Annotated in this window: 35 protein-coding genes; 17 read left to right on the top strand and 18 right to left on the bottom strand. The window is 55.9% G+C overall.

What is annotated here, in order from left to right; all coding sequences use genetic code 11:
• The 5 genes from ACLL9E_RS09720 to ACLL9E_RS09700 form a co-directional block, all read left to right on the top strand.
• Positions 1–606 (top strand): glycine cleavage T C-terminal barrel domain-containing protein (locus ACLL9E_RS09720; protein ID WP_411291531.1); only part of this gene is annotated, 606 nt, incomplete at its 5' end.
• Positions 603–974, top strand: coding sequence for a glycine cleavage system protein GcvH (gcvH, locus tag ACLL9E_RS09715; RefSeq protein ID WP_411291530.1), 372 nt, complete (start codon positions 603–605; stop codon positions 972–974). The genes ACLL9E_RS09720 and gcvH, both read left to right, overlap by 4 nt.
• 38 nt (positions 975–1012) lie before the next feature.
• A complete protein-coding gene (gene gcvPA / locus ACLL9E_RS09710; RefSeq protein ID WP_411291529.1) occupies positions 1013–2371 on the top strand; it encodes an aminomethyl-transferring glycine dehydrogenase subunit GcvPA in 1359 nt (452 codons plus the stop codon).
• A complete protein-coding gene (gcvPB, locus tag ACLL9E_RS09705) occupies positions 2368–3936 on the top strand; it encodes an aminomethyl-transferring glycine dehydrogenase subunit GcvPB (protein WP_411291528.1) in 1569 nt (522 codons plus the stop codon). The genes gcvPA and gcvPB overlap by 4 nt, the downstream gene beginning before the upstream one ends.
• Positions 3933–4562 carry a DUF938 domain-containing protein gene (locus ACLL9E_RS09700; protein WP_411291527.1) on the top strand — a complete coding sequence of 210 codons (630 nt, stop codon included), beginning with the start codon at positions 3933–3935 and terminating at the stop codon, positions 4560–4562. Before gcvPB ends, ACLL9E_RS09700 begins: the two co-directional genes overlap by 4 nt.
• Here the strand turns inward: ACLL9E_RS09700 and ACLL9E_RS09695 are convergent.
• Complete coding sequence (locus ACLL9E_RS09695; RefSeq protein ID WP_411291526.1) at positions 4559–5734, bottom strand: hypothetical protein; 1176 nt, start codon at positions 5732–5734, stop codon at positions 4559–4561. The two genes, ACLL9E_RS09700 and ACLL9E_RS09695, sit on opposite strands and share 4 nt — an antisense overlap.
• Positions 5735–5862: 128 nt before the next feature.
• Between ACLL9E_RS09695 and ACLL9E_RS09690 the strand changes: the two genes are divergently transcribed.
• The gene (locus ACLL9E_RS09690; protein WP_411291525.1) at positions 5863–7422 is read left to right on the top strand and encodes a fatty acid--CoA ligase; all 1560 of its coding nucleotides are present in this window, start codon (positions 5863–5865) and stop codon (positions 7420–7422) included.
• Here the strand turns inward: ACLL9E_RS09690 and ACLL9E_RS09685 are convergent.
• The 12 genes from ACLL9E_RS09685 to ACLL9E_RS09630 form a co-directional block, all read right to left on the bottom strand.
• The gene (locus tag ACLL9E_RS09685) at positions 7419–8144 is read right to left on the bottom strand and encodes a 3'(2'),5'-bisphosphate nucleotidase CysQ (RefSeq protein ID WP_411291524.1); all 726 of its coding nucleotides are present in this window, start codon (positions 8142–8144) and stop codon (positions 7419–7421) included. The genes ACLL9E_RS09690 and ACLL9E_RS09685 overlap by 4 nt on opposite strands.
• Positions 8141–10057 carry a sulfate adenylyltransferase subunit CysN gene (gene cysN / locus ACLL9E_RS09680; protein ID WP_411291523.1) on the bottom strand — a complete coding sequence of 639 codons (1917 nt, stop codon included), beginning with the start codon at positions 10055–10057 and terminating at the stop codon, positions 8141–8143. The genes ACLL9E_RS09685 and cysN overlap by 4 nt, the downstream gene beginning before the upstream one ends.
• The gene (cysD, locus tag ACLL9E_RS09675; RefSeq protein WP_411291522.1) at positions 10057–10971 is read right to left on the bottom strand and encodes a sulfate adenylyltransferase subunit CysD; all 915 of its coding nucleotides are present in this window, start codon (positions 10969–10971) and stop codon (positions 10057–10059) included. The genes cysN and cysD overlap by 1 nt, the downstream gene beginning before the upstream one ends.
• A 99-nt stretch (positions 10972–11070) precedes the next feature.
• Positions 11071–12372: a UDP-glucose dehydrogenase family protein gene (locus ACLL9E_RS09670; protein WP_411291521.1), complete on the bottom strand. Its 1302-nt coding sequence runs from the start codon at positions 12370–12372 to the stop codon at positions 11071–11073.
• Between the two features lie 108 nt (positions 12373–12480).
• Positions 12481–13617 carry a non-hydrolyzing UDP-N-acetylglucosamine 2-epimerase gene (gene wecB / locus ACLL9E_RS09665; RefSeq protein ID WP_411291520.1) on the bottom strand — a complete coding sequence of 379 codons (1137 nt, stop codon included), beginning with the start codon at positions 13615–13617 and terminating at the stop codon, positions 12481–12483.
• 63 nt (positions 13618–13680) lie between these two features.
• On the bottom strand, positions 13681–15189 hold the full coding sequence (locus tag ACLL9E_RS09660) for a tryptophan halogenase family protein (protein ID WP_411291519.1): 1509 nt from the start codon (positions 15187–15189) through the stop codon (positions 13681–13683).
• Complete coding sequence (locus tag ACLL9E_RS09655; RefSeq protein ID WP_411291518.1) at positions 15189–16127, bottom strand: alpha/beta hydrolase; 939 nt, start codon at positions 16125–16127, stop codon at positions 15189–15191. Before ACLL9E_RS09655 ends, ACLL9E_RS09660 begins: the two co-directional genes overlap by 1 nt.
• A gap of 2 nt (positions 16128–16129) precedes the next feature.
• The gene (locus tag ACLL9E_RS09650) at positions 16130–18208 is read right to left on the bottom strand and encodes a glycoside hydrolase family 97 protein (protein WP_411291517.1); all 2079 of its coding nucleotides are present in this window, start codon (positions 18206–18208) and stop codon (positions 16130–16132) included.
• On the bottom strand, positions 18205–19830 hold the full coding sequence (locus tag ACLL9E_RS09645) for an alpha-amylase family glycosyl hydrolase (RefSeq protein ID WP_411291516.1): 1626 nt from the start codon (positions 19828–19830) through the stop codon (positions 18205–18207). The genes ACLL9E_RS09650 and ACLL9E_RS09645 overlap by 4 nt, the downstream gene beginning before the upstream one ends.
• A complete protein-coding gene (locus ACLL9E_RS09640; protein ID WP_411291515.1) occupies positions 19827–21623 on the bottom strand; it encodes an alpha-amylase family glycosyl hydrolase in 1797 nt (598 codons plus the stop codon). The genes ACLL9E_RS09645 and ACLL9E_RS09640 overlap by 4 nt, the downstream gene beginning before the upstream one ends.
• A complete protein-coding gene (locus ACLL9E_RS09635; protein ID WP_411291537.1) occupies positions 21620–23143 on the bottom strand; it encodes a tryptophan halogenase family protein in 1524 nt (507 codons plus the stop codon). The genes ACLL9E_RS09640 and ACLL9E_RS09635 overlap by 4 nt, the downstream gene beginning before the upstream one ends.
• 76 nt (positions 23144–23219) lie before the next feature.
• Positions 23220–25943, bottom strand: coding sequence for a TonB-dependent receptor (locus ACLL9E_RS09630; protein ID WP_411291514.1), 2724 nt, complete (start codon positions 25941–25943; stop codon positions 23220–23222).
• Positions 25944–26236: 293 nt separating this feature from the next.
• Here ACLL9E_RS09630 and ACLL9E_RS09625 point away from each other — a divergent pair, with 293 nt between their 5' ends.
• Both ACLL9E_RS09625 and ACLL9E_RS09620 read left to right on the top strand, forming a co-directional pair.
• The gene (locus ACLL9E_RS09625) at positions 26237–27265 is read left to right on the top strand and encodes a LacI family DNA-binding transcriptional regulator (protein ID WP_411291513.1); all 1029 of its coding nucleotides are present in this window, start codon (positions 26237–26239) and stop codon (positions 27263–27265) included.
• A 105-nt stretch (positions 27266–27370) separates the two neighbouring features.
• On the top strand, positions 27371–28864 hold the full coding sequence (locus ACLL9E_RS09620) for an MFS transporter (protein ID WP_411291512.1): 1494 nt from the start codon (positions 27371–27373) through the stop codon (positions 28862–28864).
• Here the strand turns inward: ACLL9E_RS09620 and ACLL9E_RS09615 are convergent.
• The 5 genes from ACLL9E_RS09615 to ACLL9E_RS09595 form a co-directional block, all read right to left on the bottom strand.
• Positions 28856–31960: an efflux RND transporter permease subunit gene (locus ACLL9E_RS09615; protein WP_411291511.1), complete on the bottom strand. Its 3105-nt coding sequence runs from the start codon at positions 31958–31960 to the stop codon at positions 28856–28858. The two genes, ACLL9E_RS09620 and ACLL9E_RS09615, sit on opposite strands and share 9 nt — an antisense overlap.
• Before the next feature lie 12 nt (positions 31961–31972).
• Positions 31973–33022: an efflux RND transporter periplasmic adaptor subunit gene (locus ACLL9E_RS09610; protein ID WP_411291510.1), complete on the bottom strand. Its 1050-nt coding sequence runs from the start codon at positions 33020–33022 to the stop codon at positions 31973–31975.
• 135 nt (positions 33023–33157) lie between these two features.
• Complete coding sequence (gene ahpF, locus ACLL9E_RS09605; RefSeq protein WP_411291509.1) at positions 33158–34708, bottom strand: alkyl hydroperoxide reductase subunit F; 1551 nt, start codon at positions 34706–34708, stop codon at positions 33158–33160.
• Between the two features lie 110 nt (positions 34709–34818).
• Positions 34819–35382: an alkyl hydroperoxide reductase subunit C gene (gene ahpC / locus ACLL9E_RS09600; RefSeq protein ID WP_411291508.1), complete on the bottom strand. Its 564-nt coding sequence runs from the start codon at positions 35380–35382 to the stop codon at positions 34819–34821.
• Positions 35383–35543: 161 nt separating this feature from the next.
• Positions 35544–36866, bottom strand: coding sequence for an ABC1 kinase family protein (locus ACLL9E_RS09595; protein WP_411291507.1), 1323 nt, complete (start codon positions 36864–36866; stop codon positions 35544–35546).
• 192 nt (positions 36867–37058) lie between these two features.
• On the opposite strand from ACLL9E_RS09595, the gene ACLL9E_RS09590 reads away from it, so the two are divergent.
• The 9 genes from ACLL9E_RS09590 (at position 37059) to ACLL9E_RS09550 (ending at position 47908) form a co-directional block, all read left to right on the top strand.
• Positions 37059–38501 (top strand): S41 family peptidase, encoded by a 1443-nt coding sequence (locus tag ACLL9E_RS09590; protein WP_411291506.1) that lies wholly within the window; start codon positions 37059–37061, stop codon positions 38499–38501.
• A 219-nt stretch (positions 38502–38720) separates the two neighbouring features.
• On the top strand, positions 38721–39875 hold the full coding sequence (locus ACLL9E_RS09585) for an acyl-CoA dehydrogenase family protein (protein ID WP_411291536.1): 1155 nt from the start codon (positions 38721–38723) through the stop codon (positions 39873–39875).
• Positions 39876–39893: 18 nt separating this feature from the next.
• Positions 39894–41096, top strand: a complete 1203-nt coding sequence (locus ACLL9E_RS09580; protein ID WP_411291505.1) for a CoA transferase — start codon at positions 39894–39896, stop codon at positions 41094–41096.
• The gene (locus ACLL9E_RS09575; protein WP_411291504.1) at positions 41093–42307 is read left to right on the top strand and encodes an acetyl-CoA C-acetyltransferase; all 1215 of its coding nucleotides are present in this window, start codon (positions 41093–41095) and stop codon (positions 42305–42307) included. Before ACLL9E_RS09580 ends, ACLL9E_RS09575 begins: the two co-directional genes overlap by 4 nt.
• Positions 42304–43893 (top strand): acyl-CoA dehydrogenase family protein, encoded by a 1590-nt coding sequence (locus ACLL9E_RS09570; RefSeq protein WP_411291503.1) that lies wholly within the window; start codon positions 42304–42306, stop codon positions 43891–43893. Before ACLL9E_RS09575 ends, ACLL9E_RS09570 begins: the two co-directional genes overlap by 4 nt.
• Positions 43893–44750, top strand: a complete 858-nt coding sequence (locus ACLL9E_RS09565) for a MaoC family dehydratase N-terminal domain-containing protein (protein WP_411291502.1) — start codon at positions 43893–43895, stop codon at positions 44748–44750. Before ACLL9E_RS09570 ends, ACLL9E_RS09565 begins: the two co-directional genes overlap by 1 nt.
• Position 44751: 1 nt before the next feature.
• A complete protein-coding gene (locus ACLL9E_RS09560; protein ID WP_411291501.1) occupies positions 44752–45909 on the top strand; it encodes an acyl-CoA dehydrogenase family protein in 1158 nt (385 codons plus the stop codon).
• Positions 45910–45922: 13 nt separating this feature from the next.
• Positions 45923–47089 (top strand): acyl-CoA dehydrogenase family protein, encoded by a 1167-nt coding sequence (locus ACLL9E_RS09555; RefSeq protein WP_411291500.1) that lies wholly within the window; start codon positions 45923–45925, stop codon positions 47087–47089.
• Positions 47090–47122: 33 nt separating this feature from the next.
• Positions 47123–47908, top strand: a complete 786-nt coding sequence (locus ACLL9E_RS09550) for an enoyl-CoA hydratase-related protein (protein WP_411291499.1) — start codon at positions 47123–47125, stop codon at positions 47906–47908.
• Positions 47909–48139 lie beyond the last annotated feature (231 nt).

Genomic DNA, 48139 nt, shown 5'->3' with positions numbered 1-48139 from the left:
CTCCCCGGTGTAACCGGAACGGCTGATCCCGAGCCGCTCTGGATCAGCCGTTCCGGTTACACCGGGGAGGATGGCTTCGAAATCTCGGTACCCGCAACCCACGCGCAGAAGCTGGCCGACGAGATTTGCGCGCAGGCGGAAGTCAAACCCATTGGCCTTGGCGCGCGCGATTCGCTTCGGTTGGAGGCTGGTCTGCCGCTTTATGGTCATGACATGAACCCCGACGTGGAGCCGGTTGAGGCCAACGCAGCCTTTGCTATCTCCAAACGCCGCCGCGCCGAAGGCGGGTTTGCCGGGGCGGAGCGCATACTGAGCGCTTTGGCCAATGGCCCTGCGCGAAAGCTGGTCGGGCTTTCGGTCGAAGGCAAGATGCCGGTACGCGAAGGCGCCCCGATCTTTGCAGGTACTGCGCAAGTCGGTGTCATTACCTCAGGTGGCTTTGGCCCAAGCGTCGGCGCGCCGATTGCCATGGGGTATGTCGCGGCTGGCCAGTATGATGCGGGCACCGCGCTTGAGGCCGAGGTGCGCGGCAAACGCGTTGCCGTTACCGTTTCATCCTTACCCTTCGTCACACATCAATATCATCGCAAAGGAGCCAGCACATGACGCGTTATTTCACCGAAGATCATGAGTGGATCGAAGTTGACGGCGACAGCGCCACGGTGGGTATCACCAATTACGCACAAGGGCAGTTGGGCGACATCGTGTTCGCTGAAGTGCCTGCGGTTGGCGCGACCTTGAAAAAAGGCGGTGACGCAGCTGTTGTGGAATCGGTCAAGGCTGCATCCGACGTGTATGCACCCGTCAGCGGCACCGTCATCGAGGGCAATGACGCGCTCGAAGGTGACCCAGCGCTGGTGAACAGCGACCCCGAAGGAGAAGGCTGGTTCTTCAAGCTGACACTGAGCGACACCAGCGAACTCGACAGCCTCATGGATGATGTGGCGTATCAGGCGTTCGTAGACGGGCTTTAAGTTTATCAGTCCGCAATAAGCGGGCCATGGAGAATGAAATGCGTTATTTACCGCTAACCCCATCAGACCGGCAGGCAATGCTTGGCGTCATCGGGGCCAAGTCGATTGATGATCTGTTCGTGGATGTACCTGTTCAGGCGCAATTGGACGGGCCTATTCGCGGCCTGCCGAACCATGCCAGCGAAATGGCGGTTGAGCGGCATTTCTCCACGCTTGCGCGCAAGAACATGACGGCGTCGCACCATCCATTTTTTCTGGGCGCTGGCGCGTACAAGCACCATGTGCCGGCAAGTGTCGACCATATCATCCAGCGCGGTGAGTTCCTGACGGCCTACACGCCCTATCAGCCCGAAATCGCGCAGGGCACGCTGCAAATGCTGTTTGAGTTCCAAACGCAGGTTGCACGGCTGTTTGGCTGCGATGTTGCCAATGCGTCGATGTATGATGGCTCAACTGCATGCTGGGAAGCCATCGGCATGGCTGGCCGGATTACCAAGCGGACAAAGGCAGTGCTCTCGTCTGGGCTTCACCCGCATTATGTCAGCGTTGCCAAAACCATGGCACAATATACGGGCGACACGCTTGACACTGCCGTGCCCGAGCTTTCCGCTGCGACCGACAGCGCGCGTTTGCTTGATGCCATCGACGGCGAGACAAGCTGCGTGGTGGTCCAATATCCTGATATCTTGGGCCGTATTGAGGATCTGTCCGCAATTGCCGCCAAAGCACATGAGCATGGGGCTCTGCTGATTGCGGTTGTGACCGAGCCTGTTGCCTTGGGTTCGATCAAGTCGCCCGGCGAAATGGGCGCGGACATTGTCGTGGGTGAGGGGCAATCGCTTGGCGTTGGCCTGCAATTTGGCGGACCTTATGTCGGCCTGTTCGCTTGCAAGGAAAAATTCGTGCGCCAGATGCCCGGTCGTTTGTGCGGTGAAACCGTCGATGCGGAAGGGAAGCGCGGTTTCGTTCTGACGCTGTCAACGCGCGAACAGCATATCCGCCGGGAAAAGGCGACGTCGAATATCTGCACCAATTCAGGTCTTTGCGCACTGGCCTTCAGTGTGCATCTGACCTTGCTTGGCGAGAAGGGGTTGCGCGGCTTGGCGCAGCTTAACCACGCGCTCGCGGTTCAGGCGGCAGACCGGCTTACGCAGATCGCAGGGGTCAAACTGGTGAATGACAGCTTCTTCAACGAATTCACGCTGACGCTTCCCAAGGAAGCGCGGCCAGTGGTGCGGGCGCTCGCTGATCGCAAGATACTTGGCGGCGTGTCGTTGGGGCGATTGTACCCGGGCGCAGACGCGCTTTCTAATGGCCTTGTTGTTGCTGTCACAGAAGTTGCGACGAGCGAGGATGTTGAAACATTCGCCGTCGCATTGCAGGAGATTTTGGCATGAACGTCCTTAACCAAAGCGGCTGGAAACCCGAAATGGGCAACGCCGGCGATACCCGCCCAGCGACCTTCACGGGCAATAAGGCACTGATGCTTGAAGAAGCGCTGATCTTTGAGATCGGCACTGCTGGCACGACCGGCGTTGATCTTGCGGATGCACCAAAGGTTGCGTCGCGTCTTGGCAATCTGGAGCGGCATCGCGACATTGGTCTACCGGGCCTGTCCGAGCCAGAAACGGTGCGGCATTACACCCGCCTCAGCCGTCAGAATTATGCGATCGATCTTGGCTTCTTCCCGCTGGGCAGCTGCACGATGAAGCACAATCCGCGGCTGAATGAAAAGGTCGCGCGGATGGCTGGCTTTGCCGATATCCATCCGCTGCAGCCCGTTGAGACCGTGCAAGGCGCGCTTGGCGTTATTCATGAGCTTGCACATTGGCTGATTACGTTGACCGGCATGAAAGCGGTTGCGATGTCGCCCAAGGCTGGTGCGCATGGCGAATTGTGCGGTATCCTCGCCATTCGCGCCGCACTGACCGCGCGCGGCGATGCCCGCTCGGTCATATTGTGCCCCGAAAGTGCGCATGGCACCAACCCCGCGACAGCAGCGTTTGCGGGATATGCAGTCGAAAATATCCCAGCAACGTCGGAAGGCCGCGTTGATCTGGCGGCGCTGAAGGCGCGCCTTGGACCCGATGTGGCTGGCGTCATGATTACCAACCCCAACACTTGTGGCCTGTTCGAGCGTGACTTGCGCGAGATCTCGGACGCGGTGCATGCGGCAGGCGGGTACGTCTATTGCGATGGCGCAAACTTCAACGCGATTGTTGGCCGCGTGCGTCCGGGTGATCTTGGTGTCGATGCCATGCACATCAACCTGCACAAGACATTCTCGACGCCGCACGGTGGCGGTGGACCAGGTTCGGGGCCAGTGGTGCTCTCCGAAGCGCTGGCGCCTTACGCGCCGTTACCGTTCGTCGATAGGGACGGCGACCATTATCTGCTGGTTGAAGAAGAAACCTACGGCGAACATCATGAATCGACCTTCGGCCGCATGGTCGCGTTCCATGGCCAGATGGGTATGTTCACGCGAGCGCTTTCCTACATCATGTCGCACGGTGCCGATGGCTTGCGCCAAGTCGCCGAAGATGCCGTGCTGAACGCCAATTATATCCTGCGCAGCCTCGAAGATGTTCTTGAAGCTCCGTTCGCCGACAGCGGTCCGTGCATGCATGAGGCATTGTTCAGCGACAATGGCATGTCCGAAGGATTTTCCACGCTGGATATCGCCAAAGGCCTGATTGACGAGGGGTATCACCCAATGACGGTCTATTTCCCGCTTGTTGTGCACGGCGCGATGCTGGTCGAGCCAACCGAGACCGAAAGCATGGCAACACTTGACCAGTTTATTGGCGCGCTACGCAGCGTGGCCGAACGGGCAAAGGCTGGCGATCCGTCGCTGAAGTCTGCGCCGCATCACGCCCCGCGCCGCCGACTTGATGAAACGCAGGCTGCGCGCAAACCCGTGCTGGTGTGGCATGAGCCCGAACAGGCAGTTGCGGCCGAGTGAGCGACCCGCAGCCGTTCGTTTTTAACGCTGGCGCGGAGGTCAAACGACACGCGCCAGCAACCGAACGCAATCGCGATGTCATTGGAAATACGCTAGCGACGTTGCTGCCGATTGACGGGCTGGTGCTTGAAATCGCAAGCGGGACAGGTGAGCACGCGGTGCACTTTGCCAAAATGTTTCCAGCACTGACATGGCAGCCAAGCGATCCTGACCCCATTGCAATTGCATCAATTGATGCGTGGCGCTTGGACGAAAACGCCACGAATGTGCTGCCCGCGATGTTGCTGGATGCATCGGCCGACTGGCCAATCGCGCGCGCTGACGCGATTGTCTGCATCAACATGGCTCACATTAGCCCCTGGGTGGCCACCGTCGGTCTCCTGCACGGCGCAGCGCAGATCCTTGCACCGTCCGCGCCGCTTTACATCTACGGACCCTTCCGTCAGCATTCTGTTTCGCTGGCCGAAAGCAATGCAGCATTCGATGCGTCCCTTCGGCAACAAAATACCGACTGGGGCCTGCGCTACGTTGAGGATCTGGCCGATGTTGCGCGCGATGCCGGATTGACCCTCGACCAAATCATCCCGATGCCAGCCAACAACCTTTCCTTGGTCTTTCGGCGTTAACTGGTCAGGTCAGTCCGCTCGATTTTTGCAATCGGGGAACGCTGCCTTATCCGTGTGCCGGTGACGTCATTTTCATATTGGGCGGTCAGCGAATAGCGTTCGATGGCGTATATGCCCGGCGTTGTTCCTGCTTTTTCAACCTTTAAAGGCGCATAAATCCTTGTCTTTATGGATTTCAGGACAACGTCGGTCCAACCCGTGCCGCCCTCGCTGCGCAGGATTTCAGGCTCGTCGACCTTGCCATCGGCGCTAATCCAAAAGCCGATATCGACCCAGCGCTTTTCGACAACCTGAGTCCCCAACCGGTTCAGGTCGCTGCCGCCTGCCATTGCCCGCGCGGCTTGTGCCTCGTTCATTTCGATCGGCTTCGAGTGGAGCAATACAGGACGTTCGGTTCCTCCCATCGCTGCATAACGCGCGATAAGCTTGTCCGTGGTTTCGCTGTTGCCGCCGTTGCGATCCATGCGTGATTTCAAAACTTCAGCGACGATCTTAAACTCCTCCGCGCCGCCAGTGGGTTCCTTAAGAAATTGGTCAATGGCGCTCGTAGCATCATTCCGGCGGAAAGCCGTTTTCTCGGTCTCGGCGCGCTGGACGCGAAGCGATAAATCGCGCAGCCGGGCAACGGCGGCAACCTGCGGTAGACCCATCGTCAGCGCGCGCCGTTCAATCTCGAGATATTTGTCGCTCGCTTCTTCAAGATAGCCAAGCTTTAACCGGGAATCTGCGACTTCAATTTCGGCACCGAACACGCGGTAATCGTTCGGCTTCAATGCCCCTTTTAACGTGTCGCGCATGTCCAGCACAGAAAGCCGGTAGATATCGGATTCACCCAGATGCGCCGCGACATTCCCGTTCGCCCGAAGGAGGTCTGACACCTCGACGGGATATTGGCCTTTATGCTTACGGTTCCGGCCAAGTGCATTGGCCAATGTCGCCCGTGCATCGCGATAATCACCTTCAACAAACTGGTTTTCCGCATGCGCCAGCGTCGCTTTGATATCTTGATCAGGCGGACATTTGCGCGCGATGCACGCTTTCAGATCGGCCGCTGTATCTTTCAACGATCGCGCGGTGACGACGATTTCGCGCTTGGCGTCGTCTTGAGCCATGGATGGTGCGCTGACGCCTGCGAGCAGAAGGATTGCGGTCAAATGGTATTTTTTCAACATGGGGGAATCCTTGCAGACAAAAGAGTAATCGTCGCAACTATAAGCAGTTTATTGACATGCCGCTATAATCTCTCGACAAAATACATTAGGCTACTGCGAACGACAGGCCAGTGTTGGGAGAGAGCATTATGGCAGTGGCCAGTTTCGACATTGTAAGTTTTGACGGATTTCTGACGCATTGGGCGACGGAGCGGCCGGATTGGTCGGCTCTTTCGCAGGACGACCGCCACTTCACTTACGCTCAGTTGGAAGAACGCACCGCAAAGATCGTGACGATGTTGCTTGGGTTGGGTCTCAAAAAAGGCGACCGGATCGCCTGGATCGGCAAGAACAGCGACCTGTACTTTGCGCTTTTCTATGGAGCGGCGCGCGTCGGGATTGTGATGGTGCCGATTGGGTGGCGTCTTGCGCCTGCTGAATGGGCTTATATTGCCAAGGATACCGAAGCGCGCATCTTGTTCGCAGGGCAGGGATTTGAAGTCGGCGTGTTGGCACTTGCCGATCAGATTTCGACCGTCAAACGGGTTATCGGCGAGGCCGAGGCCCGCCACATGATTGAATCTACCGTACATCGCGCCTTTGAACCCGCTGGTCCCGACGACGCAGTGCTGCAACTTTATACATCGGGGACGACGGGCAATCCCAAAGGCGCAGTTCTATCGAACCGCAATTTGTTTGCGTTGCGCAAACAGGGTGCGGACTCCGACCATGCGTATAGCAAATGGGATGATGACGAGGTCGTTCTCATCGCCATGCCCTGCGCGCATATTGGCGGAACGGGGCTTGGCATTATGGCAATGGCGTCCGGACTACCGGCTCTGGTGCAAGCGGAGTTTACCCCAGATTCGGTATTTGATGCCATCGAAACGGGCGGTGCCACGCGGTTGTTCATCGTTCCTGCGGCTTTGCAGATGATGGTCAACCATCCCCGATGCCGCGATGTCGATTATAGCCGGCTTAAATATATTCTGTATGGCGCTGCGCCAATCCCGCTTGAGCTTTTGCGGCAATGCATGGACGTTTTTCGCGCCGAGTTCATTCAGGTCTATGGCATGACTGAGACGACCGGCACGATCTGCATGCTCCCGCCTGAGGACCATGACCCCAATGGCAATAAACGGATGCGCTCAGCGGGCAAGCCGTTGCCAGGTGTGGAATTGCGGGTGGTTGATGGCGCAGGACAAGATGTACCTATTGGCGAAGTCGGCGAAATCTGGACGCGATCCTCAAACAATATGATCGGCTACTGGAACTTGCCTGACGCAACGAAGGGAACCGTTGCCGATGGTGGCTGGATCAAAACCGGAGACGCCGGATATCTGGATGAGGACGGCTATCTATATATCCATGACCGCGTGAAGGATATGATCATTACGGGCGGCGAAAATGTCTACCCTGCCGAAGTTGAGAGCGCGATTTATGGGCATCCCGATGTGCTTGAGGTTGCAGTGATCGGCGTGCCCGACGATAAATGGGGGGAGGCAGTCAAGGCGGTTTGCGTGCCAAAACCCGGTGCAGATGTTGATCCGGAAAGCATCATGGCGTGGGCGCGCGAACGCATAGCGGGGTTCAAGGTGCCACGTTCAGTGGATGTGATCGCAGCGTTGCCGCGCAACGCGTCCGGCAAAATCCTGCGCAAGGACTTACGCGCGCCTTATTGGGCTGGCTACGATCGACAGGTGAACTAAGCTTTTAAGGCCGCCATGATACTGGGGACGAGTTCCGTCCGGCAAATCAGCAGATCGGGCAGATAAGGGTTGCGCGCATTATAGAGCATCGGGGATCCATCGATGCGCGAGCAATGCAAGCCAGCGGCCTGCGCGACAGCAACGGGCGCGCAATTGTCCCATTCATATTGGCCGCCGGTGTGGAGGTAAATGTCCGCTTCGCCGCGCACCACTGCCATGGCCTTGGCGCCAGCGGACCCCATGGGTACCAACTCGGCGCTCAGGATTTCTGCCACCGCAATGGCCTCGGCAGCGGGACGAGTCCGGCTGACCACCATACGTGGCGGGTGGTTGGCAACAGCCAATGCCAGCGGATTGTCAGACCGCAGAGTCATGTTCATCGCGGGCAGTGCTACCGCTCCCGCCTTGGCCACGCCGCCGACCGCGAGCGCGACATGCACCGCCCAATCACTTCGGCCTTCGCTATATTCGCGCGTGCCGTCGAGCGGATCGACGATCCAAACACGGTCGACATCGCAACGGTCAGTGCAATCCTGCTCCTCTTCGGAAAGCAGGGCATCGGCAGGGCGTTCGCGGCGCAAAGCTTCGCATAGATAGGCGTTGGCGCGGGTATCGCCCTCGTCACCCAATGCTTTGCCCGTAAACCGTCCGGAAATTTGCAGGTCATGCAACAACCGCCCAGCGTGTGTGGCCAAATGCGCGCAAAGCTCGGCATCGGTCACAGGTCGTGGCTCCAGACGCCAATAACGCGCTCTACAATTGCCTCCGCCGCCTGTTCGGGGGACGTCGTAGTCGTGTCGATTCGCATCTCAGGTGCATCGGGCCGTTCATACGGGCTGTCGATGCCTGTAAAGTTCTTCAGCGCCCCGCTACGCGCCTTCCTATACAGACCTTTCATGTCGCGCTTTTCGGCGTCTGCCAATGGGGTGTCGACAAATATTTCTATAAAGTCGCCGGCTGGCATCAACGCGCGCACCATATCGCGTTCCGCTCGAAATGGAGAAATGAATGCCGTCAGGACAATTAATCCGGCATCGGTCATCAGCTTGGCAACTTCGCCAACGCGGCGGATATTCTCAATCCGGTCGGTATCGGTGAAACCCAAATCCTTGTTCAGGCCATGCCTGACATTGTCACCATCGAGCAGGAAGCTGTGCCGCCCAAGCGCGAACAATTTCTTCTCTACAAGATTAGCGATGGTAGATTTGCCCGAACCGGACAGTCCCGTAAACCAGAGAAGCTTTGGCGATTGCCCCTTTTGCCGGGCATGCGCCTCGCGGCTGATATCAATCGCCTGCCAGTGCACATTCTGCGCGCGCCGCAGGCTGAAGTTCAGCATACCTGCGGCGACCGTGGCATTGGTCATCTTGTCTATCAGAATGAAGCCGCCAAGGGTCCGGTTGTCAGCATAAGCTTCAAATATGATTGGCCGGTCAGTGGTCATTTCTGCAACGCCGATAGCGTTGAGATCGAGCGTCTTGGCCGCCAGATGCTCCATGTTATTGACGTTGATCTGATATTTGGGGGCTTGCACCGTGGCAGAAACGGACTGCGTCCCAAGCTTCATCCAATAGGATCTGCCCGGGATCATGGCATCTTCCGAAAGCCAAACAATGTTCGCCTCAAACTGGTCGGCAAGCTCCGGCGGGTCGTCTGCTGCCGCAATGACATCGCCGCGCGAACAGTCGATTTCATCGGTGAGCGTTAAAGTGACGGATTGCCCGGCTACAGCGACCTCCAGATCCCCATCCAGCGTGACGATACGCGCCACAGTTGACGTTTTGCCACTTGGCAAAATGCGCACCGGTTCGCCTGTCTGGATAGACCCGCTAGCGATCTGTCCCGCAAACCCACGGAAATCTAGGTTGGGCCGATTGACCCACTGCACCGGCAAGCGAAACGGCTTTGCCTGATCGGCACGAACATCAAGCTCGACGGTTTCCAGGTGATCGATTAACGTTACGCCATCATACCAAGGCGTGTTGGGCGACACGCTGGCGATATTGTCACCCTTAAACCCGGATATCGGAATTGCAGTGAAGGATTTTACTCCGATACCATCTGCAAAGCTCTTATAATCAGCAACAATTTCATCGTAGCGTGCGGCGTCATAGCCAACGAGATCCATCTTGTTCACGGCAAGCACGATGTTCCGAATGCCGAGCAGATGCGCTAAGTAGCTATGCCGCCGCGTCTGGGTCAGCACACCCTTGCGCGCATCAATCAATATGACCGCGAGGTCTGCGGTCGATGCGCCGGTGACCATGTTGCGCGTATATTGCTCGTGCCCGGGCGTGTCGGCGACGATGAACTTGCGCTTCTCCGTCGTGAAGAATCGATAGGCTACGTCGATGGTAATACCCTGCTCACGTTCGGCAGCTAAGCCATCGACCAGCAAGGCAAAGTCGATTTCCTGCCCTTGCGTTCCGATCCGCTTGCTGTCCGCTTCAAGCGCTGCGAGCTGGTCTTCAAAGATCATCTTTGAATCATAGAGCAAGCGCCCGATGAGCGTCGATTTGCCGTCATCGACCGAGCCGCAGGTGATGAACCGCAGCAGGCCTTTGTGCTGGTGCTGCGTTAAATAGGCTTCGATATCTTCGGCAATCAACGCGTCGGTTTCATATATGGGGGGCATCAGAAATAGCCCTCCTGCTTTTTCTTTTCCATCGACCCGTCGCCCGAATCCTTGTCAATAACGCGGCCCTGTCGTTCCGATGATGTGGTCAGGAGCATTTCCTGAATGACCTCATTCAGCGTGGCAGCTTCGCTTTCGACCGCGCCAGTTAGGGGAAAGCAGCCCAAAGTGCGAAAACGCACCGATCGTTCTACAATGTTTACCGTCCGGCCAAGGACACGTTCCAAGCGGGGAAGATCATCGGCCATGAACAATTGTCCGTCCCATTCGTAGGTCGGGCGTGGCGCGCTGAAATAGAGCGGGACAATCTCGATCTCGTTGAGCTGGATATATTGCCAGATATCAAGCTCGGTCCAATTGGATATTGGGAAAACCCGCATGCTTTCGCCGCGATTTTTTCGGGCATTATACAGATTCCAAAGCTCTGGCCGCTGGTTTTTGGGGTCCCAGCGATGTGCTTCGGAGCGAAAGCTGAACACCCGTTCCTTCGCCCGGCTTTTTTCCTCGTCACGCCGCGCGCCACCAAAGGCTGCGTCAAATCCATGATGGTTGAGGGCCTGTTTCAGCCCTTCGGTTTTCCACATGTCGGTATGAAGCGGGCCATGGTCAAACGGGTTGATGCCCTGCGCTTGGGCATCAGGGTTTTGCCAGATTAAAAGCTCCATGCCAGCGTCGCGCGCGGCTTTTTCCCGCAGATCATACATGGCGCTGAATTTCCACGTCGTGTCGACATGCAACAAGGGGAAGGGCGGCGGCGCTGGGAAAAAGGCCTTGCGTGCCAGATGCAGCATCACCGCGCTGTCTTTGCCCACTGAATACAGCATGACTGGCCGTTCAGCCTCGGCCACCACTTCACGCATGATGTGGATGCTCTCGGCTTCGAGCCGTTGAAGGTGGGTCAGGTCGCGTAACATGGCCGAGTTACTTACGCATAGACCAGCGCGCCGCAAGCAGCAAAGGCTTGCAACAACTCAAGTTCTACTTGTGCCTTTGCCTAGGCCGATCTTTCGAGTTCAGCGCCCTACGCTTACATAATTAAAGCCAGCGGCCGCCGTTTCTTCGGGACGGTAGATGTTGCGTAAGTCCACCAAAACATCGCCTGCCATGGCGGCATGCAGTTTCTTAAGATCAAGCGCGCGATAGGCGTCCCACTCGGTGACTAACGCCACGGCGTCTGCATCTTGTGCTGCGCCATATGCGCTTTCGGCCATGATAACATCCGGCAGAATCTTGGCAGCTTCCTCCATGCCTTCCGGGTCATGCGCATGGACGATAGCGCCCGCATCCAGCAAAGTCTGAACGATGGCAATCGACGGTGCGTCACGCATGTCGTCGGTGTTTGGCTTGAAGGTCAGGCCAAGTAAGCCAATTTTCATGCCACGCACATCACCGCCCAAGGCAGTGATGATTTTGCGTCCCATTGCGCGTTTCCTGAGGTCATTTGCTTGCACGACAGCCTCAACAACCCTGACGGGCGTTTCATTGTCCTGCGCGGTTTTGAGGAGCGCCAGCGTGTCCTTTGGAAAGCAGCTGCCTCCATAGCCTGGGCCAGCATGCAGAAACTTTGAACCGATGCGATTATCAAGGCCAATGCCGCGTGACACATCCTGCACATTGGCACCCAGCTTCTCGCAGAGATCGGCCATTTCATTGATGAACGTAATCTTGGTCGCAAGAAACGCGTTGGCCGCATATTTAATCAACTCGGACGAGCGGCGGCTCGTGAACAGCATCGGAGATTCGTTCAGGAACAACGGCCGGTAAATTGCGCGCATAACTTCGCGTGCCCATTCGACTTCGCTGCCAACAACAATGCGGTCTGGACGCTTGAAATCGCCGATCGCTGCGCCTTCACGCAGAAATTCCGGGTTCGAAACTACGGCAAAATCAAGTTCGGGGCTGGTTTCGCGAATGATCCGCTCAACCTCGTCGCCAGTACCGACTGGAACCGTTGATTTTGTTACAACCACGGTATGCGGGTCAATCGCGCGCGCCAATTCCTCGGCAGCGGCATAGACATAGCTGAGATCGGCATGGCCATCCCCACGGCGCGACGGCGTACCAACGGCGATGAATACAGCGCCACAGCCTTTCACAGACTGAATTACATCGGTCGAAAAGCTTAACCGGCCTGCATCGACATTGGTCTTTACCAACGCATCAAGACCGGGTTCAAAGATTGGCATGACGTTGGCGAGCAAGCGGTCGATCTTTGACTCGTCCTTGTCCACACACACGACTTCATGGCCAAAATCGGCAAAGCACGCGCCAGAAACAAGGCCGACATAGCCCGAACCGATCATTGCAATTTTCATTGGGTATCCCTTTAAAGGCGTTTGCCGATAATCTGCGCCTTATGATGTTATCCGCGTAGGAACAAGTGTGGCGAGTTTGGGTTCCACGCTTGGCGAATGGTGCGATCGTCAAATTGCATGCCGGACCGACTTCCAAATGACCTCCGCGATGCGTTGGCTTGCTTGGCCGTCACCAAACGGATTGTGCGCGCGCGCCATCTTCGAATATGCCGCAGGATTATCCAGGAGCGTGAAAACTTCTGCAATGATGCCGTTGGGTTCCGTGCCAACAAGCTTTGCCGTACCCGCTATGATGCCTTCCGGTCGTTCGGTCGTGTCACGCAACACCAGGACTGGCTTTCCAAGCGCCGGTGCCTCCTCCTGAACACCGCCACTGTCGGTAAGAATGATGTGGCTGATCAACAAAAGGTAGACGAAATTTGGGTAGTCGAGCGGCTCAATGAGGGCGACGTTCGCGAGGTCGCCGAGCGCCGCGTGCATGACCGCGTGCGCATTTGGATTCATATGTACCGGGAATATGCATGCCACATCTGCGCGCGACGCGATCGCTTTGATGGCGGCAGCGATGTTTTGCATACCATCGCCAAAATTCTCACGACGGTGCGCCGTAATCCCGATAATTTTGCGCCTACGAAAACGTTGCGCGAGCGGCGCAAGCCGGGCAGCGCGCGTCGGATCCTTCGCGAGGCGCTGTGTTACCCATTGCAGCGAATCGATGACAGTGTTCCCCGTCACCAATATCCGCCCTCGCGGAACAGCTTCCGCCCTTAAGGCGTCAGCTGACATTTCGGTGGGTGCAAAATGTTGATCGGCGATGCTGCTGATAATCTTGCGGTTCACCTCTTCGGGCCAGGGATGGTAGATATCGTAGCTACGCAAACCAGCCTCGACATGGCTGACCGGAATTTTTCGGTAATAAGCGGCAACAGCGCCCGCCATAGCCGTGGCGGTATCTCCCTGCACAATGACGCGGTCAGGTCTTGCGCTGTCCAAAATATTTCCAATAGCCACCAACAAGCGGGCCGTCAGCGCATCAAGTGACTGGTCCGCTTGCATCAAATCCAGATCATAGTCGGGCACAATGCCGCTGATAGACAGCACTTGATCGAGCATATGGCGATGTTGCGCAGTGACCAAAACTTCGGTGCGCATTCCGGCATATCGTGACAGGGCTTTGACAACTGGAAATAGCTTGATGGCTTCCGGCCGCGTCCCGAATATCACTAGGTTTTTGTGCATGTTCATTCCCTGCATCCATCGCCAGCAGCAATACCGCAGATAAGCATAACATGCTAAAAAGTAACGAAATTATTGTGTGAGCCGACCAAGCGCGTCGTGATGTGAAGGGAAGGCCGCGAGTTGCCTGGCAAGAAACTGGTCAATGTCGGGCAGATTTGCAAGCTGCAGTCCATCGAGTGACGCAACGAGCCTATCGTCGGCTGGAAAGGTTCCATAGCCGGCAAAAAGACAGTGCCAAGACAAAGCACTGTAATATCGGCTTATGCCAAGGCGGTGAACTTCCGCGGCCAGATCCGCACCGCTGAACCATGCCGTCATCAGCGCCTTGAGGTTATCCGACAAGGCGTCGTTGCTCGCATTGTCGCGCCAATATGCAGAGTCATGCCGCTGGTTCATGCGGTAATGGGCAACGATGTAATCGCGAATTCCCTCAATGCGCCCCGCCAGACTTGAATTGAGTTCATCAGCAAACTGGTTTGTCATTCCGCCATTTTCAAATGCATCGATAAACCCTTCGACCGTGGCTTGCACAATATGCAGTGCGGTCGCTTCAAGCGGTTCGATGAAGCCTTGTGAAAGGCCAACGGCAAGGCAGTTGCCCACCCAGCATCGCTCAAGTCGACCGACACGCATTTTCAGATGCCGGGCTGGCACGTCGCTGTCCAACAGGCCGAGATGCTGCCGAAGCTCCGTCTCTGCCGCATCGGCATCAAGATAACGCGACGAATAAACATAACCATTGCCCGCCCGATTGGTCAGCGGAATGCGCCACGCCCAGCCAGTCGACAATGCAGTCGCCCGTGTTTCGCTCGGGATATCGCCTTCGTCATTTGGTGTCGGCATGGCGACGGCTGAATCGTTGAGCAGATTATCGCCAAAGGAGATGAACCGTTGCTTCAGCGCCTTTTGAACGATGGTCCCGCCAAAACCGCTGCAATCGACGAAGAAATCGCCAGCAATCACCTCGTCATTTTCCGTGGCCAGATGCACCACATTGCCCGCGTCATCGATCTGCACATGGCGCACAGTGCGTTCGAGATGCGTAACACCAAGCTTGCCTACTGCGTGGTCGCGCAAGGTGCGCCCGACAAAAGTGGCGTCAAAATGATAGCCATAGCCGATGGCATAGGGAAAGTCGGTCGCGGCGACAGGGGCGCGCTTTTCGGCTGCTAATCGGGCAGGCAAAAAGAAACGGTCGGGATGGGCCTCCACATTGCGCCCGGTCCGCCGCGCACGGGTCTGAAAGAAAAACTGGCTGTCGGTAAAATGATCAAGCCCTGTGTGAAAGGGATGGAAATAACTTTCGAACCCCGGGCGTTCTGACCAACCATGAAAGCTGATGCCGGCTTTGTACGTAGCGTTGCATTTCGGCATCCAGTCGGATTCAGCCAGGCCAAGCGTATCGAAAAATGCCTTTAATTGCGGCGTTGAACCTTCGCCGACGCCAATGATGCCAATGTCAGGCGACTCAACGACAATGATCTCATGCTGCGGCCATTTTTTGGCAAGCAGGCACGCCGCCATCCAGCCCGCCGTCCCGCCGCCCAATATGACAAAGCGAAGCTCTCCATCTGCCATTAAAAGTCCCGAAGCATCCAACCGAAAATATCATCAAGCCGCGCTGCCCAGGCATTTTCCTCATGCGGGGTTCCGGGATATGTTGTGCTCTTAAAATCCCGTCCCTTCTTCCACTTATGCGCGACCAATGCGGCGTCAAGGGCGTCTTGATAGGGCTGATAAAAGGCATCCAGCGTTTCTGTGCCATGGTCAAACCAAATTCGTCGGCCGTCCGGCTTTCCCAGATTCAATTTTACATATTTATGCCAAGCTGAGATTATGTCTTGCCGCTCGGATTCCGACCAATTGGGATCGCCAAGCGGCAAATGGGTAGACACCGCGCCTGCAGTGCCAAAGACCTCTGGATATTTGGTAATCGCATAAAGCGAAATAAGCCCGCCCATGCTCGACCCGGCGATGGCGGTATATTTGCGTCCCGACTTGGTGCGAAACATCCGGTCGATTTGCGGCTTTAGCTCGGTCACGATGAACCGCAGATAGTCTTCGGCGATCATAGGCTTTCCATTGCCTTGGGCCTCCAGCTTCTGGCGCGTTGCGGGCGATACATGTTCCAGCATTGGACGCGGGAAATATTGCCGTCCGCGGTCTGCCCCGGGTTGGTCGATACCGACGATGATGAAGGGCGCGACCTGGCGCGAAGCAATGAGGCGCAGCGCTGATTTATCCGCTGCCCAGACCTTGTTGAAGTTTGATCGTTTCGGATCGAACAGGTTTTGGCCATCATGCATATAGATGACGCCATAACGGCGCTTGCTTGAATCATATCCGGGCGGGAGCCAGACGACAATTTTCGGCGGTGCGATCTGAGTTGCTGTTGCCACTGAGCCGAGGTCGACAAAACGCCCTTGCTCCTGGGCCCTCAATTGCGTGGGCGAGCCAAACGACAGCGCCATCAGCAGCATCGTCAGGGCTGCCATCAGCGGGCGGCGGCCCGGCATGGTTATTTGTCCTCGACAAGGCGGATGGCAAAGCCGCCGCCCGGTGCAATCCGCATCGTCAGGGCATCGGTGCTCACCAGCGTTTTGCGTTCGATAGCAATCGAATGCCGCTTTTCGGTACGATAATCCGCATCATCACCATCGCGATAAATCTCTGCGGTATATTTTTTGCCTGGGGTGAGGAAGTCGAGGTTAAAGTTCACCGTCCGCGCTTCTTCGTCGCCGACCGCGCCGATATACCAGTTCTTGCCGCCGCGTTCCTTACGCGCAATAGTCACAAAATCCCCAATTTCGCCGTTCAGCACGCGTGTCTCTTCCCAATCGGTTGGCACGTCGCGGATGAACTTCATGGGTTCAGGATATTTTGCGTAATTTTCGGGTGTGTCGGCCACCATTTGAACGGGTGAGTAGATGACAACATAAAGCGCCAACTGCTTTGCGATGGTCGACAATATGTTGCTGTCGCGTTCCCCCTTCAGGCTCAGTATGCCGGGCGTGAAGTCCATTGGGCCTTCTAACATGCGCGTAAAAACGACATTGGCTTCATGCTCTGGCGGGTTTTTGCCACCCCATGCATTATATTCCATCCCGCGCATCCCCTCGCGGGCCACCCAATTTGGATAGGTGCGGTGCAAGCCAGTACCCTTGACAGGTTCATGGCTGTCGATGCCGATTTTGTATTTCGCCGCAGCTTCAAGAACGCGCAGTTGGTGGTTCACCATCCATTGGCTTTGATGCCATTCGCGATATTTTCTACCGTCGGCTTCCTCGCGTTCCATTTGTCCAGCGTCTGTAACATAGCCCGTTTTGACGACCATATAATTGTGATCGGCGGCAAATTTGAACGCCTTGTCAAACTGGTTTTCATAATGCGTGGCTGCGCCTCCGGTCTCATGGTGGCCGATAAGGCGAACCCCCTTTTTCTTGCCATACGCAACGAGCATATCGACGTCGAAATCTTCGGTTGGCTGCGCAAAATCCATGTCGTGACCATTTCCGAACCAGTCGCCGTCCCAGCCAATGTTCCAGCCTTCGACCAACACGTGCGGGATTTTGTTCTCGGCCGCAAAATCGATGTAGCGTTTGACGTTAACATTGGTCGCGCCATGCTTTGGCCCGCGCGCCCAACTCCATTCGCCCTTGATCATGTTCCACCAGACACCGGCAAATTTGCCCGGCTTGATCCAGCTGACATCGCCAAGCTTATTGGGTTCATTAAGGTTGAGCATGAGGTGGCTGTGGTAGATACCCGACGCATCATCCGCGATGATCAGCGTGCGCCATGGTGTGTTCCAGGCGCCTTTCTTCTGAACCTTGGGTTCGCCAGCGCTCGGATGAAGAGCCGCGCGCAAGGTGTTGCCCTCGGTCCTTGCGACCGCCATGCCCGAGTAATCAACCAACGCCGCCTCATGCAAAGCGACATGCGTGCCATCGCCAAATTTGATCGTCACGGGCGTGTCCGCGTTCGCCACCGCCGACAGCGGTGTTTTGTTGTAGAGATATTCCTCGCGGTTCCACAGAAACGCCGGCTTCCACCACGCAGTTCCGTCATTGGCAAACGCAAATTCGGTCAGCTCTTCGGCAATATTGGCTTGGGCAAGATTTGGCTGGTCGGGAAATTCATAGCGAAAACCAACGCCGTCATCATATAGCCGGAAAGCGACGGTGAAGCCGCGCGCCAGCGTCGTTGTTTCTTTGAGATGGATCTTAAGTTCGCGATAATTGTTGCGGATATTTTTCCATTCGCCCCATGGCTGAGTCCACGTCTCATCAAAATCACGCGTTTCCTGTCCCGCCAAGGCAAGCCGGCGGTCGATTTTTACAGTGTCTGTAAACAGAAAGCCAAGCTTGGATGGTGCGAGGACTGGCTTGCCCTTGCGCGTGACAGCGTAGGCAACGCGGCCATCGCCATCGATGGTGATATCGACCTTGACCGTTCCATTTGGTGAAGTAGCGGACGCGACAGACTGCGCGCGCGCCGCAAACGGCATGAACAACGCGCTTATGGCGATCACGCCGAGCAAAGCCCGGTTTGCGGCGCCGTGGTTGCCCTTGCGCGAGCTGATTATGGCGGGAGTCATGCAATTTTCTCCATGATTTGGGCAGCAAAAGCGGGAAGCATCTGGGGCGCTGCGTCATTGACAGACGTCAACATTCTCCACCTGTCAGGCTGGGCCGGTTGCCAGCTAACGGCTTCGCTGCCCATATTGAATGCACAGATCAGATGCTGATGTGGACTGCGGCGTTCGAAAACGAGCAAGTCACCCCGTGCCTCGATGATTTGCAGATCACCGTTTTGCAGAGCTTCGTTGGCATTGCGGGTTGCGATTAGACGCTTCGTCAATGCAAGCATGGATTGCGGGTCAGCTTCTTCAAGGTCCACGGCCATAAAGCGATGGTCCGCACCCAGCGGAAGCCACGGTTCTGCACTGCTGAATCCGCAATTTTCGGCCTCTGCGCTCCATGGCATGGGTGTGCGTGTGCCGTCGCGGCTTAAGGTTAACGGCCAGTTGGCAATGGCTTCTGGATCCTGCAATTTATCGAACGGGATATCGACCTGCGTTAGGCCAAGCTCTTCGCCTTGCCAGAGGATGACGTTGCCGCGCAGCGAAATGAACAGCATCATTACCATCGCCGCATAAGCTTGGCGCGCATCAGCTGGTGCCCAGCGGCTAATCCACCGCGGGGCGTCATGGTTGGAAAACGCCCAGCTTGGCCAACCAACGCCCGCGTCGTCCGGCCATCCTTCCACAGCTTCGCGAACCAACGCTGGTGTAAGCTGCTCAGCGTACAGGAAGTTGAACCCGTAGGCGCTGTTAAAATGGCGATCGCCAGCTGTGAAAGCCTTCATCTCGCGATCAGGTTCAGCGCCGCCCACTTCAGCTACCGAGAAACGGCCCGGATATTTGTCCATCAGTGTGCGCAAACGGGCAATGAACCTAGGAATATCGGGATGCGATTGGTTGTGGACCTTCAACTGGAAATCAAACGGCCGCGTACGCAGGCCGTTGCCGGATGGGGCAGGCGGATTGTTCCTTAAATCCGGGTCATGCATTGCAAAATTGATGGCATCGACACGGAAACCGTCCACCCCGCGGTCAAGCCAGAACTGCGCAACACCAAGCATGGCGTCTTGCACGACTGGATTGTGCATGTTGATCTGGGGCTGGCTGCTCAAGAAATTGTGCATATAATATTGGCCGCGCCGTGCATCCCATGTCCAGGCAGGACCGCCAAATACCGACTGCCAGTTATTGGGCGGCGAACCGTCGGCTTTTGGATCCGCCCAGACATACCAGTCCGCACGCGCATTATCGCGGCTCGACCGGCTTTCGGCAAACCACGCATGCTGGTCGGACGTGTGCGAATATACCTGGTCAATCAAGACGTTCAGGCCAAGACTGTGCGCTTTTGCGATCAAATCGTCGAAATCGGACAATGTGCCAAAGATGGCGTCAACGCCGCAATAATCGGCCACATCATAGCCGAAATCCTTCATCGGCGAGGTGAAGAAGGGCGACAGCCATAAAGCATCGACACCAAGTGACGCGATATAATGCAGCTTGGACGTGATGCCCGGCAAATCACCGATGCCATCGCCGTTGGAGTCGCAGAAGCTCCGGGGATAGACCTGATATATGGTCGCACCGCGCCACCAAATTTGCCGTTGTGCCTGTACTGGGGAGGGTAATGTTTCAGTCATTTTACGGAGCAGATTACATAATCAAGCGGCTGTAAGGAGACGGACGCCGACCCGGGTGCATTTAAAACAGGGCAGGCGCCGTGGACGGATGCAAAGCTTGTAGAACGCGGATTAAGTTCGAAGTTTCCGGTTATTGGCTGGTCGCTGGTATTGGCGACAACCACAATTTCCTCGCCGCTCGCTTCATCGATACGGCTGAAGGCAAACAGGCCGGGCTTTTCGCCATGGTTGCGCACAATAGTGCTGCCGCGGCGCAACGCCGGTGACGCCAGCCTGATTTTCGATAGCTTGGCAATATGCTGATAAATCGGGTGATCCTGCGCATAATTGTCCTGCGCATGGCTGTTGCCGGTGCCAATTAGGTCATTATCGAGATAGACTTTGACCTTTGAGGCGAAATGCGTTTCGCGTGCATCCTGATCGCCGCCATCGCCCACAAAACCCTGTTCATCGCCCGAGTAGATGGTGGGGACACCGCGCATTGTAAACATCAGCGCGTGGCCGAGTTGAACGCGCTGAAGCAATTCTTCCTGACTGATCTCAGGCATGCGCTTTCGCAGGTTCGTTGAAAAACGTGCAATGTCGTGATTGCCCAAAAATGTCGGCATCCGTTTGGCCGAGGACGGTCCATCACGATAAAGCACATCATTGGCGATCAATCGGCTCAGCGCCTCTGGCCCGTTTTTGCCGCTCAGTGCCTCGACAACAGCCCAGGTGAACGCAAAATCGAGCGTGTTATATTGGTCCGTCCGGTTATAGCGCGCAAGCGTCGCGGTATCGACGCCGTCCACCATCACCTCGGCAAATATATGGAAGTTCGGGATGCCGCGCGCCTTTGCCCGCTTTTCCATCGCCGGAATAAACGCCTGCCAGAACTCGGAATTGACATGCTTCGATGTATCAATGCGAAAGCCGTCTACGCCAAAATCATCGATCCATTTTCCGAATACATCGATAAAACCACGCACGACGCGGGGGTTTTCGGTGGCAACATCATCCAACCCGACGAAGTCGCCATACACGACGCTTTCGCCCTTCCAGTAGGAGTTACCGCGATTGTGGTAATAGCGGATGTCGTTCAGCCATGCGGGAACCTTCACATTTTCCTCGGCTTTCGGCACGAACGGTTGGTACGCAAAGTTTGTGTCAGTGAGCTTGGCGAAATTTTCATCTGTCTGGACGCTGTCGCCCGCAAAGCCCGGATTGATTGGCGCGCCAGTCACCCCGCCTTTGCGGGAATATGGATAGTCTGCGATGTTTCGGTAGGCGCAGTCGCCGGGACAATCGCGATATCGGATCACGTCCGCCGTGTGGTTAGCGACAATGTCCATATATACCTTCATACCGCGCTTGTGGGCAGCATCCACAAAGGCTTTAAACTCGGCATTGGTGCCAAAATGGGGATCGACCGATGTAAAATCGGTAATCCAATATCCGTGATAGCCAGCGCTTTCCTGACCAGGGCCGCCTTGAACGGGCTTGTTCTTGAATATGGGGGCAAACCAAATTGCAGTGATTCCAAGTGACTGGATATAGCCCAGTTTTTGAGTCAACCCCTTCAGGTCGCCGCCCTGATAAAATCCTTTATGGGTTGGATCGAACCCATGGTTCAACGGGCCACCTTTAAGGCCGCCTCTGTCATTTTTTGGATCACCATTGGCAAAGCGGTCGGGCAACACGAAATAAATGACCTCGTCTTCGGGCAACCGGTCGCGGTACGCTTGTGCGGCGAGGGGCGAGGCAAATGCGCTTACGAACAGGCTGGCTGCGATAACGAGCGACTTTGCTTTCATGGCATAGCTTTCTTATGGTCAAAGGCAGGGGCAGCACAACGCGCCGCGATATATTCGTGATGCGGGGGCATCTGGCCCGCCACATGATCCGCGTGGCGCGATGCGATGGCCAAAAACTCCGCCAGTTGTTCGGCGCTGAGGAGGTCGGCAAGCGGGCTATAGCTTTCGGGCCGCAATCCTTGACCCCACATGACCTGAAGCCAGCCAAGTTCAGTGAACAGTTCGTCATTGAACCGCAATATCCGGCCATTGGTTCGGAACAGGTCCATCTTTTCGGCCAGACTGTCGGGAATGTCCATTTCGCGGCATCGTTTCCAAAATATCCCGGGACGATTAGTCGCCTTGTAATGAAGGATGATGAAATCTCGGATGGCGTGGAATTCAAAATCCATGCGCGCGTTAAACGCGTCGATGTCGGGCTGATGGAAGCCTGAAGAAGGAAAAAATTCGAGCAGCTTGGCAATTCCGGTCTGGATCAGATGGATGCTGGTCGATTCCAATGGCTCAAGAAAACCACTGGATAAACCGAGCGCTACGCAGTTATGCTTCCAGATATGCCGCCGCTTGCCGGTCACAAAACGAAGCTGTCGGGGTTCGGCCAGTGGTTCACCATCCAGAGTTGACAGCAAAGTGTCCGTCGCATCGGCGTCGCTGACAAAATCGCTGCAATAGACATAACCATTACCCGTCCGGTGTTGGAGCGGGATACGCCATTGCCACCCGGCCTCGCGCGCCGTCGATCTTGTATAGGGCGTCAACGGATCAACCGAAGCACACGGGACAGCCACGGCACGGTTGCAAGGTAGAAAGTTAGACCAGTCCTCATATCCGCTCTGCAGTGCGTCTTCGATCAGCAGTCCCCGAAAGCCTGAGCAGTCAATGAACAGATCGCCTGCAACAACTTCGCCTGAATTCAGAGTCAGACTTTCAATATGGCCGCTTTCAGGATGAACCGACACGCCGGCGATGCGGCCTTCGCTTCGGACCACACCACGCGCCTCGGCATATTTGCGTAGGAACGCTGCATATAATCCGGCGTCAAAATGATAGGCATATCCAACGCCGCTGGGAAGACCACCGGGATTTTCCTGCGGCCGCCCAAAGCGGTTCCGCGCAGCTGCAATGGCAGTGGGGGCATAGTCCCACAGTGAAGATTTTCCGCCCATTTGGTGATGACGCAACCAATATTGATGGAACGGCAACAGTCCAAGCGGCCGCCCGACTCCGCCAAAGGCGTGCAAATAACGATGTCCGGGTTCGGACCAGTCGACAAATTCAATACCGAGTTTGAACGAGCCTTGCGTTGCGCGCACAAATTCGTTTTCGTCAATGCCGAGGCTTTGGTTGAACAACTGGATGGCGGGGATTGTAGCTTCGCCGACGCCGACTGTGCCAATCTCCTCAGATTCGATGAGACGGACGTTGTAATCCGGACCAAGAAAGCGGGCGAATGCAGACGCGGCCATCCATCCGGCCGTTCCCCCTCCTGCAATCACGATGTTTTTGAGCGACCTGCGCATCATCCCCACTCAAGACAAAAAAAGCCCCCGCCACGTCAGGTCAAACCTTTACATGGCGGGGGCCCTTGTTAGTGCATCAGAACTTGTAGTTAAAGCCAGCCAAGAAGCGACGACCGTATATCTGGTAATCGATCACTTGGTTGCGGCTCGCGCCGACTGAGGCAAAGCGTTCGTCCGTCAGGTTTTGGCCCTGCAGATAGAGCGACAGACCCTGCAACGCGCTGCCATCCTGGAAGTCATAGCCAATCTGGCCATCGACAATCATTTCGGCAAGCGCTGTGCGCCGCGTCGGTGAGCCACCAAAGCCAGTGAAGTCACCAAGGAAGGTCGAACGGTAACGCACTGAACCGCGTGCATTGAAACCCCACTTCTCAAAATAGGCTGTGCCGTTGGCGACCCATTTCGAATAGCCAGGGATCTGGTCGACATTGCCGCCCGCGTCCTTGATTTTCGTCTTGGTGTACCCAACGCCGCCGGTCACGCCAAAGCCGTCAAGCGCTTCGCTGAAGTTGCTGAATGGCAAGGTTACGGCCAGTTCGCCACCATAGAGCTTACCGCCGCCAGTGTTAAACGACGACTCCAAACGACCAATTAGCGTTGCTGGCGGAAGGCCAGTCGGCAATGGGTAGCCATCAAAGTCGAACGGGAACCGAGTCCGGTCAATGTAGCTCTTGATGTCTTTATGGAACAGCTGGATGGAAATGAGACCCGACTGGCCGAAATATTTTTCAAAGTTCAAATCAAATGCATTGGCACGATAAGGACGAAGCTGGGGGTTGCCGCCATTGCCGTCGATGAACGGTGCAACACCTGTCGGGCTGTTCGCGACAACATTGCTGATGTCGTATGATACTGCCACGCGCAAATCGTCCAAACGGGGGCGCTGAATTTGACGCGAGGCAGCGAAGCGGATGACGAAATCACTGTCAAAACGCATCGACAGGTTCAGGCTTGGCAAAACGTCCCAATAATTTGCGCTCGCACTGACCTGCCTGGGAACACCCCTTGCAAATACCGTGCCCGAAGAACCTTGATCGGTATGTATGGCTTGGACGCCAATGTTGCCCGTAAGCGTGCCGCTGCCCATTTCCTGTTCGATATCTGCCTGGAGATAGGCAGTCATCAGATCTTCGGAGACACGGAAGGCTTTGGCAGGGATGTCAGGTGAAGTGTTGCGTTCCAGAACGAGCGTACCATCCGCAATCAAATCCCGTGCATCATAGCTCACAATCGGGCCAAGACCGAGATAGCCCAGATTGGTTGGACGAAGCAACGCACCAGCAGGAATTGGGAGTTCCAACGCTCCGCCACGCAAACGAACAAGAGATTCATCTGGTGTCAGGCTTTTGCCGCGATCCGTGTAGTTCAAACCAAATTTGATCGCTGAGAAAAAGCCATCGACTTCTTTTTCAACGCCAACGCGATACTGCTTTAGCTCATCTTCAACGATGCGATTATTATAGTAACCCGCCTGCGGAACGGTGCCGCCGCCCCAGCCAAGCGGATCGGTCAGCTTAATGAGGGCAGGGTTGCTGTAGTCCAATGTTGGGCTAAACACGGTGCCTGACGGACCAGAGGTAAAACGGATGGTGTCTGTTGCGCCAAGGGGTTGACCAAAGCCAGTTCCCGAATAGGCTTCAATGCTCAACTCATTTCGGTCCGTTTTCGAATAGCCCACGTCGATAAAGGCTTTCCAGCCATCATCACCTTTATACTCTGCGTTATAGCCGAACGAATAAAGATCAGCCTTACGCTCGAAGATATCGTTGCGAACGACACCTTGGACATTGTTGAACGTACCGGCGGTTACAAACCCGTCTGATACAGTTGCCGTTGCCGGATTGAACGTTGTACCAAATGCACCGAAGCCTAATGGCAACTCTATGCCACGCTTGGACTGATCATCCTTGAAGTTGGAATAGAAGGCATCAAACGTCATGCGCACCGTGTCGGATGCCTGATATTGCACCGTGCCATTCAATCCAAGGCGCTTGAGCTGCGTAGATGTCACATACGACTTCGATCCACCGATGACTGCTGGCGACGCCGCAGTGCCAGATCCTGCATAGCCCCATGCGTTGAATTCCTGGAGCTGGTAGGGTTCATCTACATATGATACCGACAATGCGACGCCGATCGTGTCATCGGCAAACTGGTCGATGAAGGTAGCGTTGGCGCGATATCCATATTTTTTGGAACCGGCGTTCAATGCGCCCAAGTCAGCGTAGGAGCCGCGCGCGCCAACGGCGAGGACGGACTTGCCATAATCAAGCGGCCGAACCGTGCGAATGTCGATAGTTCCGACGAGGCCCTGACCAACAAGCGATGCAGTTGGCGATTTGTATATAACGACCTGGCTGACGATCTCCGAAGGATATTGGTCAAACTCGACGGCGCGGTTATCGCCGGTTGACGTCTGCTCGCGCCCGTTAAGCGTGGTCTGTGAGAAGTCAGGACCAAATCCGCGGATCGAGATGTTGTTCGAACGGCCGTTCAGACGCTGCGACGTAACGCCAGGCAGGCGGGCAATGGATTCACCGATGGAAGCATCGGGCAACTTGCCGATATCCTCGGCCGAAACAGATTCAACAATCTGGTCGTTGTTCTTCTTTTCGTTAACTGCGTTTTCCAGCGATGCACGGAAGCCGGAAACGACGATGACGTCGTCTTCGCTTTCAGCGGGCGGCGCGTCTTGCGCGAATGATGGCGCGGCAAATGCTGCAACCAATGCAGCACCGAGCGCAAGGCGGCTTGCCCCATGCCCAAATTGGCGTGCTGAATTAAAATGGAACTTGCCCATGTTTCACTCCCCTAAATGGCTCCGTCCTATTTTGGGGACGATAACCCGCTTCGTTGAACATCCGACGAAAATTCAGATGCTTTGATTATGATGTTAAAATGCGCTGCATCTTCGGAATTGACCACGAATCCACATACGTATTCAAAATATGCAGCCGCGACTGTGGCGTATTTGCCACATCCGCGTCGATTGAGAACACGCAAACCCTTGTCCTAAGCGATTTCCGGTTCGGTTGCGCTCACTGCGCTTTCCATCTACTTTGGCCGCGGGAGTTGGAAAGGCGCTGACCAGCCATGGCGGGTAAAGCCACATCATTTGATATCGCCCAGCTTGCGGGCGTTTCGCAGCCCACGGTGTCGCGTGCATTGCGCGGAAGCCCGACCGTATCCGAACAAACGCGCCTGCGCATTGAAGCGATAGCGCAACAGCTGAACTATAAAGTCGATAAAAACGCATCCAACTTGCGGTTGCAGGAGACGCGGACGCTTGCCTTGCTGTTTTTTGAAGAGCCTTCGCTCGACGACACCGGTATTAACCCGTTCTTTCTTTCGATGCTCGGTTCTTTGACGCGGACCTGCGCCCAACGCGGGTATGACTTGCTGATATCCTTTCAGCAATTATCAGCCAATTGGCACGTCGATTATGAAGACAGCCGAAAGGCCGATGGTATTATCTTGCTTGGCTATGGCGACTATGAACTTTACCGTGCCAAGCTTGAAAAGCTTGTCGAGCAAGGCACGCATTTTGTCCGGTGGGGCTTTGCCCAAGAAGGCCAGCCCGGCACGACCATCGGCTGCGATAATTTTCGTGGCGGTATAGATGCTGCGCGGCATTTATTGCAGCATGGCCGCCGTCACATCGCCTTTTTAGGTGATGCCAGCAGCCATTATCCCGAATTTCAGGACCGATATCGTGGGTTATGCGAGGCTCACGGCGGCGAGGGGATCATTGCAAATCCCAGATTGCAGATTGACGCCCTCAATGCGCAGGAAGCCGGATATCAGGCAGCGATGCAGCTTATCGACAGTGGCGAGACATTCGATTCTATTTTTACTGCAAGCGACACGATCGCCATTGGCGCCATGCGGGCATTGCGCGAACGCGGATTGGATATCCCAGGCGACGTCGCGATAATCGGTTTCGACGATATTCCGGCAGCTAGTCTGACGCACCCGCCATTGACAACCATTCAACAAGATTATCGTCTAGCAGGCGAAGTCCTCGTTGATGGCGTATTGAAGCAAATCCGTAACGAGCAAGCGCCAACAGCGGTGTTGCCGGCAAAACTTATCATTCGCGAGTCCTGCGGATCGCACCGCTAGTCTGGTGCCTTATACGTATGCGTAGCGTCGAAACGTGCGTCGGAGCATTGCGGCGTCCTTCGTATTCTGCCAGCCTCAAGCCATAAAAATATGAGGGAGAGCGTAATGGAAAAGCCGCGTCAGGGCTTTTGGGGGCTGTGGAATATCAGCTTTGGTTTCTTTGGGATTCAAATTGGCTTTGCGTTGCAAAATGCGAACATGTCCCGGATATTCCAATCCTTGGGCGAAAGCCTCGACAATTTGACCGTCTTATGGATTGCTGCACCTTTGACGGGGCTGTTGGTGCAACCCATCATCGGCCACATGAGCGACCGGACATGGTTGGGTCGGCTTGGACGTCGGCGGCCCTATTTTCTGGCAGGGGCAGTTTTGGCCTCCCTCGCTCTGGTCATCATGCCATTGTCGCCCGCCTTGTGGTTTGCCGCGGGAATGCTGTGGATTTTGGACGCATCGATAAATGTTTCGATGGAACCGTTCAGGGCGTTCGTCGGCGATATGTTGCGCAAGGACCAGCATACAGCCGGTTACTCGCTTCAAACCGCTTTCATCGGTGCTGGCGCGGTTGTTGGTTCGATTTTCCCATGGATGCTTGATCATCTGGGCGTAGCCAATGAAGTCGCCGGTGGCGGCATTCCCGACACCGTAAAATACAGCTTCTGGTTCGGCGGACTTGTCTATCTGATTTCCGTCCTATGGACCGTATTGACGACACAGGAATACAGCCCGGAAGAATTGCGCGCCTTTGATGGCGACAGTCAATCGGACGGTCAGTCGACGCTTCGGGCGTTGGCGGCGCGTTCACCCACCAGCGCCGTTGTCTGGATCGGCGCTGGTATCGCTGTTGCGCTGCTGGTTTTGGTGACTGGTCTTGAAAAGGAAATGTATCTGCTTGGCGCATTGTTGGCCGCATATGGCGTCGCAAGCATCATCGCCATCAATCTTGCCAAAAGTGGGCGCGGTAACAATATGCTGAGCGATATTGTGGGCGACTTTTCTGGTATGCCCGATATTATGAAAAAACTCGCGGTGACACAGTTTTTCAGCTGGTCTGCCTTGTTCATCATGTGGATCTATACCACTCCAGTCGTCGCCCAATATGCATTTGGTTCAAGCGACCCCGCGTCTGCCGCTTATAATGCCGGAGGCAACTGGGTGGGTATATTGTTTGCCGTCTACAATGGCGTCGCGGCGTTGGCTGCTCTATTCCTGCTGCCCGTCATGGCGCGGACAGTTGGCAAGGTGCGTACGCATGTCATTTGCTTGCTAGCCGGTTCTGCTGGATTTGCTGCGTTTATCTTTTTGCGTGATCCGCAGATGCTGTTGATTGCCGAAATCGGCATTGGCATAGCTTGGGCGTCAATCCTCGCGATGCCTTACGCCATTTTGGCATCAAGCCTGCCGCAGCAAAAGCTTGGCATTTATATGGGGCTTTTTAATGTATTCATCGTTGTACCGCAGCTTTTGGTCGCAACCGCGATGGGCACGGTGTTGAAGCTTTATTTTCCGACAGAACCAATCTGGACAATGGCGTTTGCCGCAGCCGTGATGGCGCTCGCTGCGCTGGCTATGCTTCGCGTAAAAGAAGACGTGTCAAGCTGAGGGTTGCTCTTTCGCTTTCAGCTCCGCTTCAAGGCGGCGGGACACCGCTTCGGGCGAGCCGGTATATTTGGCAAGACGCGAGTAAATAAGCGGGATGAGCACCAGTGTGATTAGCGTTGCAAGGGTGACGCCAAAGACGATGACGACGCCGATTGCGGAACGAGCAGCGCCGCCAGCGCCTCCCGCAATGGCCAGCGGGATTGCGCCAAACACCGTTGCGATGGATGTCATGAGAATTGGCCGCAAGCGGCGGGCTGATGCCTGCTGAATGGCTTCGATGATTTCCATGCCTTCATCACGAAGCTGGTTTGCAAATTCAACGATCAAGATGCCGTTTTTCGCGGCTAATCCAACGAGCATGACGATACCAATTTGGCTGTAAAGGTTCAGAGTCATTCCTGTCAGGGCAAGACCGATGACGCCGCCGCCGACCGCCAATGGGACGGTCATGATAATGGTCATTGGATGAACGAAGCTTTCAAACTGCGCGGCCAATACAAGATAGACAAGCAGGATGGTCAGAAGGAAAACGAGGACAATCGATCCGCCTGTTTCCTTAAAAGCCTGACTCTCTCCGCGGTAACCGACGGCCAGCACTTCAGGCGATGCGGCGGCTTGTTCTTCAAGAAATGCGAGCGCTTCGCCCATGGAATAGCCCGGTGCCAAGCCACCCGACAATGTTATGGCACGCAGCTTGTTAAACCGGCCAAGGTCGCGTGCGCCCGCTGTCTCGGTATATTTTATCAGGTTGGCGAGCGATACGAGCGAGCCATCGCGCGTCCTCAACTGAATTGCCGCAAGGTTTTCGGGCGTTGCGCGGTCCTGTGCGTCAGCCTGAACGATGACACGATATTCTTCGCCACGGTCAACATAAGTCGACACGCGGCGCGACCCAAGCAGAGACTGCAGTGCCTGGCTGACATCGGCTACCGATATACCAAGATCGCCAGCGCGTGCCGTATCAACCTGAATTTCCATTTGTGGCTTGGTTTCCTTGTAGTCGGAATCCATGTTCACAATGCCGGGATTTTCACTCGCTGCGGCCAGAATGCGGTCGCGTGCCATGCTGAGCGATTCATAGGTCGACCCAGCAATAACGAAATTGACGGGTTGGCCGCGGCCTCGCCCGATGGATGATCGAACCGAAGCATTTCCGCGCACAGCAGGCAGCTCTGATAATATCTTGTTAACTTGGGCGACAACGTCTTCGGTTTTCTCGGTACGCTCTTCCCAAGGCTTTAGAAAGACGATGAACGTTCCGCTGTTGAAGTCGTCGCTTGCAGAAAATCCGCCGGGCGTCCGTTGGATGACCGAACGGACAGTACCCTGCTTCAAAAGATTCACCATCGGCTCCGATGCTTGAAGCATATATTTGTCCATCGCTTCGAAACTCGTGCCCTCAGGGGCAGAAATATTGGCGCTCAAAATGCCAATGTCTTCAGCCGGTGCCAATTCCGACTGCAAAGTTGTGAACAGAAAACCGGCGACCAAAAGGAAGCCAAGCACTCCAATCGATGCAAGCAAAGGCTTTGCGATGACTCTCGAAAGGAGGTTCGCATAGCGTTGCTCAAGCCGCTGGAACTTGTCGTCCACATATTGTGCAACGCGGCCCCGCTCCTCTTGCTTAAGCAGTTTGGAACACAGCATCGGGGCGAGGCTAAGCGCCACAAAGCCTGAAAACGCAATCGCTGCAATCATCGCGCCCGCAAGCTCACGGAACAGCAAGCCGGTTTGACCGGCAAGGAACATCACGGGCACAAACACGGCGCAAACTACAATTGTTGTAGATACCACGGCAAAGGCGACCTGCCGCGTGCCTGTGACCGCCGCGACCAAGGGCGGTTCACCTTGTTCGATGCGGTGATAGACATTTTCGAGCACAACAATGGCGTCGTCGACGACAAGCCCGATGGCCAGCACAAGCGCAAGTAATGTCAGCAAGTTGATTGAAAACCCGAACAGCCAAAGCACCGCAAAAGTTGCAAGCAGACAAATGGGCACGGTCACAGCTGGAATAATTGTCGCCCGCCAGCTACCCAAAAACAGAAAAATAACGAGAACCACAAGCGCTGCGGCCTCAGCCAAAGTGACCCAGACGCCGCTAATGGCCTTGCTGATGAACAGCGAGTCATCCGAGCCGACTGAAATCGTCATCCCCTGCGGCAGCGAAGGCTTAATTTGCTCGGCAAGGTCCTTGGCGCCCTCTGCCACCGCTAAAGTATTCGCCCCTGATTGTCGGACAATGCCCATGCCAAGAGCGGACTCGCCATTCAGGCGAAAGGCGGCGTATGGATTTTCCGGACCTGTTTCGACGCGGGCCACATCGGAGAGCCTAGTCAACGACCCATCGGCACCGCGCGCGACGATGAGTTGACGAAACTCTGCTTCATCGCCGAAAGGGCGGCTGACCCGCAGCGTCACATTTTGATCGGTCGATTCAAGCCTGCCAGCGGGCAGTTCCACATTCTGGCTGCGCAGGGCATTTTCAATGTCCAGCGGCGTGAGGCCCAAAGCTGCCAAGCGGTCGGGTTGAAGCCATATCCGCATCGATGGCCTTGCTTCGCCGCCTACAAAAACACGCGCCACACCGTCAATCGAAGAAAACCTGTCGACCAGGTTGCGGTCGACATAGTCGCTCAGTTCAAGGCGCGACCAACCAGGCTTTGAAACGACGAGGAACAATATGGGCGACGCATCTGCGTCAACTTTGCGCACTTCGGGCGGCAGCGCCTCCTCAGGCAGATCGTCGGCCGCCCCCCCGACGCGATCGCGCACATCATTGGCTGCACTGTCAACGGTGCGGCCCGGGGCAAATTCGATTGTTATGTCCGATTGCCCGTCGCGCGATCGGGACGTGATGGTTTGAATGCCCTCAATACCTGCAAGCGAATTTTCGAGGACCTGAGTGACCCGTGATTCGACAACACTGGCTGCGGCACCGGTGTAGGCTGTGCCCACCGACACAATGGGGGGTTCAGTGTCCGGATATTCGCGGACAGGTAAGCTTATAAAACCGACAACACCCACAAGCACCATCAAGATAGCAAGAACGGCGGCAAAAACGGGTCTGCGAACTGAAATATCGGAAAGGGTCATTTCAGATCTGCATCAACGCGCTTTTTCAGGGGTGCCGCCCGGTTTTGCCTTGCCGGTGCGGACCGTTGCGCCATCGGAGAGTTTCACGACGCCTTCGGTAACAATCCGGTCGCCAACGTTTAGCCCTTCAATGACTTCAACTAGGTTCCCGTCACGAGCGCCTGTTTTAACTGGCGTGCGTTTCGCCTTGAGGTCCGATCCCACGGTGTAGACGAAGCTCGTTTCGCCCTCTCTGACCAAAGAAAGTTCGGGCACCGCGGCTGCGATACGTGTTTTAGACTCGATGGTGACGGAAAGAAGCATGCCCGGTTTCAGCAGCGCATTTCGGTTAGGCAAGACCGCCCGAAGCGTCGCCGTGCGGGTTTGCGGATTGATTACCGGGTCGATCGCGATGATTTTCCCCGAAGCGACATAATCGGGATAGGCGGATGCCTTTGCGGTAATGACTTGCCCGACTTGCACATTCGAAAGCATCGTTTCGGGAATGGTAAAGTCGAGCTTGATTGCGCTAAGGTCACTGACGGCCGCGATTTCGTCGCCAGCGCTCACCACGGCACCGACCGAAATGCGGCGAAGCGACACTTGACCCGAAAATGGCGCGCGGACCACGCGGTCGCCGATCGAGGCGCGGGCTTCGTTGGCTTGTGCCTTGGCGGCTGTCGCTGACGCGGTCTGCGCATCAAGACTGGCGTTGGTTGCAAATCCCCTGCGGTAAAGTTCGCTAACCCGCGAAAGTTGCTGCTCTGCCTCACGCGCACGTGCTTGCGCACTGGCTAATGACGCAGTTTCTTGCCCTTGAGCAAGGACCGCAAGCATTTGACCCTGTTTAACATAATCGCCGTCGGAAAAGCCGAGCTGCGTGATCCGTTCGGTTACTGGCGCACGTACAGAGACCTGCTCGTTTGCATTGGCCGTGCCGACGGCAACATAACGGTCGGAGAATTGATGCGCTACAGCAGGTCCAATGGTGACCAACGGCGTGGGCCGTTCACGTTTTTCATCGCCGCCACCACCGCAACCCGCAACACAGAACATCAACGATAGAATTATTGGCTTACGCATTTTTCACCGGCGGGAGGGGGAGGGGAGTCTTAGGAGTTTGTAGGTTGGCTGAACTTATTCCAATCGGACAGTAATTTTCGACGAATGTATTTTTTCTTGCTGAAAACGGGTTCTGACTGAGCAATGATCTGCCGATCAATGACGGATGATATGGTCAAATGCCGACAGTCCCGCCTTTGTCCCTTCACCCATCGCAACGATAATCTGCTTATATGGAACGGTTGTGACGTCGCCTGCGGCAAACACGCCGGGCAGATTGGTCGCATTATGCGCATCCACCTCAATCTCGCCGCGTGGCGACAAATTAAGCGGCCCTTGAAGCCATTCGGTGTTTGGGACGAGCCCGATTTGCACGAAAATGCCGTCGAGATCGATGCGGTGCGATTCGTTTGTTCCCCGGTCTGTGTACACCAAGGCCTGAACCTTTTCGCCATCGCCAATCACCTCGGTGCTGAGCGCTGAGGTAATGACGTCGACATTTGGCAGGCTGCGAAGCTTCGTCTGCAACACCGCGTCAGCACGCAGTCGCGAATCAAATTCGATCAAGGTGACATGTGCGACGATGCCAGCCAAATCGATGGCAGCTTCTACGCCGGAATTGCCGCCGCCAATAACTGCCGTGCGCTTGCCCTTGTACAATGGGCCGTCGCAGTGCGGGCAATAGGCAACGCCCTTGTTGCGATATTCCTCTTCACCGGGAACGCCCATTTGCCGCCAGCGCGCGCCTGTTGACAAGATGAGCGTGCGCGCCTTGAGCGATGCGCCGCTGGCGAGCTTAATCTCGTGCAGGCCATCGGCTCCGGCGGGGACGAGTTCAGCAGCGGTCTGCAAGTTCATGATGTCGACATCATATTCGCGGACATGCTGTTCCAGTTGTGCGGCAAGTTTTGGTCCTTCGGTGTGCTGAACCGAGATGAAATTTTCGATGCCCATTGTGTCTAACACCTGGCCGCCAAAGCGTTCTGCGACGACGCCGGTGCGGAAGCCTTTGCGTGCCGAATAAATCGCCGCAGCCGCGCCAGCGGGGCCGCCGCCGACCACAAGCACCTCAAACGGTTCCTTCGCGGCAATCTTGTCAGCAGCACGCGCGACGGTGCCCGTGTCTAGCTTTGCCATGATCTGCGACAGATCCATTCGGCCCTGACCAAATAGCTCACCGTTAAGATAGATTGCTGGAACCGCCATCACCTTACGGGCTTCGACCTCTTCGCGGAACATTGCTCCGTCAATCGCGACATGGCTAACGCTCGGGTTCAATGCTGCCATGATGTTGATGGCCTGAATGACATCAGGACAGTTTTGGCAGGATAAGGAGAAGAAGGATTCAAAGCGAAAATCGCCTTCAAGTGCCTTCACTGATTCCAGCAACTCCGCTTCTTCCTTCGGCGGATGACCGCCCATGTGGAGCAAAGCGAGTACAAGCGATGTAAATTCATGACCCAATGGAAGGCCAGCAAAATGAGTCTCTGCGGTGCCATCGCCGCGACGGATCGCAAAGGAAGGTACTCGGCCGGCATGCCCGTCAAAGCGCGCGGAAAGCAAATGCGACTGTTCGGCCACGCTTTCTACAAGCGACCGCATCTCCGCCGACTTCGCGCTATCGTCCAACGTGGCGACAAGCTCCACTGGCGTGCGCAGGTTTGCCAGATAGGATTTAAGCTGGGCGGTGGTTGCTGCATCAAGCATGAGCGGTCTCTTTCAAACGAACAGATTTTGGCCGCGACGGTGCGCGGCTGAACTTCTTCACGAAAATCAGATGGTCGCCGCGCCCTGTGACGCGGCGACCTGAAATTGCTTTAGATTTTGCCGACGAGGTCGATAGAAGGCGCAAGGGTTTCGCCGCCTTCTTCCCACTTGGCTGGGCATACTTGACCGGGGTGCTCGCGGACGTAAATCGCAGCCTTGATCTTGCGCACAAGCTCGACTGCATTTCGGCCAACGCCTTCGCAGGTGATTTCCATGACCTGAATAACGCCGTCGGGATCGACAACGAACGTCGCGCGGTCTGCAAGACCCTGACCTTCGCGCAAGACGCCAAAGTTGTTGCTGATCACATGGTTCTGGTCGCCCAGCATGTGGAAATTGATCTTGCCGATGGCTGGTGAGCTGTCATGCCATGACTTGTGGCTGAAATGCGTGTCCGTCGATACTGAGTATACTTCCACGCCCATTGCCTGCAGGTCGGTATATTGGTCTGCAAGGTCTTCAAGCTCGGTTGGGCATACGAAGGTCCAGTCCGCTGGGTAAAAGAAAAATACCGCCCATTTGCCCATTACGTCAGCGTCGGTTACTTCAACAAACTTGCCTGCTTTATATGATTGCGCCGTAAATGGCTTCAGGCTTGACCCGATGATTCCCATGTCATTTATTCCTTTGTGTGGTGGAGAGAGGTTATTGTTTTGCGGCCCGAGACACGAGTTTCATCCATTTGTCTAGTAACTGATTTCCCAATCTCTAATCGGTTTTTTAAATAAGTTGAAAGTTCCGGTTCAACCGTTGTTGCCGTCTCACAGCGTCGCCTTCAGATATAGCGATCGAGCATGCTGCGGACGTCAACTTGAGCCTTTAGACGACTTGCGAGCAGGAAAATTCCGCCAAGTTTGCGTTGGACAAACAAAGGGTCCGACGGCGGGATGTGCCAGTTGCGCCGATCCGCGGCGATGGTCATGCCCTCATCGCGCATTTCAGTTACAAAATCCGTTCGGCTAAAATCAAAAGGACCGGGCTGCTGAAGCATGTCAATTGCCGCTTCAACCAGTCTATCGATCTCGCGGGCGTTCACCTCGACTGTTTGTGCGTTCATAAACCCGATGTCGAGCACCGCGGCCAAGACGCCATCCTTGTCACCTGCCAGTCCCATATTCAGCAAAGTGCGATATTGCGACACAACCTGCTCTGGAAGCACCCGGGTTGCGCCAAAGTCCAAAAGGACAACGCGCTTTGACACAGGATCATATTGGTAATTCGCGAAATTGGGGTCGGTTTGCATCAGGCGAAATTCGAACAATTCGCGCAGCACAAGCTCTATGAGCAGCGTCATGATCCGGTTGCGCTCATCTTGTGGTGCGCTGACCATTGATTCGATAGGCACACCTTCAATGTAGGACATCACCAAAACATTTTGGCCACTCAGATCCGGGTGATAGGTCGGAACCAGATAGTTCAAGTCATCCGCTAGCAACATACCAAATTGCTTCAGATATTCTCCTTCACGGGCATAATCGGCTTCTTCGTGCAGCTGACGCTTTGCTTCGGCTAGCAAAGACGAGATATCCAGCGTGTTCGGGAGCACGCTAGAAAGCCGCAATAGCGTCGCGACATTATCGACGTCGCTATCAATACTGCGACGAACGCCCGGATATTGGACTTTTATGGCAACATCCTGACTGCCTGCGGTAAACGCACGGTGGACTTGGCCAATCGAAGCGGCAGCAATGGGCTTGTCATCGAAGCGGATGAACTGGTCTCGCCAATTGCTGCCCCAATGCCGCGTCAACACCGCGTTCAATTGTCCTGGCGGCATATGCTGCGCATCGGCGCGCAGCCGTGCAAAAATATCGGTGAGCTCTGGTGGCAGAAAATCCCCTGTGTCCATTGAAACTAGCTGCCCAAGCTTCATCGCCGCACCGCGCATCTCGCCAAGCTGCAACGTCACCCGCAAGGCATTTGCCGGAGTCATCAACAAATCGCTGACGGTGGGCCGTCGCCCGCTAGCGAGCTGTTTGGCCCCGTCGAGCAACATGCTGCCGGCTATCCCGGTTGCCATATTGCCAAAGCGCGCAATGCGGGAAAGGCGCCCGCTTGGGACGCGCAGTCCCTTGGACGAAAATTTATCAGGGGGCATGAACAAGGTGCTCGAAGACGTTACTAGCCTGTAAATGTGGTGTTCCGTGCCGTTCCGCAAGGCCAGCTATATTAACGGCGTGTAATCTTCAGCTGTTAATCAGAGGTTCGGGAATGAAATGCCACTTGTCGACGCTTCGACTTTTGTGCAATTGAGTCGAACGGGATGATGAAAAAAATGAGGAAAAACAATATGAAACGTAATTCATTGAAAAGCATCATTCTCGTTCTGGCTGCAGGCGTTACCGCTTGCGGTGGTGGTGGTTCTGGCGGCGGTACGGTCACTGTCCCTCCGACAAGCACAACGCCCCCACCGCCTCCTCCCCCGACATCCACAAGTTGCAGCTTGACCAACCGTCAGAATTTCGCCGCTTCGGTTCTGAACGAATGGTATCTTTTCCCCGAAACTTTGCCTGCTTCGCTAAGTCCTGCGCCCTATAACAGCGTGCAGGCTTATATCGACGCGCTGACCGCGACCGCTCGGGGGCAAGGTCGCGACCGGTTCTTTACTTATATAACCTCGATTCAAGAGGAAAATGCCTTTTTCTCCTCGGGCTCATCTGCTGGTTTAGGCATTCGCCTGTCGTTCCAAGGCAGCCGTCTGTTTGTGATTGAGGCGTTTGAAGGTGCGCCAGCGCTCGCCGCTGGTATAGATAGGGGCACCGAAATCCTTTCCATCGGAACCGATGCGTCCAATTTGACGTCAGTAGCCGATATATTGGCGTCGCAAGGGTCGGCTGGCGTTTCCAACGCTTTGGGACCAAATACGGTGGGCACAAGCCGGGTATTACGTATCACCGATGCATCGGGTGCGCGCAATGTAACCGTTACCAAAGCAGATTATAATATATCGCCTTTGTCTACTCGCTATGGCGTAAAGGTGATCGACAATGGCGGCCAGCGCGTCGGTTATATCAATATGCGCACATTTATTTCGACTGCCGATAACCAGTTGCGTACCGCCTTTGCCGACTTCCGCACGCAAGGCATTACCAATTTCGTGATAGACTTCCGCTATAATGGCGGGGGGCTGGTCTCGACCGCAGAACTGATGGGCGACTTGCTTGGCGGGAACCGCTTCAGCAGCGATGTTTTCAGTGTGACGCGTTTCCGCGCCTCAAAGGCATCAAATAACGAAACCCGACGCTTTGCACCGCAATCGCAATCGGTCTCGCCCGTGAAAATTGCCTTTATTTCCACCGGTGCCACGGCGTCCGCCAGCGAGCTGGTCATGGCAAGCTTTGCGCCCTATCTCGGGGTCAATGCCGCGCTGATTGGCAGCAACAGCTTTGGCAAGCCAGTGGGACAGATCGCGGTTGACCAAACCGCTTGCGATGACCGGATCCGCGTTGTCGCCTTTGCAAAGGAAAATGCGGCCGGGCAGGGCGATTATTATTCAGGCCTCGCCGGTACCATGCGAACGACTTGTGCCGCGGCGGACGATATAACCCGTCCACTCGGCGACCCGTTGGAAGGTTCGCTCCGCACGGCACTTGATTTCATCGCCGGGCGCAGTTGTACCGCAATTGCTGTCGGTCAAAGCGCGCAAAGCACATCGTCTCGCACGGAACGCCGGGTGCTGCCGCTGCCGGAAAACCCCAGCACGTCGCAGCGCGAAGTCGCAGGCTCCTTCTAACAATCTGTCGCGTTTGCCAGCATTTGAAATGCTGGCATCGCCAGATCCCCTCGTGTTGTCCGAATGAAATGTGCTGCACTGCCAATTTTCAATCGACAAGCGCGAAGCGCAGTGTCACGGCTTTTTCGAACGTTTGTTTTGAAATTATGGTGTGACAACCGCTAGCAAATGACGACAGCAGAAAATCAAGTTTTCGCGCGTCGCAGGGAAGGGAACATGATGGATAATGATATTTTCGAGCAGTTTATTGATCAGCTCCAGCGCTATGTGCGTATGCGCCTTATCCCGGCTGAAAAGGAAATCCTCGAAACGGATATCATACCTGAATCCATAATGGCCGAAATGCGCGAAATGGGCCTATTTGGCCTGACTATGTCCGAAGAATATGGCGGTGCTGGCATGAATATTCAGCAATATATCCGCACGATCCGCGAGTTGAGCTATGCAATGCCCTGCTATCGGTCGATCACTTCGATCAATATCGGCATGGTATGTTCCGCGTTCAAAAATGGCGCGACAGACGCGCAAAAGGCCGAATGGTTGCCACGCTTGGCAGCCGGCGAGATTGCATCCTTCGGTCTTACCGAGCCAGGGTCGGGATCCGATTCTGCCGCTATGCAGACCATCGCGGTTAAATCGGGCAATGGCTGGGTATTGAACGGTACCAAACGATATATCACCAACGCCCCCTTCGCAGATGTGGCTTTGATCATGGCGCGCACGAGCAAAGAAGCCTTGCCCAAAAATGCACATGTATCGGCTTTTATCGTGCCCATGGACACGCCCGGCATTTCCGTCGGCAAGTCTGACAAGAAAATGGGGCAATCGGGTAGCCATATCGCCGACATCATCATGGAAGACGTCAAATTGCCCGCTGATGCCATATTGGGCGGGGAAGAGGGCAAGGGCTTCGCTTTTGCGATGAAAAGCCTCGATAATGGCCGCCTTTCCATCGGTGCCGCCGCAACTGGCTATGCGCGCCGCGCTCTCGACAGCGCGCTGCGTTACGCAAACGAGCGTAAGGCGTTCGGCGAACCCATCGCGAATTTTCAGCTAATCCAGCAAATGCTGGCTGACAGCGACATCGAAATATATGCTGCTGAAGCCATGCTTGAAGATGCCGCACGCCGCGCCGACGCCGGCGAGAATGTGCTGCGCAAGGCGGCTGCCGTGAAAGTGTTTGCAAGCGAAATGTGCGGCCGTGTGGTGGACCGCGTTGTCCAGATTTACGGTGGCGCTGGCTACTTGGCCGAATATGACGCCGAGCGCTTTTACCGCGACGCGCGGATCTATCGGATTTACGAGGGCACGACGCAGATTCTGCAACTTCAAATTGCCAAACATATGTTGCGGGATTGGGCTGCCCAGTCCTGATGTCCGGCGCTCGGTCGCATGTATAATCTGCTCGACGGCCTGAGGATTATCGAAGCGTCATCGTTCGTCGCGTCGCCTACGGCGGGTCTGTATTGTGCGCAATTTGGAGCCGAAGTTATCCGGGTGGACCAGGTCGGTGGCGGACCTGATTATCACCGCTGGCCGGTGACCGAGGCAAATGACTCGCTGTATTGGGAGAATTTGAACCGCGCCAAAAAGTCGGTCGCACTCGATTTGACTCAGCCAGAAGGGCGCGAATTGCTTCAGGCTTTAGTGCAGTCCGTTGGGCAATTTATCACCAATTTTCCGGCCGACGGTTTTTTGTCGCACGCGACGCTTGCTGAAGGGCGGCAGGACCTAGTGACCGTTCGGGTCATGGGATGGCCAGATGGTACCCCGGCGCTCGACTACACCGTGAACAATGCCGTGGGTTACCCCATGATGACAGGAATAGGGCCGGAACCCGTCAATCATGTTTTGCCGGCGTGGGACCTATTGAGCGGGGCATATGCGGCATTTGCGCTGCTGGCAGCGATCCGGCGGCGTGAGCAGACAGGTTTGGGGAGCGAAGTGCGCGTTCCCCTATCCGATGTCGCGATCGGCACGGTCGCCAACCTCGGCGGTGTGGCCGAAGTGCTCCACAACAACGCAAACCGGTCCCGGCTTGGCAACACGGTCTATGGTCTCTTTGGGCGTGACTTTGTAACGAAAGACGGCGTGCGCACGATGATCGTTGTCGTCACCCACCGGCAATGGGCAAATCTGATCGCTGCGCTTGGCCTAACGGACGCAGTTGGGGCAGTCGAAGCTGAACGCGGTGTCAGCTTTGCCAAAGATGATGGGCTGCGTTTTGAACATCGTGACGCGTTGTTCCCTTTGTTTGAAGCTGCCATCGGCGCGCTTGATCATGCTGCAATGGTGACCGTGTTTGATGCAGCAGGGGTTGTCCATTCGGCGTATAAGACCATGCTGGACGCCGCGCACGACTCTTGCTTGGTCGGCGACAACCCCATATTCAGCGCCTCGGACGCCAACCCTTCCGGGCTCGCCTATCCCGCGGCTGGCGCCTTTGGAACGATCCCGCAGTTGCAGCGGGCCGATGCGAAGCCAGCGCCCCGAAATGGGCAGCATAGCGAAGAAATATTGAGCGAAGCGCTCGGCCTCTCGTCGGGCGAAATTGCCCGCCTTATTGACTCTGGAATAATAGGAATTGCCAAATGACCAGCCTTCGCCGCGCAGCCATTGTTGCCCCTATCCGTACGCCCGTGGGCAAGTTCGGCGGCGCACTGTCGTCTTTAAATGCCGGTGAGCTCGGCGGCATCATACTAAAAGCTTTGATGGAGCGCACCAAGATTGACCCGGCGCGTGTAGATGACGTGGTGTTTGCACAAGGCTATGGCAGCGGCGAAGCGCCATGTATCGGGCATTGGGCGTGGCTGGCGGCAGGGTTGCCGATTGAAGTGCCTGGCTATCAGCTTGACCGGCGTTGCGGCTCGGGCCTTCAGGCCATCGCAAACGCCGCGATGATGGTGCAGACGGGCGTAAGCGACATTGTCGTCGCCGGTGGTTGCGAGAGCATGTCCAACGTAGAACATTACACGACGGACATCCGCAAGGGCATTCGCGCAGGGAACCTTACGTTGCATGACCGGCTTACCCGTGGCCGCGTCATGAGCCAGCCAGTCGAGCGCTTTGGCGTTATTTCGGGCATGATCGAAACCGCTGAAAACCTGGCCAAAGACTTCGCGATTACCCGGGAGGCATGTGACGTATATGCAGCCCGGTCGCATCAGCGGGCCGCATCAGCGTGGGCCGGCGGCCTATTCGACGATGAACTGGTGCCAGTGCACATTGCGCAGAAAAAGGGCGATCCGATCGTCTTTGAGCATGATGAAGGCTATCGTTCTGACGCGACGCCTGAGACAATGGCTGCCTTGCGCCCACTTGAAGGCGGCGTAGTAACGGCGGGCAATGCAAGCCAACAAAATGATGCTGCTGCTGCTTGCCTCGTGGTGGCCGAAGATAAGCTTGACGAGTTGGGACTGGAGCCCATTGCCTATTTCCACAGCTGGGCAGCAGCCGGCTGTGACCCCTCGCGCATGGGCTATGGTCCGGTTCCCGCCACCGAGCGTTTGTTTGCGCGCAATGGCCTTGGCTGGGCGGACATAGGCTTGATTGAACTGAACGAAGCGTTCGCGCCGCAAGTCCTCGCTTGTCTTAAGGGTTGGGGATGGTCTGATGATGACAGCCGACATGAGCTGCTCAACGTGAATGGCTCCGGCATTTCCCTTGGCCACCCGATCGGGGCGACGGGCGGGCGGATACTGGCGAATCTGACGCGGGAAATGCATCGGCGTGACGTGCGGTTTGGACTCGAGACCATGTGCATCGGCGGCGGGCAAGGGATCGCGGCGGTTTTTGAGCGCGCATGAATTTTACTGCTGCTTTGGACGTTGCGCGCGCTTACTGTGATGCGGCGCAATCGGCATTGGCTTCTCGTCTGGTCGAAGGGACAATGGATGCGGAGCAGCGTGCAGCTCATGGTTTTGCGTGGGTGGCGACAAGCGTCGCTGCATTGGATGCGGTCAGCAAGTGGCTCGATAGCAATGACGGTGGATCAACGCTGGATCAGCAGGTTGCGACACTGATTTTCGCTGAAACGCTTGGTCAATTGGTGGGCGGCCTGCCGATGGGGCAGAATGAGATTTTTCGCGCTGCCGATCTTGGGCTTTCAAGTGCTGCGCAAAAACTCGCGTCTGCCTGTCCCGCATATCTGGATATAGCACATGCAGATACGCGCGCAGCGGTCGCGCAGGCGCTTGCGGATGGCCGGATGCCGAGCGAAAGCCTTCACGATCCAGAGCTGGATTTTATTCGTGATCAATATCGCCGATTTACCGCCAGCGAAATATTGCCGCACGCACATAAATGGCATCTTTCCAACGCACTTATTCCAGATGAAACCATCGCCCAAATGGCGGCACTTGGCACTTTCGGTATTTGTATTCCTGCTGAATATGGCGGCTTAGGCTTGTCCAAGCTGGTCATGTGTGTTGCTACCGAGGAGTTGTCGCGCGGGTGGATCGGCGCTGGGTCGCTGAGCACGCGTTCCGAGATTGCAGGCGAGTTGATATCCATGAGCGGTACGCCCGCGCAAAAGGCATATTGGCTGCCAAGGGTCGCAAGCGGCGAAATCCTGCCAACCGCTGTCTTCAGCGAACCGGATACGGGGTCGGACCTTGGTGCGCTCAAAACACGCGCGCGGCGCGAAAATGGCAATTGGATTATCGATGGGGCAAAGACTTGGATTACCCACGCAAGTCGCTCCGATCTGATGACGATGCTCGTGCGCACTGCGCCCGATACAGGCGGTTATGCCGGGCTTTCGATGCTTCTGGTCGCGAAGCCGCGGGGGACATACGCGGATCTCTTTCCCGCCGATGGCATGTCGGGTAGCGAAATCGAGGTGCTGGGTTACCGCGGCATGCGGGAATATGCCCTGCAATTTGACGGCATGGTCGCACCTGATGACGCATTGTTGGGCGGCGAAGAGGGGCAGGGTTTCAAGCAGTTGATGCGCACCTTTGAAGGCGCACGAATCCAGACCGCCGCGCGCGCCGTTGGCGTGGCCAAACGCGCACTGGAACTGGGTTTGGACTATGCGGTAACGCGCAAACAATTTGGCAAGGCAATCATTGCCTTCCCGCGTGTGGCCGACAAGATTGCCATGAGCGTTGCCGATTTCGTCATGACGCGCGAACTCACTTATGCTGCTGCCCGCACAAAAGATTCGGGCAAACGATGCGATATCGACGCGGGAATGGCCAAGCTGCTTGCCGCGCGCGTCGCGTGGAGCAATGCCGATGCGGCGCTGCAAATACATGGCGGCAATGGCTATGCGTTGGAATATGAAATCAGCCGGGTCTTGTGCGACGCCCGGATATTGAACATCTTTGAAGGCGCGGCAGAAATTCAGGCGCAGGTGATTGCCAAAGGTCTGATGGAGGGAAGGAACTGATGGGCGCATGGGATACCTGGATTGGACGCGAGGAAGTGCGGACGGACCGGATTGACAGCGGGATGGTTGCGCGCTGGCTTGCCACATTTGACCGCGATGCGTCCGCCGATGGTCTTGTGCCGCAGGGTTTGCACTGGTGCTTGTGTTTGCCCGATGCTGCCACCGCACAGCTTGGTCCCGACGGTCATCCCCTGCGCGACGATAGCCCGGATAGCTTCCTGCCGCCAGTGCCGCTGCCGCGCCGGATGTGGGCGTCCAGCAAAGTCGAGTTTTTCGTTCCCTTGCACGTGGGCGAGGCAGTAACGCGGACGTCGCAAATTTTGTCGGTCACCGAGAAATCAGGCGGGTCGGGCCAATTGGTATTCGTTGACGTTGCGCATGAAACCGCCGGCGATGCAGGTCTTGCGGTGCGTGAAGTTCAGAGCATTGTCTATCGCGGCGCGGCTGCGTCAGATGCGCCGCTCTCGCCGCCTGATGTGACCGGCGAACACTTTGACGCATCGGGCTGGAACAGCCACCGCCTGTTGGTGCCAAGCGCGCCGTTGCTGTTCCGCTATTCCGCGCTGACGTTCAACAGCCACCGCATCCATTATGACGTGCCTTATGCGCGTGACGAGGAACGCTATCGCGGCTTGGTCGTCCATGGTCCGCTGACGGCGACGCTGCTGCTTGATCTGGCGCGCCGGGAATATGGTGACAACGCGCTGCAAAGTTTTGCATTTCGCGGCCTTTCCCCGGCCATTTGCGGAGAGGCTCTGCATTTGGTGACGCGTGACCAGGATGGTGCCATTGAACTGGCGGCCTTTGCATCGGATGGTCGGCAAGTCACAGCGGCTTCGGCACGCAGGAAAGCTTGAGATGACTGACAGCGAAAATTTTGCGGAAATCCGCAGCTCCGTGCAGGCCTTATGCGCTGAATTTCCCGGAGCCTATTGGCGCGAGAAGGACAGCGCGCGGGCCTATCCCGAAGAGTTTGTCGACGCGCTGACCAGACAGGGGTTTCTGGCTGCGCTCATTCCTGAAGTCTACGGCGGTTCGGGTTTAACTCTGGATGCGGCAGCCGTGATTATGGAAGAAATCCAAGCGTCGGGTTGCAACGGCGCTTCGGCACATGCGCAAATGTATATCATGAACACGCTGCTGAAATATGGCAGCGAAGCGCAGAAGCAGGAATATCTGCCGCGCATTGCCACGGGTGAACTGCGGTTGCAGGCATTTGGCGTGTCAGAGCCAACCAGCGGGACTGACACTTTGTCGCTGCGAACCATTGCCGTGCGCGATGGCGACGAATATGTCATCAACGGCCAGAAGATTTGGACGAGCCGCGCTGAATATTCCGATCTGATGATGTTGCTTGCGCGAACGACCCCGCGTGAAGAGGTGGCAAGCAAGACTGAAGGGCTATCTATCTTCCTGATCGATATGCGCAAGGTCGTCGGAAGCGGGATGACGATCAAGCCAATCCGCACGATGATGAACCATTCGACCACCGAGATATTCTTTGACGACATGCGGATCCCAGCGACCGCGCTTGTCGGCGAAGAGGGTAAAGGCTTTCGCTACATATTGTCTGGCATGAATGCCGAACGGATCTTGATCGCAGCGGAATGTATCGGCGATGCCAAATGGTTCATCAACAAGGCGACCGACTATGCCAAGGAACGCAATGTTTTCGGACGCTTTATTGGCCAGAACCAGGGTGTCCAGTTTCCGATTGCGCGATGCTATGCCCAAATGTGCGCGGCAGAACTGATGGTACATCACGCAGCGCGGGTTTTCGATGCCGGCGGCAACGGTGGCGCTGAAGCCAATATGGCGAAGTTGCTCGCGTCCGAAGCAAGCTGGGCCGCCGCCGATATGTGCGTCCAGACACATGGCGGCTTTGGCTTTGCGGAGGAATATGATGTGGAACGCAAATTTCGCGAAGCGCGCCTGTATACCGTTGCCCCGATCAGCACCAATCTGATCCTGAGCTATCTCGCCGAGCATGTCCTCGGCCTTCCGCGCAGCTATTGAAAGGATGTGACCGATGAACTTCGAACTCGCTGAAGAGCACCGGATGTTAAAGGACCTGGTCCGCAAATTTGTGGACTCGCAATTAATGCCGCTGGAAAGTGAGGTGCTGGCGCGCGAGACGGCGGGCATGGGGAGCTACCTCAATAAAGACGAACAGGCCGCAGTTGATGTGGTGTCCAAGGAACTCGGCCTTTGGGGGCTTGATGCACCTGAAGAAGTTGGCGGCATGAACCTGCCAATGGTTGCGATGGTGGGCGTGGGAGAGGAGTTGGGACGGACCGTTGCGCCTTACACTTTGCCACCGGACTCACCCAATCTGCGCATGATGATGGCAGCGGCTGATGAAAAACAGCGCGAACATTATCTTGCGCCTTATGTGCGCGGTGAGACCATTTCCGCCATTGGCATATCCGAGCCGAGCGCTGGTGCTGACCCGCAATTGATGAAAACGAACGCGGCTCAGGATGGCGACGACTGGATCATCAATGGCCGGAAAATCTGGATCACCAAGGCCGACGAGGCGGACTTTACGATACTCATGGCAGTCACTGACAAAAACGCCGAAGGCCGCAACGGCATGTCGGCGTTTCTGGTGGATCGCGATACGCCGGGATTCAACGTTTTGCGCAAAATCCCGATGATTGATGGCACCGCTACATATGAAATCGCGCTTGATGACTGCCGTGTTCCCGGTTGGAAACTCCTCGGCAAGCGCGGGCAGGGGTTCCTGCCCATGCAGGTCCGGTTGGGCACAAGGCGGATTGAAATGGCGTCTTGGTCAATTGGCATGGCGCAACGCGCGCTTGATATGATGATCGAATATGCCCCACAACGCGTGACATTTGGCAAGCCGCTGTCGTCGCGTCAGACGGTGCAGAACTGGATCACTGATGCTGCCACCCGCATTCATGCGATGCGTTTGATGACCTATGATTGTGCGTGGAAAATGGATGAAGGACGCGACACGCGGCAGGAAATATCCATGATCAAATCCTACTGCACCGAATCCGCCTATGACATCGTCGACCATGCGATGCAGATGTTCGGCGGCATGGGTATGACTCGCGAAATGCCCCTCTATCTGCTTTCCAACAAGCTACGAACGATGCGTATTTATGACGGCCCAAGTGAAATTCACAACTGGGTCGTCGCGCGGGATTTGCTCGGGACGCGCGATTGATGTCGGGATATTTGATATGAGAGGCCAAAGTTGATGAATTACGAAACTATTACTGTCGAAGTTGCCGATAAAATTGCAACGATCACCCTCAATCGCCCTGAACGCATGAATGCCTGCTCGCTTGAGATGGCAGGTGAGATCAATGATGCACTCTCCAGTGCGCTTGAAGACGCACGATGCCTTGTCCTGACGGGTACCGGTCGCGGTTTTTGCTCGGGCGCCGATCTATACGCACGGGGTGACCGTTCCGTCGCCCGCGGGGAGGGCAGCTACATAGCGCTCACACGGCACTATAATCCCCTCATGATGAACCTTGCACGTCTCAACATGCCTATCGTGACCGCAATCAATGGCGCAGCGGCCGGGGTTGGCTGTTCGATCGGTCTGTGCGGTGATTTCGTGATTGCGGGCAAGTCCGGCTATTTCCTTCAGGCGTTCGTCAATATCGGCCTCGTGCCCGATGGAGGTGCGTCGTGGATGCTGCCGCGTTTGGTTGGAAAGGCGCGGGCGACAGAAATGATGATGCTCGGCGAAAAAATCAGCGGCGAGAAAGCCGCCGATTGGGGTATGATTTATAAATGCGTTGAAGATGATATGTTGCTGGCCGAAGCGCGCCTTCTTGCCACGCGCCTCGCCAATGGCCCGACCGTGGCCTATGCGGTAATGCGCAAAAACATATTAACCGCGCTGGAAAATTCTTATGCGGAACAGCTTTTGGCCGAAGCTGAGGGGCAGCGGATTGCAGGCAGTTCAACCGACGCGATCGAGGGCACGAAGGCCTTTGGTGAAAAGCGAAAAGCTGCATTTACGGGGCAGTGATCTGGGCCGTCCGTGCCGGGGGGCATCTATGATCTCCTTTTTTGCGATAGATTTCGGCTACAGTTGAGTTGTTCGCCGCTCTCTGTTCATTTGGACAAATCCAACGCTGATTTTTAGACAGAATAATGCGGTCAATTGGCATACTGGTTGGTTTCAATCGCAATCCATTCATCGCAAATGGAAAACAATATAACGGCTTTGTGGCTTACATGACGCGCCATTTGGAACGCA

It is taken from the genome of Sphingorhabdus sp. (assembly GCF_046596595.1).
Classification (GTDB): domain Bacteria; phylum Pseudomonadota; class Alphaproteobacteria; order Sphingomonadales; family Sphingomonadaceae; genus Sphingorhabdus_B.
The sequence above is the reverse complement of the archived record's forward strand: the minus strand, read 5'-3'. Positions and strand labels throughout refer to the sequence as shown.

Coding starts and splice junctions, on each gene's coding strand:
- gcvH (WP_411291530.1), top strand. CDS start 603: ATGACGCGTTATTTCACCGAAGATCATGAGTGGATCGAAGTTGACGGC.
- gcvPA (WP_411291529.1), top strand. CDS start 1,013: ATGCGTTATTTACCGCTAACCCCATCAGACCGGCAGGCAATGCTTGGC.
- gcvPB (WP_411291528.1), top strand. CDS start 2,368: ATGAACGTCCTTAACCAAAGCGGCTGGAAACCCGAAATGGGCAACGCC.
- ACLL9E_RS09695 (WP_411291526.1), bottom strand. CDS start 5,734: ATGTTGAAAAAATACCATTTGACCGCAATCCTTCTGCTCGCAGGCGTC.
- ACLL9E_RS09690 (WP_411291525.1), top strand. CDS start 5,863: ATGGCAGTGGCCAGTTTCGACATTGTAAGTTTTGACGGATTTCTGACG.
- cysN (WP_411291523.1), bottom strand. CDS start 10,057: ATGCCCCCCATATATGAAACCGACGCGTTGATTGCCGAAGATATCGAA.
- cysD (WP_411291522.1), bottom strand. CDS start 10,971: ATGTTACGCGACCTGACCCACCTTCAACGGCTCGAAGCCGAGAGCATC.
- ACLL9E_RS09670 (WP_411291521.1), bottom strand. CDS start 12,372: ATGAAAATTGCAATGATCGGTTCGGGCTATGTCGGCCTTGTTTCTGGC.
- wecB (WP_411291520.1), bottom strand. CDS start 13,617: ATGAACATGCACAAAAACCTAGTGATATTCGGGACGCGGCCGGAAGCC.
- ACLL9E_RS09660 (WP_411291519.1), bottom strand. CDS start 15,189: ATGGCAGATGGAGAGCTTCGCTTTGTCATATTGGGCGGCGGGACGGCG.
- ACLL9E_RS09655 (WP_411291518.1), bottom strand. CDS start 16,127: ATGCCGGGCCGCCGCCCGCTGATGGCAGCCCTGACGATGCTGCTGATG.
- ACLL9E_RS09650 (WP_411291517.1), bottom strand. CDS start 18,208: ATGACTCCCGCCATAATCAGCTCGCGCAAGGGCAACCACGGCGCCGCA.
- ACLL9E_RS09645 (WP_411291516.1), bottom strand. CDS start 19,830: ATGACTGAAACATTACCCTCCCCAGTACAGGCACAACGGCAAATTTGG.
- ACLL9E_RS09640 (WP_411291515.1), bottom strand. CDS start 21,623: ATGAAAGCAAAGTCGCTCGTTATCGCAGCCAGCCTGTTCGTAAGCGCA.
- ACLL9E_RS09635 (WP_411291537.1), bottom strand. CDS start 23,143: ATGCGCAGGTCGCTCAAAAACATCGTGATTGCAGGAGGGGGAACGGCC.
- ACLL9E_RS09630 (WP_411291514.1), bottom strand. CDS start 25,943: ATGGGCAAGTTCCATTTTAATTCAGCACGCCAATTTGGGCATGGGGCA.
- ACLL9E_RS09625 (WP_411291513.1), top strand. CDS start 26,237: ATGGCGGGTAAAGCCACATCATTTGATATCGCCCAGCTTGCGGGCGTT.
- ACLL9E_RS09620 (WP_411291512.1), top strand. CDS start 27,371: ATGGAAAAGCCGCGTCAGGGCTTTTGGGGGCTGTGGAATATCAGCTTT.
- ACLL9E_RS09615 (WP_411291511.1), bottom strand. CDS start 31,960: ATGACCCTTTCCGATATTTCAGTTCGCAGACCCGTTTTTGCCGCCGTT.
- ACLL9E_RS09610 (WP_411291510.1), bottom strand. CDS start 33,022: ATGCGTAAGCCAATAATTCTATCGTTGATGTTCTGTGTTGCGGGTTGC.
- ahpF (WP_411291509.1), bottom strand. CDS start 34,708: ATGCTTGATGCAGCAACCACCGCCCAGCTTAAATCCTATCTGGCAAAC.
- ahpC (WP_411291508.1), bottom strand. CDS start 35,382: ATGGGAATCATCGGGTCAAGCCTGAAGCCATTTACGGCGCAATCATAT.
- ACLL9E_RS09595 (WP_411291507.1), bottom strand. CDS start 36,866: ATGCCCCCTGATAAATTTTCGTCCAAGGGACTGCGCGTCCCAAGCGGG.
- ACLL9E_RS09590 (WP_411291506.1), top strand. CDS start 37,059: ATGAAACGTAATTCATTGAAAAGCATCATTCTCGTTCTGGCTGCAGGC.
- ACLL9E_RS09585 (WP_411291536.1), top strand. CDS start 38,721: ATGGATAATGATATTTTCGAGCAGTTTATTGATCAGCTCCAGCGCTAT.
- ACLL9E_RS09580 (WP_411291505.1), top strand. CDS start 39,894: ATGTATAATCTGCTCGACGGCCTGAGGATTATCGAAGCGTCATCGTTC.
- ACLL9E_RS09575 (WP_411291504.1), top strand. CDS start 41,093: ATGACCAGCCTTCGCCGCGCAGCCATTGTTGCCCCTATCCGTACGCCC.
- ACLL9E_RS09570 (WP_411291503.1), top strand. CDS start 42,304: ATGAATTTTACTGCTGCTTTGGACGTTGCGCGCGCTTACTGTGATGCG.
- ACLL9E_RS09565 (WP_411291502.1), top strand. CDS start 43,893: ATGGGCGCATGGGATACCTGGATTGGACGCGAGGAAGTGCGGACGGAC.
- ACLL9E_RS09560 (WP_411291501.1), top strand. CDS start 44,752: ATGACTGACAGCGAAAATTTTGCGGAAATCCGCAGCTCCGTGCAGGCC.
- ACLL9E_RS09555 (WP_411291500.1), top strand. CDS start 45,923: ATGAACTTCGAACTCGCTGAAGAGCACCGGATGTTAAAGGACCTGGTC.
- ACLL9E_RS09550 (WP_411291499.1), top strand. CDS start 47,123: ATGAATTACGAAACTATTACTGTCGAAGTTGCCGATAAAATTGCAACG.